This window comes from Rhodococcus sp. PvR099 (assembly GCF_017833315.1).
Classification (GTDB): domain Bacteria; phylum Actinomycetota; class Actinomycetes; order Mycobacteriales; family Mycobacteriaceae; genus Rhodococcus_G; species Rhodococcus_G oryzae.
Genome location: NZ_JAFIBV010000001.1, coordinates 3683624 through 3740287, shown reverse-complemented (window position 1 = coordinate 3740287; position 56664 = coordinate 3683624). Strand labels below are relative to the sequence as shown.

Genomic DNA, 56664 nt, shown 5'->3' with positions numbered 1-56664 from the left:
GGTACCTACAGGTTCTTCCTGGACTGCATCGGGCACCTCGAGGACACCGCGGTGGCCGAGGCGCTCAAGGCCCTGCATCGCAAGCACGACGTCCGCTTCCTCGGTTCGTGGCCCGCCGCCACCCCCGGTGGGGTGCGGCCGCCGTCGGACGAGGAGGCGACAGAGTGGTTGCGCCGGATACGGTCCGGCGAATCGGACGGGAGGTGACGGCATGGGCAAGCTGATCCTGGTGCGCCACGGCCAGACCGAGGCGAATGTCGAACGGCGGCTGGACACCCGGCTGCCGGGGGCCCGGCTCACCGATTTCGGGGAGAGCCAGGCCCAGGCTTTCGGGCTCTCGGTGGCAGGCACGGCGCCGCGCGCCCTGGTGGCCTCGCTTGCATTGCGGGCGAGGCAGACCGCTCAGTTCGTCGAGCGGGAATCGGGCATCGCGACTCAGGTGCGCGAGGGCATCCACGAGGCGCAGGCGGGGGAGTTGGAGGACCGCTCGGACCGCGAGTCGCACGAGCTGTTCATGAAGGTCTATCACTCCTGGCACGCCGGCGACCTCGGCGTGCGGGTACCGGGCGGTGAGTCCGGGCACGACATCCTCGAGCGCTACGTGCCGGTGCTGCGTTCGTTGCGCGAGGAGTTCCTCGAGGAGCCGGCGGACGACGCCGAGCCGGGTTCCGGCGACGTGCTGGTTGTCAGTCACGGCGCCGCGATCCGGCTGGTCGCGGCGCATCTCGCGGGCATCAACGGCGCCTTCTCCGCGAACACGCACCTGGACAACACCCAGACCGTGGAGCTGGTGCCGACCGCGGACGGTGGCTGGCGATGCGTGCGGTGGGGGTTGCTGGTGCCGCCCTTCGAGCCCTTCGCCAGTGCCGGGCCCGACGACCCGATGGGCTGACGCGGTGCCCGAGTCCGATCGCGTGGACAAGCGCACCCTGCGGTACGCAGGCCGGCGGGACGAGCTGCTCGCGTCGGTGACCGAGTACGTGATCGCCAACGGGGTCGGGGAGTTGTCGATGCGCCCGCTGGCCAAGGCGGTCGGGGTGTCGCATGCGTCGCTGCTGCACCACTTCGGCAGCAAGGAGAACCTGCTCGCCGAGGTGATCGAGGGGATGCGGGGGGAGTCGATCCCCGCGGAGTTGCTGGCCGAGTCGGGTGCCGATCCGATTGCCTTGCTCACTGCCTGGTGGGAAGCGCGGACGGCGCCCGAGACGCTGCCGCGATTCCGGGTGATGCTAGAGATCTACGTGCAGGCCCTGCTCGACCCGGCTGGGCACGAGCGATTCCTCGAGCAACTCGTCGGCCAGTGGCTGGTCGCCCTCGAGCACGGCCTACGCGGGGCCGGCTGCCCGGACGAGCAGGTGTCGCAGGTGGCCACCCTGATCCTTGCCCAGATCAGGGGCCTGTCGATGGACCTGCTCGCCACCGGTGACCGTCCGCGGGTGGACCGGGCATTCGCGTTCCTCGTCGACGATCTCGCGGCGCGGGTCCGCGGCTGGAAGATTGCTTGACCGATCGGTAGGTCTAACTTTATGGTCTGTGTGCCCGGCGCTGAATGTGACCGGGCACACTGCCGTGAGGAGAGCGTGATGACCCACCGACTTCGTACCGCCCTGGTGGCCGCGGGCGTGACTCTTGTCGCCGCCACATGGGCCGTGGCGCCGGCCGTGGCCGCGCCTGTCGCCGGCGAAGGCGAGGCCCCGGGCTCCGTCGTGAGCAGCGAGGAGCTGCCGCACGATCGCTGGCTGCCGGGCACCGCGACTGCATCGCTGCTGACGTACTGGTCCCAGGGGCCGCAGGACAAGCCGATGCTCAGCACCGGCGCCGTCTACCTGCCCGAGGGGACGCCGCCCGAGGGCGGTTGGCCGGTGATCTCCTACGCGCACGGCACCACCGGGGTCGCGGACCAGTGCGCGCCCAGCGTCAATCCGCCGTCTGAGCGTGCGGTGACCCATCTCGGCCATTGGCTGGCGCAGGGCTACGCGGTGGTGGCGACCGATTATCTCGGGCTCGGCACCCCCGGCGTGCATCCCTACCTGGACGGGCGCTCGGCCGCGCACAGCGTGATCGACATGGTGCGCGCCGCCCGGGCGGTCACGCCCGAGTTGTCGAAGAAGTGGGTCGCCACGGGGCAGTCGCAGGGTGGTCACGCGACGCTGTTCACCGCGAACATCGCCACCCGCTACGCCCCGGAGCTGGACTACCGTGGCGCGGTGTCCACGAGCGCGCCCTCGAACATCGAGATGCTGCTGCCGCTGGGCGGCCCGGCGTTCCCGAAGCTGCCGCTCAAGGGCACCACCGTGTACATCGCCAACGTCCTCGACGGGCTGCGGGCCGCGCGGCCGGACGTCGACATCGACTCGTACCTCAGCCCCCTCGGTCGCAGCATTCTCGCCGATGTGGAGACCTCGATCTGCTACGGCGACGCGCGGACCAAGTACGCCGACGTCGGGATCGGGCAGCTGCTCTCACGGTCGGTGGACACGCCCGAGTTCATCGACGCGGTCCGCTCGATCCTCACAGTCCCCACCAGCGGCTATGACCGCCCGCTGCTCATCGCACAGGGTCAGCAGGATATGGACGTCCCGATCCCGCTGACGCTGAAGCTGGTCGCCGATCTGACCGCGAACGGGGTGGAGTTCGCGTTCCGCACCTACCCGACCGATCACGGCGGCACGGTGGCCGCCTCGGTGCCGGACAGCACACCGTTCATCGCGAAGCTGTTCGCCGGCGAGAAGCCGTGCATGGGGAGCTCCTGCTAGGCAATCGATCGCCGCAACACATTGCTCAGAACGTAACCGAGCGGGGCGCCACCGAATCACGGTGGCGCCCCGTGTCGTTGGGGTAGGACGCGGCGCCATGTCAACCCGTTTCTGGGTGGTGTCGGGCGGTGCCCTGCCGGTTTCGTCTTTTAGGCGGCGAAGGGGAGTTGGTTGCGCCGGTTGTGTGCCGGCATGGGTTGTCGCCTGGGGTCGATCCATCGTGGTGGGGTGAACCAAGGATGGCCGTCGGTTTTGCTGATGTGCACGGTCCAGTCGCCGCGGTGGATGGTGGTGTGGTGGAAGCGGCAGAGCAGTACCAGGTTTGACAGGTTGGTGGGTCCGCCGTTGGACCAGTGCTGAATGTGGTGGCCTTCGGTCCAGGCGGCGGGTCGTCCGCAGCCGGGGAAGGCGCAGCCGCAGTCCCGAGCATTGAGGGCGCGGCGGAGTTTGCGGGGGATGAGGCGGGTGGTGCGTCCGACGTCGATGGGGTTGCCGTCGGCGTTCATGGTGATGGGGGTGATGTCGGCGTCGCAGGAGATCTGGGCGGCGAGGTCGAGTGAGATGGGCCCCAACCAGGGCATCCAAGCCGGTCCACGTCTACGCCCCCGGTGGCCGCGTTCATGGTGATGGTGTTGGTCGGTGGTGGCGGCGAGGTCGTCGGCGTCGACGAAGACGTTGATGTGGGGTCGTTCGCCGCCTTCGCTGGGTGCCTGCCCGGAGTCCAGATAGCTGCGGACGATGTGGGTGAGGGCATCGGCGCGGCGTTGGGCGGGGGTGCGTTGGTCTTTGCTGGTTTGTCCGTCGCGGTTGTCGGCCCCGGGGCGGGGCTTGGACAGGGCGGAGAGTGCGGTGAGGAGGGCTTCGCCGGAGGCGGCGTCGAGGTGTCCTTTGAGGTGGACGCGGCCGCCGAGTCCGGGTGAGGCGTGGAATTCGTTGAGTTCGGCGTTCTCGGAGTCGGGGTTCTTCTTGTCGCCGTTGAGGATCTGATCGAGTGCCTTGGCTCGGCGGGCGAGGGTGGTGGAGTCTTCGGTGCGGGCTGCGTAGAGGAGGTAGCGGCCGCAGGCCTCGGGTCGGGTGGCGTCGGTTCCGACGATGTCGAACACATTCTCACCGTCATCGACACCGCCGCCGTCCGCATCGGTCTCGGTTGCGACGTTGTCGTCGCTGCGGGCTGGGGCGTCGGGGTCGGGGACCTTGTTCAGGAGTTCGATGATCACCCGGATCTGGTCGTAATCGGTTTCGCCGGCGTCGAACGCGGCGGCGACCTCCGGGTGCTTCGCCAGCTCGCGGCCGAGTTTGACGATCTTGTTCGCCTGGCCGGGGGTCATGGTGGCCGCGCCGGCGAGCCAGTTGCCGGGGGAGGAGGCCCCGACCTGTTCGGCCGCACACCGCTGATCGACCTGATGCATCAGGCGCACCCGCAGCGCCTCGAGCTGTCGCATCCGCAGCGAGAGCTCGGGGATCAGCCTCAGGAGTTCGGCGTCCGCGAGCTGCCACGCGGCCACATCCTGTGGCGCGGTGAGCATCTCGTCGAGATCCATGTTCGAAGCTTACTAGAACATATGTTCGACCACAAGAGTTCGTGTGGGTTCCTCATCAAGCTGCCGGCTGATGCTCCAGCAGTTATCAGAGAGGGATTGGCTCGAATGGTGGGGGTCAGCCCTGCGTTCGGCACGCGAGGCTCGGCCCTACGCCGAGGCGGCCTGACGCATGTGCCCCGCCGGATCGGCGGGGCACATGCGGGGTCCTGGGGCGTGTTGGCCGGTATTCGCCGGGCCTGTCAGCTGACGGCGCCGACCAGAACGTCGATGGCCTGACGGAAGCGCGCATCGCTGCCCGCGCTCAGGGTGGACCAGGCCACCCCGTCTGCCGAGACGCTCGAGGTGCCGACGATCCGTCCCCTGTCGGTGTCGAACACCGTCACGGGACCGCCGATCGGCTCGACCTTGCCGTCGCCGTGCCGGATCGCGACGATCTCGGCGCGCTCCCAGCAGCAGGCCAGCGCGGCGGAGACCGCCACGACATCCTGATCGGCGACCCTGAGCGCGGCGAGCCGTCGCGCGGTGGACCTGGCGTCGGCGCAGTCCGCCAATGCGGCGACCAGCTGCTCGGTCGGCGCGTTGACCACTCCGAGGTCGACCGGCGCCTGCCGTCCGATCGCGTCGAGCATCAGCTCCCCGGCGGGATGCTCCGCGCGCTGCAGTACGTACGAGTCGGGCCCGCGGAGGGCGAGCACCGATCCGGTCGGTCCGTGCGCGAGGCAGAGCCGGGAGATCTCCTCGGCAGGAGCGGAGCCTGCGGAGCGACCATCCGAAGGCAAATACCACCGCAGCGCCACCTCCCAGTACGGACGGGCCAGCACCTGCAGCCATTCGGCGACGTCCGGGTGCACCGCGCCCGCCTCGAGGAGCCCGCGCTCGGCGAGGGTCACCCGGGCGGTGTCGAACGCGGCGTCCCTCGCGGCCACCGAGTCGAACCGCGCTGTCGCGTTCAACACCACCGGCAGCTCGTCGATGCCGAGGACGTTCACCAGCAGGTCCAGTTCGTCGAGGCCGAGCGTGACCGACTCCAACCGGGACGGCGCGGACAGGGTGCCCGAGTCGATCACCGCTCGTACTCCTGGGGATCCGCGCCGAGCACCGCGGGGATGACGACGCGGCCGTCGCTGAAGTGCTCGAAGTTCTTCAGGTAGGCGGGGGTGTGGTGTTCCTCGTCGTCCTGGCCACCGCCTGCCGCGCCGCCCATCATCGGGGCGCCGAGCTGGCCCCCGCGCGGACCGGCGGCCATGGCCGCCTCCGCACGTGCGGTTCCGGAGGCGACTCCCTCCGAGCCGCCCGGTACACCCGTGACCCCGGCGCCGAGTCCGCCACCGGCGCCGCGGCCCCAACCCTCGGGCAGCGTGGCGCGCCCGGCGCCACCGCCGCCGAAGCCGCCCGCGCCGCCGCGGCCAATGCCACCGGCCGAGGCCATGGTCCGGGTGGCGCCCGAACCCGAGCCCGAACGGCCGCCCGCACCGGCACCCGCCGTCGGGCTCGCGGCGAAGCCGCCGAACGACTGGCCGGAGCCACCGCCGGTGATCGCGGACACCGCGGCGGGAGCGAGCGAGGTCGCGGTCGAGGTGACGGTGCTGAATCCGGCGCCTGCGATCGAGCCGGCCTGCGAGGCGGCGCTGACCACGGCCGGGTTCTGCGCCTGCGCCATCACCGCGGCCATCGCTGCGCCCGCGGGGTTGGTCCGCCAGTCGACGTCATCCTTGTTCGTGGGCACCGCCTCCTGCGTGCCCGCGCCCGTGGCCTGCGCCCCGGTCGCCAGCGGGGGAGGCGGGGTGAAGCTCTGCGGCACCGAGACCGCGGTCGACGCGGCCTCGTAGCTCTCCATGACCAGCGCCGCACGCAGGTCCATCGCCCGGTCGGCGGCCTCAGCGGCGGCGCCTGCGCCGGCCAGCGAGCCCCCGACGGTGTGCGCCACCACCTTCGCGGTCTTGACGGCCGCGATCTCGGGCAGGCTCGGCATGGTGATCCGGGCCACCGAGTGGGTGCTGGCCGCGGCGCCGGCCTTGGCCGCCGTCGTCGTCGCCATCGCCGTGGACTCCTCGGTCCAGGCGGTGAACGGGATGAGCTTGGCGAGGGCGGCATCGGAGGCGAGGCCCTCCCAGCCCACCCGCAGCTCTTCCATCACCTTGGTCATGGTCGCGGACGCGTCCATCAGACCGGCCGCGATGTTCGTCCAGGCGACGCCCGCCGCGGACAGCTGCACCGGCCCGACTCCCGCGTTGAGGGCGGTCGAGTTCCAGGTGGCCCCACGAGGCATCCAGACGACGCCGGTGAATCCCATGGTCATATCGGTGTCTCCTCAGATCCGGTGTCGGGCGCTCACATGCCCGCGGCGAGCGAGGCGCCGAGGGAATGGTCCTGGTTCTCGTACTCGGCGGCGTGCTTGCGGAGGGTTTCGGCGGCGACCCGCAGTTCGGCGACGCCGGTGGTGGCGGACGGCAGGAAGCTGTCGGCGACCGAGTTGAACGAGTTGGCGACCATGACCGAGACCTCTTCGGTGCCGGCGGGCGCCAGGTGCAGCGCAGGCGCGTTGACCCGGACCGTGGCCTCCAGGCGCGCCGCGAGGGCATCGAGCTGCGTCGCGGCGGAGATCAGGGCTTCGGGAGCGACATACACATGGCCTGACATGGTCGCGGCCTCCTTGAGGGCTCGGCGGAGCGGGGCCTGCGGGGCGATCCGCAGACACCGAGATTGGCTGTCAAGAGGTTGGACGCGGCGCGCGCCCGACCGGTTCCCACCAATTTCGCCGACCGCGCCCGCTACCCCCAGCCGAGCTGGTGCAGGCGCTCTTCCTCGATGCCGAAATAGTGTGCGACCTCGTGGATCACCGTGATCGCGACCTCCTCGATCACCTGTTCCTCGGAATCGCAGACGTCGAGGAGGGCCTCGCGGTAGATGGTGATGGTGTCCGGCAGCGAACCGCCGTAGTGGCTGTCGCGTTCGGTCAGCGCGATGCCGTGATAGAGCCCGAGCAGTCCGGGCTCCTCCGGATCGCGGTCCTCCACCAGCACCACGACGTTGTCGATCGCGCGGGCGAGTTCGGCCGGGATGAGGTCCAGCGCCTCGGAGACCAGCTCCTCGAAGCGGGCCTCGGTCATCTGTACGGTCACGTCAATTGCCCGCGCCCGGCAGCGGAACGGGCAGCGAACGACCCTCGGGAACCGGCGGCGGCGGAATCGGCGGGGCACCGTTGATCAGGATGTCGCCCTTGGTCGAGTTGACGATCGAGGCGAACCCACCGGTGTCGAGCTCCTTGCCGACCGAGCAGGTGACCTTACGGCTGCCCGCCAGCCAGCTGGTCAGGTCGATGTTGTCCCAGAACAGGGTGAGGGTCTTGTTCCGCAGCGCGTCCGGCGAGCCGAGGAACTCGTTCGACGCCTGCGTGCACGTCTCCTCCAGGTACTTGTCCTGGTCCGGGATGTCCGGGAAGCCGCCGGTGAACTTGGCGCCGAGGTCGACCAGCGAGATCACCTCGAAGGCGTGCGGGTCCGTGCAGGGGACCGGGTCCGTGGGGACGTTCTGGTTGATGCCGATGCAGGTGCCCGCGTCCCAGGTCTTCGACTGGTCCTGCCCGGCCACCGTCCCGTAGATCGGTTGCGGGTTGCCCGTCGTGCCCGAGTACTGCAGACCGCAGCGCAGCGTGCGTTCCCCGGCCGCCCAGCCGGCGACCCCCGGGTTGATCAGGCCGACGCTGAACTTGCCGTTCGGATCGAACTTGGCGCCGAGGTACTCGTTCACGGCGGGGGCGCAGTGCTCGTCGCGGAGCTGGGAGAACCGGAGCACACCCGGGAACTTCGAGCCGGGGCCGAACTCGGTACCTGGGAAGTTGCTCAGGTCCACCTCGGAAGCGACCTCGAACAGGTGCTCCGACGAGCAGTCCACCTTCTCCAGGTCGCTGGCGTCGTCTTCGGTCCAGGTCAGGCAGTCGCCCGCGTGGGCGGTGCCGAACGCGCTGCCCGACACCGCGCCGGTCGACATCGGGCCGCCGGTGTTGGCGTGCGTGCTGAGGTCGTTCTCGCTCTTGAAGCCACCGGAGAAGACCGCGGTCGCGATGGCGGCGATGACCGCGCCGAGCGCGATCGCGACGAGGGCCCGCCGGGTCATGGTCGCGGACAGATGGTGTCCGGGCTTGTCGGCCGACGGGGTGCCCGGGTCGCGCGTCGCCTCGGCGTCGAGGCGCGCGTCGTCGCCCCGCCCGGAGGCGTCGCGTTCGTTGGCGTGTTCGTCCGACATCTCGTCCATCATGCCCGTTGGTCCCGTCGATGCCGAACCTTCCCCTGCACGCGTTGAGGGCCGTGCCCACGTACCAAGTAAGGTTTGTGGTCGTGATTGACCTCAAGTTCCTGCGCGAGAATCCCGACGTCGTCCGCGAGTCACAGCGCACAAGGGGCGAGGACCCGGCCCTGGTCGACGCGCTGCTGGCGGCCGACGAGGCCCGCCGCGCCGCGGTGCTGGCCGGCGACAACCTCCGGGCGGAGCAGAAGGCGCTCGGCAAGAAGGTCGGCCAGGCCTCCGCGGAGGAGCGGCCCGCGCTGCTCGCCGGGTCGAAGGAACTGGCTCAGAAGGTCAAGGACGCCGAGGCCGCGCAGCACGAGGCGGACGCCGCGCTCGATGCCGCGGCCCGTGCCATCTCGAACATCGTGCAGGAGGGTGCACCGGCGGGCGGCGAGGACGACTTCATCACCCTCGACACCGTCGGCGAGATCCCGTCCTTCGACTTCGAGCCGAAGGATCACCTCGAGCTCAGTGAGTCGCTCGGCCTGATCGACATGGAGCGCGGCGCCAAGGTGTCCGGTGCGCGCTTTTACTTCATGACCGGCTACGGCGCGATGCTGCAGCTCGGTCTGCTCCAGCTGGCAGCGCAGAAGGCGACCGCGAACGGCTTCACCCTGATGATCCCGCCGGTGCTGGTGCGGCCGGAGATCATGCAGGGCACCGGGTTCCTCGGCCAGCACTCCGAGGAGGTGTACCACCTGGAGCAGGACGACCTGTACCTCGTCGGAACCTCCGAGGTCCCGCTCGCCGGGTACCACTCCAGCGAGATCATCGACCTGAGCGAGGGGCCGAAGCGGTACGCGGGCTGGTCGTCCTGCTTCCGTCGTGAGGCGGGCAGCCACGGCAAGGACACCCGCGGCATCATCCGCGTGCACCAGTTCGACAAGGTGGAGATGTTCACCTACTGCAAGCCGGAGGATGCCGACGCCGAGCATCAGCGGCTGCTCGGCTGGGAGCGCGAGATGCTCGCTGCCATCGAGGTGCCGTACCGGGTGATCGACGTCGCGGGTGGCGACCTCGGTTCGTCCGCGGCGCGCAAGTTCGACTGCGAGGCATGGGTTCCGACCCAGAAGGCCTACCGCGAGCTGTCGTCGACCTCGAACTGCACGACCTTCCAGGCCCGCAGGCTCGGCACCCGCTACCGGGACGAGAACGGCAAGCCGCAGACCGCGGCGACCCTCAACGGCACGCTCGCGACCACCCGCTGGATCGTGGCGATCCTGGAGAACCACCAGCAGGCCGACGGCAGTGTCACCGTGCCCGTCGCGCTGCAGCCTTTCGTGGGCACGGACGTCCTGCGTCCCTGACCCCACCAGGTCGCAACGACATCGGCGGGCCGACACCTCACAGAGGTACCGGCCCGCCGATGTCGTTGTGCAGGTGACTAGTCGATCCGGAAGATCGTCCGGTGCCAATCCTTCCGCGGTTCGCGGGAGAGGTCGAACATGACGTGCTTGATCGAGGTGTACTCCTCGAACGAGTAGGAGGACATGTCCTTCCCGAATCCGGACTGCTTGACCCCGCCGTGCGGCATCTCGCTGATGATGGGGATGTGGTCGTTGACCCAGACACAGCCGGCCACGATCTCCCGGGTGGCACGGAGGCCGCGGTGCAGGTCGTTGGTCCAGGCCGACGCGGCCAGCCCGTAGGGGGTGTCGTTGGCCAGCGCGATGGCTTCGTCGTCATCGCGGAACGGTGTCACCGTCAGCACGGGGCCGAACACCTCGTCGCGATAGATCTCGCTGTCGGTGCCCGCGCCGACGACGAGCGTCGGGTGGTAGTAGGCGCCCGCAGCCAAACTCCCCTCGCCTGCGCGGCCACCGGTGACGATCGTCGCGTAGCCGCGCGCACGCTCGACCATCGCGGCGACCTTGTCGCGATGTGCGAACGAGCTCAGCGGCCCCATGTCCGTCGCCTCATCCGAGGTCGGTCCGAGGGTCACCGACTCGTACAACTCGGCGACACCCGCGACGAATCGGTCGATGATCGACTCGTGCACGATCGCTCGGGTCGCCGCCGTGCAGTCCTGTCCACCGTTGATCAGGCTGCCCGCCACCGCGCCGTGGACGGCAGCCTCGAGATCGGCGTCGTCGAAGACCACGAAGGGAGCCTTGCCGCCCAGTTCGAGATGGACACGCTTGGCGTTCGAGGTGGCGGCCTCCATGACTGACCGACCCACCGCCGTCGAGCCGGTGAACGAGATCATGTCGACATCGGTGTGCCGTGCCAGCGCCGCGCCCGCCTCCCGACCATCGCCGACGACGATATTGACCACGCCGTCGGGAACGCCAGCAGTGGTGAGGGCCTCGGCGAGGACCAGCGCGGTCAGGGGCGTGATCTCGGCAGGCTTGAGGACAACGGTATTGCCCGCGGCGATCGCCGGGAAGATCTTCCAGACCGCCATCTGCAGCGGGTAGTTCCACGGCGCGATCGATCCGACGACACCGAGCGGCTCGCGTCGGATGCTCGAGGTGTGGGTGGGGGAGTACTCGCCGGTGGCCTTCCCCTCGAGTATGCGTGCCGCCCCGGCGAAGAACTCGACGTTGTCGATCGATCCGGGGACGTCGAACTCACGGGCGAGACGAATCGGTTTGCCGCACTGCCGGCTCTCCAGTTCTGCGAGTTCGTCCTGCCGCTCGCGAAGGACCTCGGCCGTCCGGAGCAGGAGAGCGGACCGTTCCGCGGGCGTCGTGCGGGACCATGCCCCGAACGCGCGACGTGCCGCTGCGACGGCCAGGTCGACGTCCTCTGCACTGGCGAGCATGACAGTGGCGATCTCCTCGCCGGTCGAGGGGTCGATCACGCGCTGGGTGCGACCGGAGGTGCCGTCGCGGCGAGTGCCGTCGATGTACTGATGCATCCTGATCAACTTTCGTCGTGGTGGGTCCTGGCGGACGGTGACCTCGATCCTCGGAATCTGCGGCGTCACATCGAGGTTCAGGTGATATAGACCTTGCGGAGGGTGTCGCGGACGGTCCACACGGTGCGTTGTCCGGCCAGCAGCCGGACCAGCGCCCCGGGGTAGAGATCGATCGAGGGAGAGCCGTCGTCGAAGGTGACGGTGGCATCACCGGCGAGAACGACGAAGACCTCGTCGGCCTCCACGTCGCGTGAGGTCCCCGGGGTGTGCTCCCACACCCCGATCGTGAGGTCCGAGAGGGTGGTCAGCTTCCGGTGCGCGGTGGTCGGCGTCCCGTCGATGACGAGTTCACTCGCCAGCGCCGTGTGATCGAGTGTCAGCGAACCGGGGTTGAAGCTCTGCTCCAGCGCCCAGGCGCCGAGATCTGTGGGTGTCATGGTGGGCCCCTTGTGGGTCGAGCGTGGGATGGGCGAGTTGCTTCAGGAGTCGAATCCCAGCCCGATCGTGTCGAGGAGTCGCAGCCACAGATTGCGTTTGCCGCACTCGTCCTCGCGGGCCATGGACCATCGTGTCGCCTGCACGCCGAGGTAGCGCACCGGTTCCGGGGGGAAGGGGATCGCCTGTCGCCGAGTCATCGCCAGTTCGGTTCGCGGTGTCTTCTCGCCGGACAGTCGGTCGAGCATGACCTGGGCGCCGAATCGGGTGGCGGTGACGCCGAGGCCGGTGTACCCGATCGCGTAGGCGACGCGCCCGCCGTAGGCGCTCCCTGAGGTGAGGCAGAAGCGCGTCGACGAGTCGATGACCCCGCCCCAGGCATGGCTGAACCGGACATGCGACAGCTGGGGGTAGGTGGCGCTGAAGTTCTCGGCGAGCCGTGCGTAGGTCTGCGGCCGATCGAGCAGCTCCGCGTCCCGGCGCGATCCGTAGTGGTAGATCGCGTCGTAGCCACCCCACAGGATGCGGTTGTCCGCGGTCTTACGGTAGTAGTGGAATTGGTTGCTGGCGTCGGTGAGCCCGACATCCTGCGTCCAGCCGATCGCCTCGAAGTCGTTGTCCGACAACGGCTCGGTGACGAGGGCGTAGTCGTAGACCGGGATCGCGGTGGTGGACAGGCGTCGCAGCAATGGCTTGAACGCGTTGGTTCCCAATGCGACCTTTGCCGCGTCGATCCGACCCATGGGGGTGGTGGCCGCGACGCCACCGCTGGATCCACGGCCGAGCGAGGAGACCGGCGTGTTCTCGTAGATCTCCACGCCGAGCTCGAGGCACGCTCGGCGCAGGCCGAGTACCAGCTTGTAGGGGTCGACGAGGGAGTAGTCGGGCAGGTAGAGGCCGCCGAGATAGGCGGGCGAGGTCGTCCACTCGCCGACCTCCGACGTCGGGATGAACCGCGACTGTTCGCCGTACTTCCCGCTCATCTCGGAGTACTTGCGGAGACCTTCGAGTTCCCACGGGGTGCGGGCGAAGCTGACCTTGCCGGGGCGGCTGTAGTCCGCGTCGATCCCGTACCGCTCGAGGGTGTCCTCGATCCCGGCCAGGTTCTCCAGGCCCATCTGGTGCAGGGTCGCCGCCTCGGAAGGCCAGCGCTGCACGCCGTTTCCGAGCCCATGGGTGATGCTCGGAGAGCAGAACCCACCGTTCCGCCCGCTGGCTGCGTGGCCGACCGTGCTGCTCTCGACCAGCACCACACGCTGATCGGGGTTTGCCTCCTTGGCCAGGACTGCTGTCCACAGGCCGGTGTATCCGCCGCCCACCACCAGCAGATCGGTCGAGATGGTTGCATCGAGCGCCGGGAGGGGTGCCGGAGCGGACGTCACGTCGAACCAGTACGGCGACTGGCTCACCCCACTCAACGTCGACGGGCTGGTGGTGGGCATGCGGAGGCCTTTCTTCTTACGTGTGTGTTCCGTGTTGTGGGTCAGCGGCCCAGGTGGATGACGCCGGTGCGGAGGTCGGACATGTCGAGGAGGGTGTGTTTGCCGCCGATGCGGCCCCAGCCGGTGCCTTTGCCGCCGGCTCCGCCGAAGGGCATGTTGATGTCCCAGAATCCGGTGCTGTCGTTGACGATGACTTGGCCGGCTTCGATTTCTTCGATGAATCGGTAGGCCTTGGTGAGGTTTTCGGTGAAGACGGCGGCTTGGAGGCCGAGTGCGTCGGCGTTGGCGAGGCGGAGGAGTTCGTCGTCGTCGTTGGCGGTGATGACGGGGACGACGGGGCCGAAGGATTCTTCGGTGCTCAGGAGGCTGTCGGGGGTGACGCCGTCGACGATGGTGAAGTTGTAGTAGAGGTCGGTGGGGTGGCCGGTGTGGCGGGTGCCGCCGTGGAGGATGTCGAAGCCGCGGGTGCGGGCGTCGGCCATGTGGCGGTCCATTTTGGCGGCGACGCCTTCGTTGTTGACCGGTCCGAGGTTGACGGTGGGGTCGAAGGGGTTGCCGAGGTTGATGGTGTCGGCGTAGGCGACGAGGGCGGCGACGAATTGGTCGTGGACGTCGGCGTGGACGAGGGCGCGTTCGGTGGCGCAGCAGACCTGGCCTGCGCAGTAGTAGGCGGCGTCGGCGGCGGCTTTGGCGGCGGCTTCGATGTTGGCGTCGGCGAGGACGATGAGCGGTCCGTTGCCGGAGCATTCCATGATCGAGCGCTTGAGGCCTGCGGTGGCCTGGATTTTGGCGCCGGTTTGGGAGGAGCCGATGAAGCCGATGGCGTCGATGCCGGGGTGGGCGACGAGGTCGGAGCCGGTGGTGCCTTCGCCGGGCAGGATGTTGATCAGGCCGGTGGGTAGGCCTGCTGCTTCGAAGGCTTCCATGGCGGCGAGCACGGTCAGTGAGGTGTGGGTGGGGGGCTTGACGACGTGGGCGTTGCCGGTGGCCAGGCCGGGTGCGACGAATTCGGTGAGCATGAGCAGGGGGAAGTTCCAGGGCGTGATGATGGCCCAGACGCCGACGGGGCGGTAGAAGGTGAACATCCGCTTGGCCTGGTCGTTGGACGGCAGGGTTTCGCCGTGGAGGCGGACGGCGTCTTCGGCGTGCAGGTGGAACAGTTGGGCGGCTTCGGTGACGTCGGCGATCGATTCGGCGAGCGGCTTGCCCTGTTCGAGGGTTTGCAGGCGGGCGAGGGTGTCGATGCGCTTTTCGAGCTCGTCGCCGATGCGGTGGCAGATTTCGGCGCGCTGCCAGACGCCGACCTTGGCCCATTCGCGCTGGGCGCGGTGTGCGGCGTCGATGGCCTTGTCGATGTCGGCGGTCGAGGGGGTGGGCAGGGTCGCGATGTGCTGGCCGGTGACGGGGCTGATCACGTCGACGGCCGTCCCTGAGCTGCCGTCGGTGAACTGACCGTCGATGTAGAGCTGCTGCCGTGGGGCGGTCGGGATCGATGTGGTCATGGGTACAACCTTTTGATGTGAGCGGGACTGCCGCGGCCCGCGGTGTGTTGGGGGGTCACTCGTTCCGTGCGAGTTCAGTCACCATAGCCACAGAAGTGGTCGCTGTCACCCCTCATGAACAGAAATGACCCACAACACTTGTTGATCTAGCAGTTCTAGGTCGATCAATTTGATGAAAGATCAGTATCGATCTGGCTGCCCTGTCGGGGCGGGGTGTGCGTCAGGGGGTGTCGTGACCCGGTGCGCCTGCGCGACTGTCGAGAATGAGGACGGCGGTGTGCAGCGAGGTGCGGGACTCGGCGTCGTCGAGATCGACGCCGAGGAGGCGCTCGATGGTGGCCAGCTTGGAGTACAGCGTCGGCCGTGACAGGTGCAGTCGCTTGGCCAGCTCGGTCTTGTTGCCGCCGAGTGCCAGGAAGCTGCGGAGCACGTGGAAGGAGTCGTCGTCGTGCCGCGCCGCGTGTTCGAGGAGGCCCCGGAGCTCGGTTTCGGCAAAGGCCTGCACGCGCGGGTCGGTGCGCAGGAGCGCTACCAGTCCGCGCAGCCGGATGTCCGAGGAGCGGTGAAACAGCTTGTCGTCCAAGGGCAATGACTGGGCAACGTCCGCGATGTGCGCGGATTCCGTGAGCCCGACCGCGGCGTCCAGCAGGCGGGTGGATTCCGGCCCCGCGCCGATGGTGCACCGGCTGACGCCCTCGATCCTGCCCAGCGCGGAGCGGATCTCCGCGCAGACTGCCTGCAGGACGTCGGAAGTGGAACTGCCGGGCGGGCGCGAGAGCAGCAGGTCGATCCTTCCGTCCTGTGGATTCGAGGCGAGGGCGGTGTTGCGTGAGGCGCGGATCGCGTGGCGGATGGCGTCGAGCATGCGTACCCGTCGCCGCTGTGCGAAAACCTGGTCGACACTGGATATTTCGCCGACTCGCACCGTCATGGGGAGATAGGTCAGGCCCGGCCGCATGCCGAGCGCGTGAGCGCGTGCGGTCGCCTCTGCCTCGTCCTCGATGCGACCTCGGCGGAGCTCGTAGACGAGGCCGCTCTGGGCCTGCTGCTCGAGTGCGGTTCCCTCCTGCTCGACCATCCGGTGCAGTGCGAGTGCCTGGGCGGCACGTTCGAGGGTCATTCGCGTCCGCGCCTCGGCCGCGGTCGGGAACGGCGCGACGAGTCGGCCCCATTCCTGGCGGTGCGCGCCCACCGGGGTCGTGGTCCACGCCTCCGGTCCGCCGATCGCGGTCTGGTGCGAGATCGGAGTGAGCCGCGACCGGCGTTCCCAGTCCGAGAGCAACTCGGCCGCCGGGGCGCCGTGCGACGCGAACGCGAGCACCTGCCGGGTGAGGTCCTCGAGAACGATCGGGGTGTCGAGCATGCTCGCCGCGGCGTCGACTATCTCGCTCAGGGGAGCCCGTTTCATGCTCAGGTCGGTGAAGATCTCGTGCGCTTGCCGCGCGAAGGCGACCTCGGCGTACTGCTCCGCGACGATCGAGCGATGCACCTCCTCGGTGATCTCGACGAATCGGACCTGTCGGTGCAGGGCGATCACGGGCAGCCCGAGCCGGTCGGCCGCCTCGGGCACCTCCGCCGGCACCGCCTGGACATGGACGCCGAGTTCGATCACCAGCCCGGTCGCGCCCGCCGCCGCCAGGCCTTCGAGGTAGCTCACCGGGTCGTGGGTGAGCGGGAGCCCGGTCGTGAGGACGAGTTCGCCGCCCTGGAGCAGGTTCGACAGGTCGGGCAGGTCGCTGACGTGTACCCATCGGACGGGCCGGTCGAGTGCACCGCCGCCGACCACTTCCGGCTCACCGGCCTGGATGACGGGGAGCGCGAGGATGTCGACAACGGTCGGCAGCATTGACGCAGTGTAAATCAGGGGGTGGATTCTCTTACATTGTGTAGGGCCGGGTGGGCTGCTGCGGGACCGAGAGTGGAGATCTCACCCGCGACGGACGGTCGCGCATCGGCTCACTCGACAAGGACGTTCTCTTCATGACTCTCAGCGATGGTGTTCGGACGATCTCGCACTGGTCCGACGGTAAGGGCTTTGCCGGCACGAGCGGCAACACCGCTCCGGTGACCAACCCGGCGACGGGCGCCGTCACCGGTGCGGTCGCGCTGGCGAGTGTCGAGGACGCGCGGACCGTGATCGCCGCCGCCACCGCGGCATTCCCGGCCTGGCGGGACATGTCCCTCGCGAAGCGCACAACGATCATCTTCAAGTTCCGCGAATTGCTCAACGAGCGCAAGGAGGAACTCGCCGCGATCATCACCGCTGAGCACGGCAAGGTGCTCTCGGACGCCCTCGGTGAAGTCTCCCGGGGCCAGGAGGTGGTCGAGTTCGCCTGCGGGATCGCGCACCTGCTCAAGGGTGGGATGACCGAGAACGCCTCCACCGCAGTCGATGTCGCCTCCATTCGTCAGCCGGTCGGCCCGGTCGGGATCATCTCTCCGTTCAACTTCCCCGCGATGGTCCCGATGTGGTTCTTCCCGGTCGCCATCGCTGCAGGCAACACCGTCATCCTCAAGCCGTCCGAGAAGGATCCGAGCGCGGCGATCTGGATGGCCGAGCTGTGGGCCGAGGCCGGCCTGCCCGCAGGCGTGTTCAACGTGCTCCAGGGCGACAAGACCGCCGTCGACGAGCTGCTGACGAACCCGGCGATCAAGGCGATCTCCTTCGTCGGGTCCACCCCGATCGCTCAGTACGTGTACGCCACCGGCACCGCCCACGGCAAGCGCGTGCAGGCGCTGGGTGGGGCGAAGAACCATGCAATCGTGCTGCCGGATGCAGACCTGGACCTGGCCGCGGACGCCATGGTCAACGCCGGTTTCGGGTCCGCGGGCGAACGCTGCATGGCCATCAGTGCGCTCGTCGCGGTGGGGGTCATCGCCGACGAGTTGGTCGAGAAGATCGCCGAGCGCACCCGGGGCCTCAAGACCGGTGACGGCACCAAGGACTCCGACATGGGCCCGCTGGTGACGAAGGCGCACCGCGACAAGGTTTCGTCCTACGTCGACGCCGGCGAGGCGGCGGGCGCCACGATCGTCGTCGACGGACGCGACGTCAAGGCAGACGGTGGTGCCGACGGGTTCTGGCTCGGTCCCACCCTCATCGACAACGTCACCACCGACATGTCCGTCTACACGGACGAGATCTTCGGGCCGGTCCTGTCCGTCGTGCGCGTCGATTCGTACGAGGAGGCGCTGGACCTCATCAACTCCGGCCCGTTCGGGAATGGCACCGCGATCTTCACCAACGACGGAGGCGCCGCTCGCCGCTTCCAGAACGAGGTGGAGGTCGGGATGGTCGGGATCAATGTCCCGATCCCCGTCCCCACGGCGTACTACAGCTTCGGCGGATGGAAGAACTCGCTGTTCGGCGACACCCACGCGCACGGTGCAGAGGGCGTGCACTTCTTCACCAGGGGCAAGGTCGTCACCACTCGGTGGCTCGACCCCAGCCACGGCGGCATCAACCTCGGCTTCCCCCAGAACAACTGAGCGGAGAGGACTTTCACGCCATGACGACAACAACGCACCAGGACCTCCTGCCCACCGGCCAGTCCATCGACGAGGCCCGCGCCGAGGGTGAGCGGGCATTCGCGCTCGACCGCGCGCACGTCTTCCATTCGTGGTCGGCGCAGGAGCAGATCACCCCGATGACGATCCTCGCAGCCGAGGGGTCGTACGTGTGGGACGGCAACGGAAACCGACTGCTGGACTTCTCTTCTCAGCTGGTCAACACCAACATCGGTCATCAGCACCCGACCGTCGTCGCGGCCGTGCAGGCGCAGGCGGCAAAGCTGTGCACGATCGCGCCGCAGTACGTCAACGACGCCCGCTCCGAGGCGGCCCGCCTGATCGCCGAGCGGACCCCTGGCGATCTGAACAAGGTGTTCTTCACCAACGGCGGCGCGGACGCCGTCGAGCACGCGGTGCGGATGGCCCGACTGCACACCGGCCGCTACAAGGTGCTCTCGCGGTACCGGTCGTACCACGGCGGCACCGACACCGCGATCAACCTGACCGGTGACCCGCGTCGCTGGCCCAACGATCGCGGCAACAGCGGCATCGTGCATTTCAACGGTCCCTTCCTCTACCGCTCGCAGTTCCACGCGGCCGATGAGGCTCAGGAGACCGAGCGAGCGCTCGCACACCTCGACCAGTTGGTCGCGATGGAGGGACCGAGCACGATCGCTGCCATCATCCTCGAATCGGTACCGGGCACCGCGGGCATCATGGTTCCCCCACCCGGCTATATGGCCGGGGTCAGGGAGATCTGCGACCGCCACGGCATCGTGTTCATCGCAGATGAGGTGATGGCCGGCTTCGGGCGGACCGGAAAGTGGTTTGCGATAGATCATTTCGATGTGGTCCCAGACCTGATCACCTTCGCCAAGGGTGTGAACTCCGGCTACGTCCCGCTGGGCGGCGTCGCGATCAACGCCGAGATCGCGGCGACATTCGCCAACCGGGCGTACCCCGGTGGGCTGACGTACTCGGGCCATCCACTGGCCACCGCCGCCGCTGTCGCCACCATCAACGCGATGGAGGAGGAGAAGATCGTCGAGAACGCTGCCCGGATCGGCAACGAGATCCTCGGTCCCGGACTGCGCGAACTCGCCCAGCGGCACCCGTCGGTCGGTGACGTCCGCGGTGTCGGCGTGTTCTGGGCGATCGAACTCGTCACCGACCGTGGGACGAAGGAACCGCTCGCCCCGTACGGCGCCTCCAGCCCGGCGATGAACGAGGTCATCACGGCGTGCAAGTCCGCCGGACTGCTGCCGTTCGCGAACTTCAACCGGATCCACGCGGTGCCGCCGTGCACCGCCACCGACGCCGAGGTTCGGGAGGGGCTTGCGATCCTCGACACCGCGCTCTCGGTCGCGGACGCGCACACCGCGCGCTGAGTACCCGATCCGCCCCATGGTCAACGGCGCCCATGGGGCGGATCGCCGTTTCGGCCCCCGGCCCGCCCACCATCACCTCGTACCCAGAGGTGAAATCTCCCAGAGGAATACAGAATGCTCGACACTGAATCGTCCACCGGCACGGCCCGCGTCAAGCGCGGCATGGCCGAGATGCTCAAGGGCGGGGTCATCATGGACGTCGTCAACGCAGAGCAGGCGAAGATCGCCGAGGACGCGGGTGCGGTGGCGGTCATGGCCCTCGAGCGTGTGCCCGCGGACATCCGCGCGCAGGGCGGCGTGTCCCGGATGAGCGACCCGGACATGATCGACGGCATCATCTCTGCCGTGTCCATCCCGGTGATGGCCAAGGCTCGGATCGGCCACTTCGTGGAGGCTCAGATCCTGCAGTCCCTCGGCGTCGACTACATCGACGAGTCCGAGGTGTTGACCCCGGCGGACTACGCCAACCACATCGACAAGTGGAAGTTCACCGTGCCGTTCGTGTGCGGTGCCACCAACCTGGGTGAGGCGCTGCGTCGAATCACCGAGGGCGCGGCCATGATCCGTTCGAAGGGCGAGGCAGGCACCGGCGATGTCTCCAACGCCACCACGCACATGCGCACCATCCTCGGTGAGATCCGTCGTCTCGGTTCGCTGAGCGAGGACGAGCTGTACGTGGCGGCCAAGGAGCTGCAGGCGCCGTACGACCTGGTGGTCGAGGTGGCCAAGGAGGGCAAGCTGCCTGTCACGATGTTCACCGCGGGTGGCATCGCCACCCCGGCCGACGCGGCGATGATGATGCAGCTGGGCGCGGAGGGTGTGTTCGTCGGTTCGGGCATCTTCAAGTCCGGCAACCCGGCCGAGCGTGCGGCCGCGATCGTCAAGGCCACCACCTTCTTCGACGACCCGGATGTGCTGGCGAAGGTCTCCCGCGGCCTGGGTGAGGCGATGGTCGGCATCAACGTCGACGATCTGCCGGTGGCGCACCGCCTCGCCGAGCGCGGCTGGTAGCCCGACTTCCTCTGCGCGCCCGCCATGTTTGCGTGCCAATGACGAAACCGCCGGCAATCGGTATCGATTGCCGGCGGTTTCGTGTTCGTCAGGCGGTGAAGCCGATGTACTTCGTGTCGAGGTACTCCTCGATGCCCTCGGTGCCGCCCTCGCTGCCCAGCCCGGACTGCTTGACGCCGCCGAACGGAGCGGCCACGTCGGAGACGACGCCGCGATTGACCCCCACCATCCCGGATTCGAGCGACTCGGCCACCCGCAGCGCCCGGTCGAGATTCTGGGTGAAAATGTATGCGGCGAGCCCGTACTCGGTGTCGTTGGCCGCGGCGATCGCCTCCTGCTCGGTGTCGAAGCCGGTGATCGCCGCCACCGGGCCGAAAATCTCGTCGCGGATGATGCGCGCGGTCGCGGGAACCTGGTCGAGAACCGTCGGCTGGTAGAAGAAGCCGGGGCCGTCGATGGCCCGACCGCCGGTGCGCACCCGTGCACCCGCCGCGACCGCCTCGTCGACCAGGGTGGCGACGCTCGCGCGCTGCTTGGCGCTGACGAGCGGGCCGACCTCGACACCGGGCTCGTGCCCTGGCCCTACCTTCAGCGCGGCGATCCGCTCGGTCAGCTTGGCGGTGAACTCCTCCCGTACCGAGTTGGCCACGATCAGCCGGTTCGCCGCGGTGCAGGCCTCGCCGCCGTTGCGCATCTTCGCGGCCATCGCGCCATCAACGGCTGCGTCGATGTCGGCATCGTCGAACACGACGAACGGCGCGTTGCCGCCTAGTTCCATCGAGGTCCGCAGCACGTTCTTGGCGGACTGCTCGATGAGCACGCGGCCGATCGGTGTGGAGCCGGTGAAGGTGACCTTGCGCAGCCGCGGGTCCGCGAGCAGCGGCGCCGATACGGAGGCGGCATCCGAGGTCGGAAGCACCGAGACGACACCGGGCGGCAGGCCGGCATCGGAGAGGATCTGCGCGAACGCGAGCATCGTCAGGGGCGTCTCCGCGGCGGGCTTGACGATCATCGTGCAGCCCGCGGCGAGCGCGGGTCCGATCTTGCGGGTGCCCATCGCCAAGGGGAAGTTCCACGGCGTGATCGCGAGGCACGGGCCAACCGGCACCTTGGTCACCATGATCCGGCCCGCGCCGCCAGGCGACCGGGTGAACCGGCCCTGGATGCGCACCGCCTCCTCACTGAACCAGCGGAGGAACTCGGCGCCGTACGCCACCTCGGATCGGCTCTCCGGCAGCGCCTTGCCCATCTCGGCGGTCATCAGCAGCGCCAGTTCCTCGGCTCGCTCGGTGACCAGTTCCCATGCCGTGCGCAGGATGATCGAGCGCTGGCGAGGCGCCGTGGCGGCCCATTCGGCCTGCACCCGGCACGCGGAATCGAGTGCGCGCATGGCGTCCTGGCCGTCGGCCGCGGCCACCGTGGCGAGCCTCTCGCCGGTGGCCGGATCGAAGACCGGGAACGTCGCGCCGTCGATCGGGGCGGTGGATTCGCCATCGATCCACAGGCCGGTCGGCACGCCGGAGATGAGGGTGGAGATATCTGTCATGGGTGGTTCCTCGCAGTGTCGGCCGCTGGCGCGGCAGGGGCGTCGGTCGGGCGTGGTGCGGCGGGTCAGGCGGATGCCCGCACCGCCTCCTCGAGCACGCTGAGTGCCTCGTCGAGCAGGTCGTCCCCGATGACCAGTGGCGGCAGCAGCCGCACCACATTGCCGTAGGTGCCGCAGGTGAGCAGGATGACGCCCTGTTCCATGGCCCGCGCGGCGACAGCCTTGGTGAGCTCCTGGTCCGGCTCGTCGGTCCCTGGCTTGACGAACTCCATTGCGATCATCGCGCCACGGCCGCGGACGTCGCCGATTGCAGGGACCTCCTCGGCCAGCCGCCGGAGTCGGGGAAGCACCAGGTCGCCGATCTGCCGAGCCCTGGCAGGCAGGTCGAGCTCACGGATGGTGTCGATCGCGGCGAGCGCGGCAGCACAGGCGATGGGATTGCCGCCGTACGTGCCGCCGAGGCCGCCGGCATGCACCTTGTCGAGCAGCTCGGCGCGACCGGTGATGGCCGACAGCGGAAGTCCGCCCGCGATGCCCTTGGCCATGGTGATGATGTCCGGCACGATCTGCTCGTCCTCGCACGCGAACCACGCGCCGGTGCGGGCGAACCCGGTCTGCACCTCGTCGGCGATGAAGACGACGCCGTTCTCTCGCGCCCAGGCCGCCAGGGTGGGCAGGAAACCCGGTGCGGGAACGATGAACCCGCCCTCACCCTGGATCGGTTCGATGATGATCGCGGCCAGCGAGTCCGCGCCGATCTGCTTCTCGATCTGCCCGATCGCCCGGCGGGCGGCCTGCTCGCCGGTGACCTCGGCGTCCCGGTATGGGTACGACATCGGCATCCGGTACACCTCGGGGGCGAACGGTCCGAAGTTCGACTTGTAGGGCATCGACTTCGCGGTCAGCGCCATCGTCAGGTTGGTGCGGCCGTGGTACGCGTGGTCGAACGCGACCACCGCCATCCGGCCGGTGGCCAGGCGCGCGACCTTGATCGCGTTCTCGACGGCCTCGGCGCCGGAATTGAAGAGCACGGTGCGCTTGTCGTGGTCGCCCGGCGTGAGCGCGGCCAACTCCTCGGCCACCCGGACGTAGCCCTCGTAGGGGGTGATCATGAAGCAGGTGTGCGTGAAATGCCCCGCCTGCTCGCGTACCGCCTCGACCACGGCGGGGTCCGAGGCGCCCACATTGGTGACCGCGATGCCGGATCCCAGGTCGATGAGAGAGTTCCCGTCGACGTCCACGATCACGCCGCCGTCGGCATCCGCGGTGTAGACGGGCACGCTGGACCCGACGCCTGCGGCGACGCTCGCCCGGCGGCGTTCCGCGAGGGCGCGGGACTTCGGGCCGGGCAGCTCGGTCAGCAGCGCGCGCTTCTGCGGGAGTCGGTAGTTGATGGCGCTCATGTCGTGGACGTCCCCTGTCGTGATGGTCGGATCGACTCTCAGTGTGGGGTGCCGGACCGGTGAGCGGCACCTGCCAGAATGGAGCACGGGTGCGGGCCGAATTCACCGATTCGGCCCGGAAGTCGGGGTCACGTCAGGAGTCGAGATGAGCATTACCGTGCGGTGGGTGCTGGCACAGCCGGAGCTGTCGCTGCGGCTGCGTGGCGGCGCGGACGGGCTGGACCGCGAGATCGAGTTCGCGATCACAACCGAACTGCCGGAACCGTTTCCGTGGCTCTCCGGAGGAGAGTTGCTGCTGACGACCGGGCTGCGGCTCCCGCAGGATCCGGAGGAATGCACCGAGTACCTCCGCGGGCTGCTCGACTGCGGTGTCGCCGCGGTCGGCTTCGGGATCGGACTGAGCCATGCCGAGATCCCCGAGGGCCTAGTGGCGGCCTCGGACGAGCTCGGGCTGCCGCTGCTCGAGGTGCCGCTGCCTACCCCCTTCGCCGCCGTGACCAAGCGGGTGATGAGTCGGTTGGCCGAGCAGCAGTACGAGGCGTCGTTGCGTGCCTCGCAGGCTCAGCCCCGGATGACGCGTGCGGTGATCCAGGGCGGGGCCAGGGCCACCGTGCGCGAGCTGGCCACCGCAACGAACTCGGTCGCCCTGCTCCTGGACCGGCGGGGCCAGCTCCTAGAGTGCCACCCCGGCTCCGTGCCGGACAGTGTGACCGCGGAGGTGCTGACGCTGCTGGCGTCGGCATCGGAGGCGGTCTCCAGTGGGGTGGCGCAGGCCCGATCCGGCGAGTCGATGACCGTGCAGCGAATCGGGGTGGGCAAGAACCTGCACGGCTACCTCGCCGTGGTCAGTCCGAAGCCTCTCGGGCCGGTGGACCAGATCCTGCTGGGGCACGCGAACTCCCTGCTGGCGCTCGACTTCGAGAAACCGGTGCGACTGCGGGCAGCGCAGAACCAGCTCAACAGCCAGGCCCTCGGACTCCTGCTGTCCGAGGACATCGACCTGAAGCCGGTACGGGCGCAGCTAGCGCCTGCCGCCGACGGGCGCGGAGCGATTCGTGCGCTGGTCGCGGTGTGCGGCTCGCCTGCCGACGCCGAGGCGGTGGCCGGCGCGGTCGAGGCGGCCATGAACGAGGCCGGCAGACCCCTGTTCCTGCAGCGGGTCGACACGCGCGTCACCGTGCTGCTGCGCGGAACCGACGACGTCGAGTTCGCGCACGGACTCGTGGACGACATCGGTGATCGCGCGCGTCGGTCTTCTCGTCTGGGTTTGAGCGGCGCTCAGCCGGTGGAACGGTTTGTCGAAGCTATCGACCAGGCGCAGCTGGCTGCGTCGGCGGCCGAGTCGGGCGCGACGCCGCTCGAGTTCTCCGCGTTGACCGGAAGTGCACTGCTGTCCTTCGATTCCACACGTGAGGTGCTGCGGGCGGTCGCCGACACGATGATCACGCCCCTCGCCGATCACGACCGCAGGCAGGGAACCGAGTTGGTCGAGTCGCTGCGGGCTTTCCTCGAGGCGAACGGCCACTGGGAGTCTGCGGCGAGTGTGCTCGGCGTGCACCGGCACACCCTCCGCAGCCGGGTCTCGAAGATCGAGGCCCTACTCGGCTGTCGACTGGACGTGGCACGGGTGCGGGCAGAGCTGCTGTTGGCGGTCATCGCACACGAATCACTCTGAATCCGTATCGGTTCCGGCGCACCGCAAGGGGCCCGCGGCCGGTGCGGTCGCGGGCCCCTCGGTCGGTCAGACCCGGTTTCGGGTCAGCGTGCCGGTACGCAGCGAGGTGCCGAGTATCCGACCGCGGCGACGGCTCGGGCGAGTTCGGCGTTGACCGTGCACGCGCGAGCGAGATCGACGCCGCCTTCCGCCTGAGCCTCGACGATGATGCGGTGCAGCCTGGAGATCGTGGAGCCGTGCTGCACGCGCCACTCCGACAGTCGCTCGGATGGTGTCTCCCCGGGACGGTCCCGGGACAGTGCGGCACCGACCAGGTCGTGCAGTCGCGCCGCCGCCTCGTCCCGAAGGGCCGCCGCGGCCATGGAATCCCAGTACGAGCCGAGGGCCAACCGCTCCAATCGCTCGATCACGCCGAACAATCCGAGCTCCCGGCCCAGCTCCTGGTATGTCTCGATCACCCGGGTGATCGGGATGTCCAGGGCGAGTGCGTTGTCCGCCAGCGCGAGCGCCTCCCCGAGCAGCGGGACCGGTACGGGGGAGAGGGTGTCGTCGGCGTCCTCCGGAGGCAACGCGTGGAGCAGGTGACCCACCGTCGTCCGGTACCGCTGGATCTCGGCCTCCGCGTGAAGTGGCAGCGGACGATTGCGCAGGAGCCACGAGCATGCGCGCTCGATCAGCGCCTGCACTGCGTGCAGCGGTCCCCACGAATTCCGGTCAGCCGGATCGACCACCGCGAGCGCGCCCGCCCAGAGGGCGCCGACGTCGAAGAGTTCGGCGACTACCCCGTAGGCCTGTGCGACCTGCGGGGTCGTCACACCCAGCCGCTCCTCGAGTCGGTAGATGAGGCCTGGCCCGACGTGATTGATCAGCTGGTCCGCGATCTGGGTGGCGATGATCTCGCGGTGCAACCGGTGCGCGCGGATGCGTTCCGGGTACCGGCTGCGAACGGCGGGTGGGAAGTACTCGGACAGCAATCGGGCGAAGACCGGCTCGTCGGGAACGGTGGAGGCCAGCAGGTCGCGGCGCACGACGTTCTTCGAATGCGCTAGCAGTGTCGCGATCTCCGGACGGGTCAGGCCGAGCCCGGCCTCGGTGCGCGAGACCAGCTCCCGCTTGCTCGGTAGCACGGCCTGGGCTCGGTTCAGCCCGCCGACCGCCTCGAGATTGACGATCAACCGCTCGTGTCGACCGAGGAGCGAGACGGCCTGGGATTCGGCGAGGCTGATCGCCAGGGTCTGGCTCGCGCAGTCGCCGAGGACGGCATCGGCGACGTGATCGGTGCAGTCCGCGAGCAGTGTGTTGCGTTCGGCCTCGGTGATCTCGCCCGCCGCGACCGCACCGTCCAGCGCGATCTTCAGGTTCACCTCCTGGTCGGACGTCGCAACACCGGCCGCGTTGTCGATGAAGTCGGCATTGATGCGGCCCCCGCCGAGCGCGAACTCGATCCGGGCTCGCTGGGTGAAACCGAGGTTGCCACCCTCGCCGACAATCCGGCACCGCATGGTCGCCGCTTCGACACGGACCGCGTCGTTGGCGGGATCGGCTGCATCCGCGTGTGTTTCGGCGGATGAGTTGACGTAGGTGCCCACTCCTCCGTTCCACAACAGGTCTACCGGAGCGCGGAGAATCGCGCGGATCAGTTCGGCCGGGGACAGAATATCGGCGTCGATGCCGAGCCTTTCGCGCACGGACGGTGACAGCGGGATCTGCTTGGCCGAGCGCGGCCAGACCCCGCCGCCTTCCGAGATCGCCTCTCGCGGATAGTCGTCCCAGCTCGATCCGCTGGTTTCGAAGAGCACACGTCGCTGTTCGAACGAGGCCTCGGGGTCGGGATCGGGGTCAAGAAAGATGTGCCGATGATCGAACGCCGCGACCAACCGAATCGTGCGCGATTGCAGCATCCCGTTGCCGAACACATCACCGGACATGTCGCCGATGCCGACGACCGTGATCGGGTCGCTCTGGGCGTCGACACCGAGTTCCGCGAAGTGTCTGCGCGCGGACAGCCAGGCACCGCGAGCGGTGATGCCCATCGCCTTGTGGTCATAGCCTCGGGAGCCGCCCGATGCGAAAGCGTCGCCCAGCCAGAAGTCATATTCGGCAGCAACCGAATTCGCGAGATCAGAGAAACGTGCCGTGCCTTTGTCGGCCGCCACCACCAGGTACGGGTCGGGGTCGTCGTAGCTGACCGAGTCGGCCGGGCCCACGGGTAAGCCGTCGACGAGATTGTCGGTGACGTCCAACAGGCCGCGGATGAACGTGGCGTAGCCGTCGGCAGGCGCGATGCCGTCGCGGAGCACGAACGCGCCCTTTGCTCCGGTCGGGACGATCGGCGAGTTCTTCACGGTCTGGGTGGTCATCAGGCCGAGCACCTCGGTGCGGTAGCTCTCGGGTCGGTCGGACCAGCGCAGTCCGCCACGCGCAACGGTGCCGGCCCGTACGTGGACGCCCTCGACCCCGTCTCCCCGGACGAAGATCTCGCGGTGCGGAACGGTGCGGCCGGGATGTGCCAGGCGGGACGGGTCGAGCTTGAACGACGCGTAGCGCTTGCGGCTGCCGTCCGGGGTGCGCTGGTACCAATTGGTGCGCAGCACCGCGCCCACGAAGCCGGTCAACGCGCGCAGGATGCGATCCTCGTCGAGCGTGGCCGCGTCTTCGAGTAGCGCGGCCGACCGGGCTTCGAGCTCGGCGATCCGCTGGTCGCGGGCCTCGGCGTCGGGGTCGAACCTGGTGTGGAAGAGCTCGACGACCGAGGCCGTGAATGCACTGTGCCGCAACAGGGTATCCACGATGTAGGCGTCGGAGAAGCCGAGGCCCACCTGCTGCAGGTAGCGGCTGATCGTGCGAACCAGCGTGACGTCCCGCCAGGCGAGTCCGGCCACCGGCGTCAGCATGCAGTACCGGTCGATCTCGAGTCCGGAGGCGGCGGCGGTCTCGAAGGCATCGATGACCAGATCGTGCGCCTCGGGTACCCATGACTGGGCGGGGCGGCTGAAGCGGAATCGATCCACGCTGGCCTCAGGTCCGGCCGACTCGGGAGCCGGCAGCGGTGTGTGCGCCTCGATACGGAGGCCGAAGCACTCGAAGTCGCGAGCGACGTCTGCCAGCGCGGGCCGAGACCCGGGCCACAGCACGACCAGATCGACGACTTCGCCTACATCCCTGTCTGATTCGCCGGTGGACACGAACTCGAGACGGGGATGGTTCCCGGGGCTGGCCGTGATCGAGGGGAGCGTCATTGATCCCTTCATTGCGGTCATCACACACCTATTCGGTTGGTGGAAAGGAATTGTCGGGTTCTACCCTCCTGAGTGTGCCGTGGCCACCAGGATTTCGGGGTGGACACTTTGGCGCATCTGCCAGGTGGGGGAGTGCCGAAATGAACAGGACCGCGTCTGTCGATAGCGTGATCGCGCCTGACGGAAGAGGCTGTATCACAGCATGATCGGGGCGAGAGTCACCGAAATGAGAACGCTCGGGACACCGCATGCCGACATGGCTGTGCGGTGCCCCGAGCGGGAGCGAATTTGCTGGTGGGCTATTCGTTGATCTCGATGTCGTTGGCGAGCACGTCGCTCAACGTCGGGGGGTTGCCCACGCCCCAGCCGTAGGCGAGCTTGCCGACCTCGAGGACGAAGAATGATTCGGTGGAGAGGACGCCGTCGATATGGTGGAGCCGGTCGTTGATGAGGTCGGTGTAGTCGTCGGTGTTCTTGCAAATGACCTCGGCCATGACGTCGTACTGGCCGGATGTCACGATGACGTAGCTGGTTTCGGGTAGCGCGGCGAGAGCCTGGCAGACGGACCGGGCGGTGCCGGGGCGGGTGCGGATCCCGACTATCGCCATGCGATCGAAGCCGATGCGCATGGGATTGGCGATGCCGACGATCTGGAGGATCCCGGATTCCTCGAGCCGCTGCACGCGGTAGCGGGCGGAGGAGGCCGGGATGTCCAGCTCTTCCGCGATCTGTCGGTAGGGGAGGCGTCCGTCTTTCTGTAGGAGCTCGATGATTCGTGCGTCGATGGGATCGATGCTCGGTGTGTTCATCGTTGGCCTCCGTGCCGGGTGGGTCGCCTGGTCGTCAAGGTAGCGCACGTGTTCTGTGTTGTGGGTCAGCGGCCCAGGTGGATGACGCCGGTGCGGAGGTCGGACATGTCGAGGAGGGTGTGTTTGCCGCCGATGCGGCCCCAGCCGGTGCCTTTGCCGCCGGCTCCGCCGAAGGGCATGTTGATGTCCCAGAATCCGGTGCTGTCGTTGACGATGACTTGGCCGGCTTCGATTTCTTCGATGAATCGGTAGGCCTTGGTGAGGTTTTCGGTGAAGACGGCGGCTTGGAGGCCGAGTGCGTCGGCGTTGGCGAGGCGGAGGAGTTCGTCGTCGTCGTTGGCGGTGATGACGGGGACGACGGGGCCGAAGGATTCTTCGGTGCTCAGGAGGCTGTCGGGGGTGACGCCGTCGACGATGGTGAAGTTGTAGTAGAGGTCGGTGGGGTGGCCGGTGTGGCGGGTGCCGCCGTGGAGGATGTCGAAGCCGCGGGTGCGGGCGTCGGCCATGTGGCGGTCCATTTTGGCGGCGACGCCTTCGTTGTTGACCGGTCCGAGGTTGACGGTGGGGTCGAAGGGGTTGCCGAGGTTGATGGTGTCGGCGTAGGCGACGAGGGCGGCGACGAATTGGTCGTGGACGTCGGCGTGGACGAGGGCGCGTTCGGTGGCGCAGCAGACCTGGCCTGCGCAGTAGTAGGCGGCGTCGGCGGCGGCTTTGGCGGCGGCTTCGATGTTGGCGTCGGCGAGGACGATGAGCGGTCCGTTGCCGGAGCATTCCATGATCGAGCGCTTGAGGCCTGCGGTGGCCTGGATTTTGGCGCCGGTTTGGGAGGAGCCGATGAAGCCGATGGCGTCGATGCCGGGGTGGGCGACGAGGTCGGAGCCGGTGGTGCCTTCGCCGGGCAGGATGTTGATCAGGCCGGTGGGTAGGCCTGCTGCTTCGAAGGCTTCCATGGCGGCGAGCACGGTCAGTGAGGTGTGGGTGGGGGGCTTGACGACGTGGGCGTTGCCGGTGGCCAGGCCGGGTGCGACGAATTCGGTGAGCATGAGCAGGGGGAAGTTCCAGGGCGTGATGATGGCCCAGACGCCGACGGGGCGGTAGAAGGTGAACATCCGCTTGGCCTGGTCGTTGGACGGCAGGGTTTCGCCGTGGAGGCGGACGGCGTCTTCGGCGTGTAGGTGGAACAGTTGGGCGGCTTCGGTGACGTCGGCGATCGATTCGGCGAGCGGCTTGCCCTGTTCGAGGGTTTGCAGGCGGGCGAGGGTGTCGATGCGCTTTTCGAGCTCGTCGCCGATGCGGTGGCAGATTTCGGCGCGCTGCCAGACGCCGACCTTGGCCCATTCGCGCTGGGCGCGGTGTGCGGCGTCGATGGCCTTGTCGATGTCGGCGGTCGAGGGGGTGGGCAGGGTCGCGATGTGCTGGCCGGTGACGGGGCTGATCACGTCGACGGCCGTCCCTGAGCTGCCGTCGGTGAACTGACCGTCGATGTAGAGCTGCTGCCGTGGGGCGGTCGGGATCGATGTGGTCATGGGTACAACCTTTTGATGTGAGCGGGACTGCCGCGGCCCGCGGTGTGTTGGGGGGTCACTCGTTCCGTGCGAGTTCAGTCACCATAGATGCCCGGTGTGGCGCCTGTCACCCCCAAGGAACAAGATTCTTCTCGTCTGACTGTTATTCGGGCAACTGATCGGGGTCAGATCGGCTCAATTGTCTAAGTTTGCGGGCGAAATTCTGCTCAAGCCTTGTCTTCGCTCCTCCGATCTGGTCATACTGATCCGCACGTCGACCGCCGGGCACCGCGCGGCCGACCTGTTTCCGGGCCCTATGCCGCAGGGCTCCGCACCCGTTCGTTCCGTCCGAGTCACCGTCAATTCGCATGAGCCGCAGGCTCTTTCCGATCACGTGACTAGGAACCCCAATGAAAGAGACCGCTTCCACAGAACAACCCGCACCCACGCTGCACAAGACCATGCGGTGGTACGACGGCTTCGCGATGTCGCTGACCATGCCCGCCGCGTTGATCGCCTCGCTCGGTGCGTCGATCGTCGGCCTCGGCGGCTGGGGGGCCGTACTCCTGTGGACCATCTCGATGCTGCTGGCGACGGTGGCCAACTGGATCTACACCGAGCTCGCGGCGATGTTCCCGGACACGTCCGGTGGCATCGCGGCGTACGCGGCGGAGGCATGGAAGGAACGGGCACCGATCGTCGGTCCACTCGCCGCCGTCGGCTACTGGTTCCCCTGGACCACCGCGCTGTCGGTCTACGCCGGCATCATCGGTGCACTCGTGCAGTCCCAGTGGTTCCCTGACCAGGACTGGTCGATCAGTCTCGGGCCGATCGGGCTCGACTTCCCGATCATGGTCGGGCTGATGGTGATCGGAATCCTCTACGTGCTCAACATCGTCGGGGTCCGGATCACGATGACCTTCGTCTACATCACCGGCGGCATCCTGCTGATCCCGCTGGCGGTGTTCATCATCGGGCCGCTGATCACGGGCGGTTTCCACATCTCCGAGCTGACCTGGAATCTGCACGGCATCGAGGGTCTGCGCACCTCCTTGGTCTGGCTTTACGTCATGGCCTGGACCTCGTTCGGCGTCGAGGTCTGCGCGACGTTTGCCCCGGAGTACCGCAACACCGTCTCCGATACGGCGAAGGCGTTGAAGGCCGGCGTGCTCTTCTCGCTCGGCGTCTTCGTGTTGCTGCCCCTCATCCTCACCGGCTACGTCGGCGAGGCCGCGATCGCCGAGGCACCGACGACCTTCTATGTGTCGGCGTTCCAGGATCTCGTCGGTGGCGCCGCAGATGTCATGGTCCTGTTCCTGATCTGCTCGCTGCTGCTGATCATGGTGACCGGTCTCGCGGACGGATCCCGCGTGCTCTACAACATGGGCAAGGAGGGCACGAGTATCCGGCAGGTCGGCGTGCTGAACAGCCGGGGCATCCCCGTCCGGGCCCTGACGGTGGCCCTCGTGGTCAACGTGCTCGTCCTGACCGTGTTGAAGACGCCGCTGGCGATCATCGTCACCGGCAACCTCGGCTACATCCTCGCGCACATCTTCGCCCTGTCCGGCTTCTTCCTGCTCCGTAAGGACCGCCCGGATCTGGCGCGGCCGATCCGCCTGCCCGCGGTCTTCGTTCCGCTTTCCCTCGCGCTGGCCGCCGTCCTCGTGGTGATCCTGGTCGTGGGCGCCACCGGCTTCGAGGTGACCGGATACGGCGGCTTCAAGGAACTCGCTGTCGCGCTCGGTGTGTTGGCGCTGGGTGTCGTGCTCTGGCTGTACCGGCGCAAGGTCCAGGACCGCGGCGAGGTGACTGAGCAGGCGGTTTCGTGAACGCCTATGCCCTGCTGGCGGGGGCGATCGCGTGCGAGATCGTCGCCACCCTCTCGCTCAAGGCCGCCGACGGTTTCAGCCGTCCGCTGCCGTCGATCGTGGTCGTCATCGGGTACGCGGCCAGCTTCACGCTGCTCGGGTTCGCGCTGGCCCGCGGGCTCAACGTCGGGGTCGGGTACGCGATCTGGTCCGGCGTGGGAACGACGGTCGTCGCGATCCTCGGCGTGCTCATCTTTCGGGACACGCTCTCGGCCACCGCGATCGGAGGCATCGTCCTGATCGTCGCCGGGGTGGTGCTGCTCAATATCGGCCACGGCGGGAACCCCGAGGAGTCCGCAAGTCCCGGGGGTGCGTCGGTCGGCGCACCCGTCGGGGCGGCCCCGCACGGCGACGCCTGACGCCACGCCCACGACGCCGTCCCCGCTCGTGCCGGCGTTGCCATACCCCTTCACACAAAGGAACTCACATGTCGCCCATCACCCGTCGCTCGATGCTCGTCGGTTCACTCGGTGTCGCCGCCGCATTCGGTCTCAGTTCCTGCGCGACGTCCTCAGCTCAGTCGTCATCGTCCCCGGGCGCTCGGTACGACGTGATCGTCATCGGCGCCGGGGCGGCGGGGCTGGGGGCAGCCAAGCGGATCCATGAGGCGGGCAAGAAGGTCCTGGTGCTCGAGGCACGGGACCGGATCGGCGGTCGCGTCTGGACGGATCGAACGACCATGAGCATTCCGTTCGAGCGTGGAGCCGAGCTCCTGCACGGCGGTCCGGACATCTCCACGTGGGCCTACGTGACGGATATGGGCTTGGGCACGCACCGCCTCGACCCGAACTACTCCCGCTTCGACCCGCAGTCTCCCTGGGAGGTGCAGGGCTCCGCGCAGTTCTATCGATTCCCGAACGGGGTTCCTGCCGTCGGTCCAACGGCGCCGGCCCCGGCGGACGGCGAGACGGCGGAGGCCTACCTCGCCCGGTTGGGCATTCCGCGCTCGAACTACCCGCTCGCGCTGCTCATCATCGAGGTCGACGACGAGCAGTTCGATGTCTTGCCTGCGGAGAACGTCGTCGACACCCTGCAGGAGTGCCTCGATGTCGAGCGGACCGGCGAGGCACCGGTCGACGACTATGCGGGCGACTTCCGGGTGATCGGCGGCTACGACCAGATCATCCGCGCAATCGGTGAGCGGGTGGAGATCAAGACGAACACCGTCGTCGACACGATCACGCACAGCGCAGGCGGGGTCTCCGTTTCGGCGGGTGGCCGCGACTACGAGGCGGCACGGTGCGTCGTCGCGGTCCCCGCCGGAGTCCTCAAGGCGGGGAGGATCGAGTTCTCGCCCGCCCTCCCGGACACCAAACTCGATGCGATCGAACAGGTTCGGTACCTGTCCGTGTACAAGGCGATCCTCGAATTCTCGCGTCCGGTCATCTCCATGCCGTTCGGGCTGGCCGAAACGTACTCGCTCCGGCCGCCAGTGCTGTGGGACGCGTCCGCCGGTACCCCGGGATTCACGGGACAACTGCTCGTCGCCTGGGCAACCGGTGCTCAGGCCGACGAGTTGCTCGCGCTCCCGGAACACGAGCGTTTCGAGAGGTCGCTCGAGACGGTCCGCAGGCTGGGCGGCGACGCAAACGTCACCTATTCGAAGGCCTCGACCTACGACTGGTCCAAGGACGAGTTCGCGCTCGGCGCCTACCCGGAGAAGTCGGACAAGGTCATCTATGAGCCCGTCAACGGGGTGCTGCATTTCGCGGGGATGGTGACGAGCACCGTCCACAGGTCGCTCAACACGGGTACGGACGCCGCAGACTCCGTCCTTCGGTCGCTCTGATCTGTACCGAAACCTATTGACTCAGTTCACCAATCGAGAGGAATACATGTTTACCGAGTTCGTGAAATCCGGCCCCCGCTCGGGCGCCCGACGTGCCCGTCTGGTCAGCGTGAGCATCGGTGCTGCCGCGGCCGTGGCGATCGGCCTGATGTCGACCGGTGCGGCGCATGCCGACACGTTTGTGCCGCTGCCGGACGGGCAGAAGGCCGGGCCGGGTGCGGTGGTCTCCCGTACCGGTGAGAGTGTCCTGATCTCGCCGTCGCTGGCCGCCAATGGTGCCGGCCGCACCGCGTGGGTCTCGGGCACCGTCAGCGCCGATGTCACCGGTGTCTCCGGTGAGGGCGAGGCGGGTCCGTGGAACGGTGCGACCAACGACAAGGGCACCAACAACTCCTCGACGCACGGGGTCTCGCGGATCAGCACCGGCTACATCGTGGGCTGCCAGGTCGACATCACCGGTCTCGGTGGGTCGATCGGGATGGGCGTGAGCATGGACGGCCCGTCGATCTCCGGGTCGTTGACGGTCCCGGTCTCGGCCGGTCAGGTGAAGTTCGTGGGTGTCGCGGGTAAGGACATCAAGAAGAACGGCAAGTACGCCGTGCAGTACCAGGACACCCAGATCGAGATCCAGAACTGCGGCGGCTTCGCCCAGGCCCGCTCGTACACCGTGGTCGAGATCGTCGGAAACGACTACTCCAAAACCACCCTGTACGGCCAGCCCTTCAGCATCGGATAGCGCCTGCGGCGCGCACAGTCCACGCCTCAACTCGATACCTGAACCCTCAGAGGAAAATTCATGAACACCAGCAAGAATGGCCTGCGTCGCGGGCTGCGGATCTCCGCCGTCGGCGCGGCCACCGCGATTGCGGTCGGCTTCCTGTCGGCGGGTGCGGCGAACGCCGACACCTTCGTGCCGCTGCCCGGCGGCACCATCACCAAGACGCTCGCCGACGGCACCGTCGTCACCGTCACCATGACCGGCGAGTCCGCGAACATCTCCGGCTCCATGGGCGCGACCCCGCTGCACCGCAACGTGTGGGTCTCCGGCTCGGCGAAGGTCGAGATCTCCGGCGGCTCCGGCGCCGAGGGCGGTTACATCGAGCCCGGCTACGTCGTGGCCTGCCAGCTCACCCTCGGCGGCGAGGCCGGCGGCGAGTCCGGCATGGGTGCCGGCTGGGACGGCACCGCGGGCGAGCCCGAGGCCGCCACCGCGGGCAACGTCTCCATCGGACCCGGCGAGGCCGCGAGCTTCTCGGTCCTCGACCTCGAGTCCGCCGACGACTTCGGTGGCGAGTCGCACTCCGGCGAGCACTCCTTCGAGGGCGCCACCGGCAGCGTCACCTGGGCCGACTCCACCATGGGTGTCGAGGGCTGCGCCGGCTACGCGCAGGCCCGCTCCTACGTCAACGTCACCGTCGACACCGAGAACGTCAAGGGCACCGTCACCCTCTGGGGACAGCCCTTCAGCATCGGCTGACCGCCGCACGCAAGGACCCGGCCCGCGCACCCCAGGAACTGCGGGGGTGCGTGGACCGGGTCCTGGTTCGACGCGTGGTGCCGCTGCGGAAGTCCATGCACCGCGAGTAACTTCGGTCGACATGACGGACGATCCGATCGACCCCCGGCTCCAAGAGATCGCGGAGCGCGTCTTCGACGCGGCCAGGACGGGTGATTCCGCGACCATCGCCGCCTATCTCGATGCGGGTGTCCCGGTGAATCTCACCAACGGCGCCGGCGACACGTTGGTGATGCTCGCCGCGTACCACGGGCACGTCGAGGTGGTGCAGCTGCTGATCGACCGGGGCGCGGACGTCGACCGCCTCAACGGTCGCGGTCAGTCGCCGGTCGCGGGGGCCATCTTCAAGGGCGAGGAGGCAGTGGTGCGTGCGCTCGCCGCCGCCGGGGCCGATCCGAACGCCGGCCACCCGACCGCGGTCGACTCGGCGAAGATGTTCGGCAGGGAGGACTACCTACAGCTGTGGGGCTCGTAGTCGGTCAGCCGAGGTCGACGCCGAGCCGGTCGGCGAGCTCGCGCAGCTTCTGCATGTCGTCGATGCCGACCGCGACATAGGCGTGCAGGCCGTCCGGGTCCTCGCGGAGCAGGTACTCGTAGTCGCCGGTGGTCAGCGTCTCGCCTGCGGAGTCCAGAAAGCGCCATCGCACCCGGACCCGCACCAGCCGGTCGGTGAGCGCGACCGATTCGAGGAGCTCGTGCGCGACCCCTGCGACTCCTCCGAAGCGCCACTATCGACCACCTTGATCGCGCAGCCGCTAATTATCGAGGTAGTTGAGACCTGGGTCATGGGTATCGACCCGTTGTCCTCTGCATACGCCTTCTCGTGCTCTCAGCCCTGCTCGCCGCGCACCGACTGCCAGATCCGTTCGGGCAGTACCTTCGCCGCCTCGTCCAGGTCGATTCCCGGCGCAGCCGACAGCCAGCGCCTGCTGGTCTCCGCGACCGGTCCGATCACCAGCATCTCGATCAGCGCGGGGGACAGCGCGACCACCCGGCCCGCCTCGACGTGCGGGGTCATCCAGTCGGACATCGCCCGCATGCGGGGTTCCTTCTCGGCCGCGAGCTCCTCTGCGTGCGCGGGTAGAAAGCCCGAGTACGCCGAGGCGTGGATGAAGTGTGCCTGGGCGCGGTGTCGCCCCACCCAGCGCAGGTAGGCCGCGGCCATCGCCTTGACCCCCGTCCGCGCGGTGCGGCAGCGGACCAACTCGGCGATCAGCGAGTCCAGCAGATCGGACATGCACCGGCTGTACAGCGCCGCGGACAGGCCGTCGAAGCTGCCGAAGTGGTGGTAGAGGCTGCCGACGCTGACCCCGCTCTCCGTGGTCACCGCGGTCATGGTGAATCCGGAGGGCCCGGACCGTGCGAACACCGCCAACGCCCCGTCGAGGAGTCGCTGCCTGGTCTCGGTGCCCCGATGCTGCGTGCCGATGTCCACCTCCAGGGCCCACGGGCATGCCATTGACAGGCCGCCGCGCATTGACAATGCTTTCTAGAAAAGCTCTCTAATTTTAGCGGAGGGATCTGCGCATGCGCGAGTTCGAACTTCCAGCGACGTTCACCATCCCGGCGGATGTGTCGATGGCGGACACGGTATTCCGGTACGCGCAGGTCTCGCCGGATTTCGTCCCGTTCCAGCTGCCGTCCGGGTCCGGCTGGTCCGATGTCACCGCCGCCCGGTTCGCCGAGGGCGTCACCGCGGTGGCGAAGGGCCTGATCGCCTCCGGGGTCGCGCCGGGGGACCGCGTCGCGATCATGTCGGCGACCAGGTACGAGTGGGTGCTGCTCGACTACGCCATCTGGACCGCGGGCGCCTGCACGGTGGCGATCTACGAGACTTCGGCTGCGGCACAGGCGAAGTGGATCCTCGAGGACTCGGGGACCACGCTGCTGATCGTCGAGGCGCAGCGGCACGCCGACACGGTCCGAGAGGTGGCGGCCACCGCGCCCGCGCTGCGCGAGACGCTGCAGATCGACGAGGGTGCTGTCGACGAGCTGATTCGCCGCGGGGCGGGGGTGGACGACGCGGAGCTGCGCGCCAGGCGCACCGCGGTGGGGGCGAGCTCGCCGGCCACGCTCATCTACACCTCCGGCACCACCGGTCGCCCGAAGGGCGTGCAGCTGACCCACGCGAACCTGTTCGCGGAGTCGGTGGCCGTGCGCACCGCGCTGAGCGAGGCCCTCGTCGAGGGCAAGCGGACCCTGATGTTCCTGCCGCTGGCGCACGTGTTCGCCCGCGCCATCTCGGTGGGTGCATTCGACGCCAAGGTCACCGTCGCGCACACCTCGGACTGGACGACGCTGGTCGACCAGTTCGCAGCGTTCAAACCGAATTTCATCCTGTCCGTGCCGCGGGTGTTCGAGAAGGTCTACAACGCGTCCCGGCAGAAGGCCGTCGACGGCGGCAAGGCCAAGATCTTCGACAAGGCGGCGGCGACCGCGATCGAATGGAGTCGCGCCCGGGACGAGGGCGGCCCTGGCCTGGGGCTTCGGCTGCGGCACGCACTGTTCGACCGGCTGGTCTACGGGAAGCTGCGGGCGGCGCTCGGCGGCGAGTGCGACCTCGCCGTCTCCGGTGGTGGCCCGCTCGGCGCCCGGCTCGGGCACTTCTTCCGCGGCGTCGGCCTGCCGATCTACGAGGGGTACGGCCTCACCGAGACCACCGCCGCGGTCACCGTGAACACCTCGTCCCGCCAGCGGGTCGGCACCGTGGGCCGTCCGCTCGACGGACACGGGGCGCGGATCGCCGACGACGGCGAGCTACTGGTGCGCGGCCCGGTGGTGTTCGACGGGTACTGGCACAACGAGGAGGCCACCGCGGACGCCTTCGTCGACGGCTGGTTCCGCACCGGCGATCTCGGCACGATCGACGAGGCCGGGTTCGTCACCATCACCGGCCGCAAGAAGGAGATCATCGTGACCGCGGCGGGCAAGAACGTCTCCCCGTCGCAGCCCGAGGACGCGCTTCGGGCGCACCCGCTGATCGGTCAGTGCATGGTCGTCGGCGACGCGAAACCCTTTGTCGGGGCGCTGATCACGATCGACCCGGAGGCACTGCCCGGATGGCGGGAGCGCAACGGGGTGGCCGCCGACGTGCCGCTCGTGGAGCTGATCGGTCACCCGGCGCTCGTCGCGGAGATCGATGCCGCGGTCGCGGAGACCAATGCCCAGGTGTCCTCGGCCGAGCAGATCAAGAAGGTCCGGATCCTGGCCGTCGACTGGACGCAGGAGACCGGCGAGCTGACCCCGAAGATGTCGCTCAAGCGCAACGTGGTCCTCGAGCGCCACGCGATCGATGTCGAGGAGATCTACACCTGACGGTCAGCGGGCGCCGGTCACGAGGTCGCGCTCGGCGTCCGCGCGGAGGTCGTACTCGGCGCGGGCCTTGGCGACCTCGTCCTGATGCAGTTCGGTCCAGCTGACCAACGCCTGGATGGTCTCGTGCAGCGTCTCGCCGAGCGGGGTGAGCGCGTAGTCGACCCGTGGCGGCACCACGGGGTACACGGTGCGGCGGACCAGTCCGTCGCGTTCGAGTTGTCGCAGTGTGACGGTCAGCATCCGCTGGCTGATGCCGTCGATCTCCCGACGTAGTTCGGTGAAGCGCAGGGTTCGCCGGTCCAGCAGCGCGATCACCAACAGCGACCATTTGTCCGCGATCCGGTCCAGGATCTGCCGGACCTCGCAGTCCTCCCTGGTGTCCCACTGGTAAGGGTCCCGGTCGTCGCCGGTATCGGCGCAGTGAGTCGGTTCCTTCAAAGTGCCTTCTTCCATAGTTCTCAATGGTGCCGAAGGATTGGGCCAGTTACAAGAGGGAACCGACCCCACGGCACGGAACCGGGGTCGATCGGTTCCCGACGGCCGACCGAAGGAGCGTTCAGTGCTGGAATCACCGCAACCACCCCTGCTCGAGCGAGATCGCGACCGGTTCGCCGGTCGGGAGTGGGCCATGCTCCTCGTGCTGTGCGGCGCGATCTTCCTCGAGGGCGTCGACGTGTCGATGTTCGGTGTGGCGCTGCCCTCGATCCGGGCCGACCTGTCGATGTCCACCGCAGAGCTCCAGTGGGTGATCAGTGCTTACGTGCTCGGGTACGGCGGCTTCATGCTGCTCGGCGGCCGGGCGGCGGATTTGCTGGGACGGCGCCGGATGTTCCTGCTGTGGCTCGGGGTGTTCATCGCCTTCTCCGGACTCGGGGGACTCGCCTCGGAGGGCTGGGTCCTGATCGCCGCCCGCTTCGTGACGGGTGTGGCCGCCGGTTTCATGGCGCCGGCTGGGCTGTCGATCATCACCACGACGATCGCCGAGGGGCGCAAGCGCAACCAGGCGCTGCTGGTATACGCGGGGACGGGCGCGGCCGGGTTCTCGCTGGGCCTGGTCGTCGGCGGAGTGCTCGCCGAGTTCTCTTGGCGCTGGGTCTTTTTCGCCCCGGTGATCCTCGCGACGCTGATCCTGCTCGCAGGCGTCCGGCTGATCCCGGTGCAGGCACGTCCGGCCGTGCGGTCGATGCGGGACTTCGATCTGATCGGTGCGTTCAGCGTCACCGGTGCGATGCTGCTGCTGGTCTACGGCGTGGTCCGGGCGCCCGACGTCCCGCTCGGCGCGACGGTGGCAGCGCTCGCGGGCAGCGCCGCGTTGCTGACCCTGTTTGTCGCAGTCGAGCGCCGGGTGCCCGCGCCGCTGGTTCGCCTGGGCATCCTGCGCTCGGGGCCCCTGGTTCGGGCGAACCTGGGCGCGGTCCTGTTCGCGGGCTCGTTCGTCGGATTCCAGTTCATCCTGGTGCTCTACCTGCAGGAGATGCGCGGTTGGTCTGCGTTGGCGACCGGGTTGGCCATGCTCGCGGTGGCGGGTGACGCGGTGCTCGCGCCCACGCTGACGCCGCGTCTGGTGAACCGGTTCGGGAACGTCCGGGTGATCTTCGCCGGGCTGCTGGTGGCCGGGGTGGCGTACGCGTCCTTCCTGTGGATCGGTGCCGACACGGCCTATGCCGCGATGCTGCCCGCGCTGATCCTCATCGGTGTCGCCTTCGCCCTGGTGTACGGGCCGTTGACGATCGCGGGGACGGACGGGATCGCCGAGGACGAGCAGGGCCTGGCAGGCGCGCTGCTCTACACCTCCTGGCAGCTCGGATCCGCGCTCGGTCTGGCGGTGGTCACAGCGGTGCAGGTCACCACGCTCGCCGGCGACCCCTCGGAGGCCGGCCTGCTCGACAGTTACCGTGCCGCGCTGACGGTTCCGGTGCTCGCCATCGCCGCGGCGGCCGTCATCACCGCGTTCGGTCTGCGGGCGCGTGCGGAGATGCGTTCGTCGGAAAGCGTGCCGGTAGCGGCCTGACCTCGCGCGCCCTCCCGCCGTCCCGCGCGCTATCAGGTGCGCGGGACGCTTCCGCGCGCCAGGGGAGATGCGCTGCTCAGCGACTCACGCGGCGCTCTGGAAGATTCCGGGAGGCTCGCAGACGTCCGGCGGCAGCTGGTCCCTCCGGTCCTGGAGGTCCTGGTTGCGTTCCATCCGTTCTCGCTCCCGGTCGCGCCAGGTGTCGTCGTCCCGGTCCATATCCCCGTCATCGAAGGGCGAGCTCGCGTTGTCGGGCTGTACCTGACAGGGGACCGGGTCCGGCGCGGCCACGTTCGTTCCAGCCCGGTCGTCACCGTAGCCGCCGAATAGCACGGCGGCAGCGGCAAGGGATCCGAACATCCAGGTGATGGCGAGTTTCACTGCCTCGTCCTTCCTGTCGGGGAAGGAGGGTCGACGCGATGCGGGCACAGCCCTGCTCCGGCGACAATGTCGATCGTCGTCGTCGCCCAGCCTTCCGGCAGGCTTCCGTCATGCTCGCGACCTGGCAGTGCCATCGGTCTTCGCGATCGCCCGCTCGCCCACCAATGGTGGTGGCCGTGGACATGGCGCGCCTCGAATAACCGTGTTCAGGTGCAACCAGGTGGCGCCAGGAGATATTCCCGATGACGGTGCGTGGCTACAGCTTCGACGACCGCAGCTCGTGACCCTTCGAGGTCTTGCAGCGCCCGGTCTCGAGGTCCCACTGCCAGCCGTGCAGGTTGCAGGTGAGGTTGGTGCCCTCGACGACGCCGAACTTGGACAGGTCCGCCTTGAGGTGCGGGCAACGCCGCTGGATCTCGTAGCCGCCGACCTCGATCGACGCGGAGTCGTCGTGCGCCTCGGAGAACCAGCCGTCGGCGTACGCGATCCGCTCGTCGGTCAGGCACTTGAAGAAGGTGTAGAGGAACTCGTTGTAGCCACCGACCCGCCACGCCTGGAACCGGGTGGACAGGAAGATGGTGTTCACCCAGTCGGGCTCGTCGTCGCGCAGGACCGTGCGCACCAGCTCGGGGGCGATGCGGAAGCCGTACCGGTACTTGCCCTCGCCCTCGATCGGCTTGCGCACGGTGCGGTTCGGGAAGTCGAGGACAACCGTCTCAGGTTCATTGCCAGGGGTGCCCATCACCAGGCCGACCGGGTAGCCGATGCCGTCGCAGATCAGGTCGGACTGCGCCATGATCGGCTCGAACTTTGCCCGCAGCGGCCCGAGCAGCGGCTCGCCCTCGGCGGGCGCCCATGACGCCTTCTCCGCCGCGAGGACCGGCGCCATCCGCTGCGCCATGTCCTCGATGTAGGCGGCCTTGTCGCTGAAGATCTTGTCGACCTCGGCATCCGGGATCGGGTGCGTCAGGGTCAGTTCGGCGCCGTGGACGTCCACCGTCGAGCCGGGGATCATCAGCACGCCGCCGTCGTTGCCGTGGATGCGCATCTGCTCCAGGAAGACGATCTGATCCGGGAAGATGTTGCCCTCGTCGCCGCGATCGTCGTTGAGGTAACGCAGCTCCTCGTCCAGGAACACCGGGGGACCGGCCGATGGCACCACCCAGGTGGCCCCGACCTGCTCGATGTAGCTGCGGCAGCGGTCCATGCCGCGCTGGCGCTTCTGCTTGCCGAAGTTCGACTTGGTGCGAGAGGGGATGTCGTAGACCATCGGGTACCAGATCGCGCCCGAGTACTGCAGCAGGTGGATGTCGATCTTGCCGAACTGCTCGTGCAGCACGTCCATGTCGACCGGGCGGGCGTCGTTCATGTTGAAGCAGGTGGTCTCGCCGTCGGAGATGACAAGGCCGGAGTCGCCGATCGGGCCGTCCGCGGGGGCGCGCAGCGCGATGATCATCACATCGAGGTCGCCCACCCTGTGCTTGACCGAGTCCTCGGTCTCGAAGAACTTGGTGAAGCCCAACTTCTCCAGTTCACGCTTGAGGTCCGGCACCGGGTAGTCGGGCAGCAGCACCGTCGCGTCCTTGTTGACGTGCTTGGTGAGCGTCTCCGGGTCGAAGTGGTCCTTGTGCAGGTGCGAGACGTAGAGGTAGTCGCAGTTGCCGAGGGCATCCCAGTCCAGCGCGGTGTTGTCCGGGTACGGGAACCACGATGCGAAGTACGCGGGGTTCACCCAGGGGTCGCACAGGATCGATCCGGCCTTGGTCTGGATGTGGAATCCGGCGTGTCCGACGCTGGTGACCTGCACTGGTAGTCCTCCTGGGGGTTTACGACGCCTCCAGGGTAGGCGGCCGGGAGGTCGCCCGGCACCTCGCGTGGCGTCGGCCACTCCAAGAAGGGACCAAGGTCCTTGCTCCGGCGACCGCGTCCGGCCCGTCCGTACGGTGGATGCGGTGAATGCCCGGAACAGTCCTCGCCCCCCGGTCCGTCACCAGCACGCGGCGGAGCGACGATCGGGACGACACCGTTCACAACAGCGGCGGCGACGGGGTGGGCGGGTGCGGCTGCTGTCGGCCTCGTTGTCCGCGATGGTGCTCGGCGGCGTGGGCCTCGGCTGGGCGGCGCAGTCGCACCTGACCTCGGGGCTGCAGTTCTCGGACGCGCTCGACGCGCTCGCGGGGAGCGGCCCGAAATCCCGGCACGGCGACGCGAACATCCTGTTGATCGGGTTGGACAGCCGCAAGGCGATGGACGGCAGCGACCTGCCCGCACAGTTCGTCACCGACGAGCTGCACGCGGGGGACAGCGGCGTCGGCGGGTACAACACGAACACCCTGATCCTGCTGCACGTCCCGGGCGACGGCAGCCGGGCGACGGCGGCCGCGATCCCGCGCGACGACTACGTGAGCGTCCCCGGGTACGGGATGCGCAAGATCAAGGAGGCCTACGGTCTCGCCAAGGCCGACGAGGACAGCCGGTTGGCCGAGGCCGGTGTCGACGACGCCGAGGACCGGGAACGGCAGTCGCGCGATGCGGGTCGCCGCTCGACACTCGCGACGGTACAGAACCTGCTGCAGGTGCCCATCGACCACTTCGCCGAGGTGAACATGCTCGGCTTCTACCACCTGGCGCAGGCGGTCGGCCCCGTCAAGGTCTGCCTGAACAACGCCGTGCAGGACGACTTCTCCGGGGCCGACTTCCTGGCCGGTCCGCAGTCACTCGATCCGGCGCAGGCGCTGGCGTTCGTGCGCCAGCGGCACGGTCTCGACAACGGGGACCTGGACCGCACGCATCGCCAGCAGGCGTTCATCGCCGGGGTGATCGCCAACCTCAAGAACAGTGGCGTCATCGGCAACATCGGCAAGATGCAGTCGCTGGTCGACATCGTCAAGAAGGACGTCGTCATCGATTCGGGGATGGACCCGGTGTCCTTCGCCTCCCAGGCCGACAATCTGACCTCCGGCAACCTGGACTTCTTCACGCTGCCGATCGAGGAGTACGCCACGGTCGACGGGCAGTCCGTGAACCGGGTCGACCCGGACCGGCTGAGGGCGGAGATCGCGGCGCTGTTCGGAAGCGGTCGGTCCGCAGTCGTGCAGGGCGGCAGGCAGGCGCCGAGTCTCCCGGACCGTGACGAGCCCGCGCGGGGCGCGGCGCCGGACGAGGGCCTGCGCGCCTTTGCGGGCGACGTGCCCTCCTCGGGGCCGCAGGGCGGGGCCGTGCGGGCGGACGACGGCATCCCATGCGTCGACTGACCCGACCCGGGTGTGTCGACTGACCCGACCCGGGTGTGTCGACTGACCCGACCCGGGGTGAGTCCGTCCCGCTCTCGTCGTGGTGGGCCGGATCACGGCGGTCGGGCTACGCTGGCCGACGTGGAACCCGTCTACAGAACGATCATCGGTATCGCCCGCGTGGTGTTCGCCGCCGAGGGATTGAAGTTCACCGTCAAGGGTGACGAGCACATCCCGGCCACGGGTGGGGCGGTCATCGCCGTCAACCACACGGGGTACATGGACTTCACCTACGCCGGTTTACCGGTGCGCACCGTCAAGCGCTACATCCGGTTCATGGCGAAGAAGGAGGTCTTCGACAACAAGATCTCCGGTCCGATCATGCGCGCGCTCAAGCACATCCCGGTCGATCGCGCTGCGGGCGCCGAGTCCTACCGGGCGGCCGTCGGCGACCTGCGCGGCGGGGAACTGGTCGGCGTGTACCCGGAGGCGACGATCAGCCGCAGCTTCGAGCTCAAGGAGTTCAAGTCAGGCGCCGCGCGGATGGCCATCGAGGCCGGGGTGCCGATCATCCCGGTCGTGATCTGGGGCGCTCAGCGGGTCTGGACCAAGGGTCATCCGAAGCGGTTGGGGCGCACCAACACTCCGATCTCCATCGCGGTCGGCGAGCCGATCCAGCCGTTCGAACCGGCTGGCGAGCTCACCGCGAAACTGCACGCGACGATGGAGTCGATGCTGCACGGGCTGCAGCAGGACTACGAGCACCCGGCGGGCGCCTACTGGGTCCCCGCGCGCCTCGGTGGCGGAGCCCCCACCCTCGAGGAGGCCAACCGGATGGATGCCGAAGAGGCTGAGGCGAAGGCGGCACGTCGGGCACAGCAGTGAGGCGCCGGCTGCTGCGCATCGCGGGTGCGGTCGTCGTCGTCCCGGTCGTAGTGCTGCTGGGCTCGATGGCCTGGGTTGCCGCCGCATCGGCGGGCCACGTGTACGACCCGGAGGACGCTCCGGAGGCTCCGGTGGTGATCGTGCTCGGCGCCAAGGTCAAGGATGGAAAGCCGATGTCCTTCCTCGCCGGTCGCCTTGACGTCGGCGCGCAGATGGTGCGCGAGGGCAAGGCCCGCGCGGTGCTGGTCTCCGGCGACGCGAACGGCACATCCGGCAATGAGATCGCGGCGATGACCGACTACCTGGTGGCCAAGGGCATCGACCGGTCACTGATCGTCGGTGACGACTACGGCCTGGACACCTACGACACCTGTGCGCGCGCCGCGACGACCTTCGGGGTGCGCAAGGCGCTGATCGTCAGCCAGGGCAATCACGTCGCCCGGGCGGTGGCGCTCTGCCGCGACGCAGGCATCGATGCCGACGGCGTCAAGGGTGACTGCGACTGCCGCTTCATCACCGTGGCCAGGAACACCGTCCGGGAGTGGCTGGCCAGCCCGAAGGCCGTCGTGGACATGCTCAGCAGCAGGGACCCGAAGGTCGTCTCGGATCCCGACGACTCGGTCGAGCGGGCGCTGGCGGGCTGACGGCGCCCGGCACCAGACGACCCCGGCACCAGACGACAAGGGCCGGCTCCCCGATGGGGAGCCGGCCTCCGTTGTCAGGTCAGGATCCGGTCAGGGTCAGGAACCGAAGATGGACCCGACCGAGCCGAGGTCGACGGACCCGTTTCCGGTGCCCGGCTCCGGGTCGGGGCCCGGGTCGACCGGTCCGCCCGCGCCGACCTGGATGGTCGCGAGGGCCCGGCCGCCCGCGTTCACCGGCACGTCGTTGGCGGGCCGGGTGCCGTCCTTCGGGGTGCAGAAGGTCGGAGCGTTCTGGTTCGAGCCGAGCGCGAACGCCCGAGCCAGGAAGGTGTCGTAATTCTTCTCACTGTTGTAGTTGGCGGCCTCGCCCGCGACGCGCACCTTGGGGGTGACGACGCCCTCGGCGACGGCCTTGACCGTGACCTCGACGGCGGGCAGCTGGAACTTGGTGGAACCGTCGGCGGTGGGGTTGCCGTCCATGTCGGTCTTCGTCTTCTCCACCGCGATGCCGCCCGGGGTGTTCAGGCTGGACTTCGGGCCGTTGCCGACGGTCTCGTTGTCGCCGGACAGCCGCAGGATGGTGCCCGCCGCGTCGGGCTCGCCCGCGTCGTTGACGCGGATGACCGAGGGCGTGACGCCGGTCAGGCCCTTGCCGGTGCCCGCCACGACCGTGGCGCCGACGAACTCGGTGTTCTCCGGGAGCTCCCAGTCGATCTTGAGTCGCTGAATGTCGGTGGTGGTGGCGATGGACTCCTTGTCCGGCAGGGAGCTCACCGTCGGTTGCAGACGGTAGCTGAACTGTTCGCCGACCTTCACGGAGCCCGGGGCGTCGATCGTCATGCCCAGCGGCTGCGACATGTGCTGGGTGAGGATCGCCCTCGCCTGGCAGGCGCCCTGGAACTCGATCGAGGTGGGCGCGGCGGATGCGGGCGACGCCATCAGCAGGCTGCCCGCGGCCACCGCCGCGGCGGCGACCACGGGGACCGCACCCCGGCGAACGTGCGTGAAGGACATGCATTGCTCCTTACTGGCTTCGGAAACAGTTAGTTGTACAGAAGTAAAGAGATTCTGTGACCCGGACCATAGAGGAGAACTCGTTCGCATAGGCATCGAATCGTTGAAACTGCGATCAGCCCAGCGTGACAGGGGATTCCGCGTCCCGGTCCCGCCATGGATGGAACGCGTTGCACCGATTCGGCATCGTCCGTCACCGCGACAGCATCCGCTGACCCGCGCCGCGCCGTCACCCGCCGGAGGCGCCCGCCGTGATCACGTGCCAGGTCCCTTTGACTCCGTCGCCGCTGGTCTGGCCGGGCTCGGTGTCCTTCGCAAACCGGTACAGGGGCAGGCCGTCGTAGGTCGCCTGCGTGGCCCCGTCCGGTCGGGTGACGGTTCCCAGCGCACCCGCCAGCGGCACGACGGCCCGCGGTGCCCCGAGGGCGGGCGGCCAGATCTCGGCGCACTGACCGGCACACCGGCTGACGCCAGGCGAGTCCTCGTCGAACCGGTAGAGCATGAAGCCGTCGCCGTCGGTCAGCACGGTGCCGAGCGGAGTTTCCGCCGTGCTCAGCCCGGGGCCAGCCGCCGGCGCCGCGGTCGTGCTCGATGCGGCAGGCGCCGCGGCAGGCTCGTCGGTGCTGCCGCCGCAGCCCGAGAGTGATGCGATGGCCGCGCAGGCGCAGGCCGCCGAGATGATCGACTTCTTGGTAAGCACAGGATCTCCGTCCACTCGTCACTGGTCGTCGCCGCCCGCGGCGGGGCGACGCAGGGGAGTACGGACGGCCCAGCGGCGCCGTTCACCGGCGCCACGACCCGGCAGGTGAACCCGATGCCAGACTCGGAGTGAACGCAGCAGCCCTCGGCTCCGTACTCCCCGGTGGACGTCGAGCGAACCGACGACATTCCGGCGGTGTGGAGGTGAGGTCGTGCGGCTACGCAGGTTGCGTCAGCGAGCGGATCAGTCGGTCGGCAGCCTGGCCGACGACACGGTGTTGCGGGCCGCGTACGACGATCACGGGAGCGAACTCTTCGCGCTCGCCTACCGCTCGCTCGGGGACCGGGGGCGCGCGGAGGAGGCGGTCCAGGAGACGTTTCTGCGGGCCTGGCGGGGCGCGGATCGTTACGACCCGCAGCGCTCCGCCCTGCGGACCTGGCTGTACGCGATCTGCCGCAACGTGGTGATCGACGCGAGCCGCGCCCGCGCCGCCCGGCCCCGCCTGGCTGACGCCGAGCCGCCCGACCTCCCGGTGGTGGAACGCCCGCTCGAACAACTCCTCGTGGGCCTGCAGATGGAGGAGGCGTTGCGACGGCTGTCCGAACAGCATCGGCTCGTCCTCGTCGAGATCCATCTGCGCGACCGCCCGGCCGGCGAGGTCGCGGCCCAGCTCGGCCTCCCCGTGGGCACCGTCCGCAGTCGGGTGTACTACGGGCTGAAGGCGCTGAGACTCGTACTCGAGGAAATGGGGTGGCACGGTGACCAGTGATCACTGCCTGCAGATGCGTCCCCTGCTGGGGATGTACGTGCTGGGGCGTCTCGACGACCGCGAGTTCGTCGCGCTGCGTGCCCATCTGGACGGATGCCCGGACTGCCGCTCGGAATTGCGCGACCTGTCGCCTGTCGCGGCGGCCCTGTCGGAGGCCGATCCCGACCGGCTCACCGAGCCGCTGCCGTTGCCGCCTGCGGCCCTGCCCGACACGATCTTCGGGGCCCTCGACCGCGAGCGCGGACGGCAACGGTACCGCCGGATCGGGCTCGTCGCCGCGGCCGCGGCGGCCGCCATCGGCCTGGCTGCCGGTGGGTTCGTGCTCCGCGGCATCACCGTGAGCGGCCCACCCGGCCAGCCGGTGGCGTTCACCGCACTGTCGCCGGGGGTGGCGGCCTCCGCCCGGGTGGAGAACCGGGCCTGGGGAACCGGCATCAGCCTCGATGTCACCGGACTCCCACAGGGCGGGACCTACAACGTCTGGCTTCAACGCCCGGACGGAAGTCGCATGAACGCAGGAAGTTTCATCGGGGGCGGCGACCGGACGATGTCGATGCAACTGGCGGTGGGACTGCCGATGTCGGACGCGACGACGCTCGGGGTCAGCGCCCCCGGCGACGACCGCGCGCTCCTGCAGGCGCCGCTGCGCTCCTGACGCCTCGCGAGGGCTCAGCGAAACCGCGGGTGCCACACCGCGCGCACGCGGTCGTCCTCGACCACGGTGATGTCGGGCCAGCGGTCGAAGGCCGAACAGGGGTGCGAGATCCCGAGATCGACGATGTCGCCGACGTCGAGTCCCTCGGCGTCGGCGAGCACCAGGTGATGGTCGAAGATCTGGGCCGCCGTCGCCTTCGCCGCTGTGCGGGGCACGCCCCGGGAATCGGTGGCGGACAACAGGACCGGCAGGCCCGCGTCGTAGGGCAATTCGCGCTTTCCGGCGCCGACCACGATCCGCCCGGCTTCCGGCGCGGACAGAACGACGGCCCGGACCGTCAGGGCCGCACGCAGACCCGAGACCGGGGACACCTCCGCGTAGGTGCCGTGGTCGTGCGTGACGTAGCAGCCCGACCGCAATACCGGGACCACACGCCCGCCGTGGTCGGGAAGGTCCACCAGGGCGTCGACGACCCGGTCCGGGAACGCCGAGCCGCCCATGCTGAACACGGGTCGTTCGGCCCGGATCCATGGTGACGCGGCGCGGAACGCCGCCACCGCCTCTCGGCAATGCGCATCGACCAGGGCGATGGTGCCCGCGTCCCGTCGATTGGGGCGGACGCCCTCATAGCCCGCGACGCCCGCGAGGACGACGCCCGGCGTGCTCGCGCACTCCCGGGCGAGGTCGAGCGCCGCCGCTGCATCCCGGACACCACTTCGTCCGCCGGGGGTCCCGATGTCGATGAGGACATGCAGGGGATGGGCCGCGTCCCTCATGACAGAACCCGCCTGGCTCAGGCCCGCCCTCGAGTCCACCAGGAGATAGAGCTCGACCGTCTGGTCAGCATCCAGCCACGCACGCACCGCCTCGAGGTCCGGGCGATGGATCACCTCGTTGGCGATGAGGATGCGCCGCGGCCCCCATTCGAGGGCGATGGCGGCTTGCCGAACCGTGGCGACCGTGACCCCCCACGCGCCTGCGGCCAGCTGACGCTCGACGATCGGGCGCGTCATCGTGGTCTTGATGTGCGGGCACAGCTCGACGCCGCGGTCGCGGCACCACGCCGCCATGAGCCCCACGTTGTGCTGGACCGCGGGCAGGCTGAGCCGCAGCTCCGGCAACGACGACGGCCCACCGGGGCTAGCCACGGCGGCGAGACAGGGCCGTGCTGGCCACAGAGTTGTGCACGGTGAACGAGACTGTGCCCGGGAGGAAGCGGTCGTCGGACCACAGCAACGGGGTGCTGGCCGGGTCGGTGACGCGCCTGCGCTCGCGCAGCAGTGGCGAGCCCTCGACGCACCCCAGGTGACGGGCGTCGTCCACCTCCGCCTCGACGAGGTCGACGGTGTGATCGGCGTCGGCGAACACGACGCCCGCGTCCAGCAGCGGGGACGCGTGCGATGGGGCGTCCGGCGGCAGGTCGGCGACCAGTTTGCCGATCTGTTCGGGGTAGATGGCGCGCTCGAGCATGACTGGAACGCGCGAGAGGGTTCGCAGTCGCACCACCTGGTAGATCCGCGATCCCGATGCGAGCTGGAGCTGCTCGCACTCGAGCGGCAGGGCGAGGCGGTCCTCGACGGCGATCGTCCGGCCTCCGGGATCCTCGCCGATCGAGTGCGCCCAGCCGCTGAAGCTGAGCAGTTCGAAGAAGCTCTGCGTGCGCGCCGTGCCGAGAATGACGCGGCGGGTGCCACGTCGTGAGGTGACCAACCCGTTCGCGCGCAGGACGGCCAGCGCCTGACGGACCGTGCCACGGGAGACACCGTACTGCCCGGCGAGGCCCTCCTCGCTGGGCAGACGGTCCCCGGAACCGAATTCCCCTGAGGTGATCGCCTCCCGCAACTTGGTTGCCAACTTTTCGTACTCGGCCTGGGGGCGCTTGCCCCTCGACTCAGCCAATGCTCGTCTCCGTCCGGCTCGGTGATCTTTGCCTCAATCCTAGCTTCCACAAACTCTTCCCACAGGTCAAAGGCGCACCTCCGCTGGAAGCTGACGGTTCCTGGCCGGTGAATCTTCACGGCTCGATTACGGCTCGTTCATCCCGTGGCCACGTCGCTCTGGCGAAATGAGGTCACGTTGTATAGACAACATTGACCAGGGAGACACCATGCGACTGCACCACCTTCGCCAGGCGAGCCTTGCTTGCTCGCTGGCGATCGCCCTGTCAGCCCTCGCCGGCTGCGGCCTGACCACCAAGGCGGACGGCGACGCAGGCAAGGCCGCCACCGCCACGTCTGCCCAGGACTTCGGTGGCATGGACGGCCTCATTGCCGCCGCCAAGCAGGAGGGCAAGCTGAACGCCATTGCGCTGCCACGGGACTGGGCCAACTACGGGGAGATCATCGACACCTTCGAGGCGAAGTACGGGATCGACGTCGAGGTCGAGAACCCGGATGCATCCAGCCAGGACGAGATCAACGCCGCGACCTCACGCAAAGGGCAGGACCGATCGCCGGATGTCCTGGACGTGGGTCACACCTTCGGGATCAGTGCCTCCGAGCAGGGTGTGCTGGCGCCGTACCGCGTGCAGGCGTTCGGCGACATCCCCGAGGGGCAGAAGGATGCCGCTGCAGCCTGGTACAACGACATGGGCGGCTACGTCTCGATCGGCTGTGATGCCCGCGTTGTCAAGTGCCCGACGACCTTTGCCGAACTGCTCGACCCCCAGTACAAGGGCATGGTCGCGCTGACGGGCAACCCCACGCAGTCCGCCTCCGCGTTCTCCGCCGTCTACGCGGCGGCGCTCGCGAACGGCGGCTCCTTCGACAACATCGCGCCGGGTCTTGACTACTTCGCCAGGCTCAGCGAGGTCGGCAACTTCAACCCGGTCGAGTCCACGCCCGCGACCATTCAGAAGGGCGAGACGCCCATCAGCGTGAATTGGGACTACCTCAACGCCGGGTACCGGGACGCGCTCCGCGACAAGGGTGTTGATTGGCAGGTCTCCATCCCGGCCGACGGCTTGTTCGCCCAGTTCTACTCGCAGGGAATCGTGAAGTGGGCGCCTCACCCGGCCGCGGCGAGGCTGTGGCAGGAGTTCCTCTACAGCCCTGAGGGCCAGAACCTCTGGTTGAAGGGCTATGCCCGTCCGGTGCTCATGCCCGCGATGGAGAAGGCGGGAACTCTCGATGCCACGCTCGCGGCCCGCCTGCCGGAGGTCGATGCCGACGCTCCCGTCTTCCCGGCGGAGGAACAGTCGACCAAGGCCAAGGACGTCGTCAGCCGCGGCTGGGGCAGCGTCCTCTCGAAATGAGCATCCCACTGACCGTGGCCGGTAGCCGGGCCACGCTGCCCCGCCCCGCCCTTGACAGCGCTCTGGTCCCCCGGCGTCGCAGCCTTCGGGTGGCGGCGGGGGGCTGGCTCGGCGTCCTTCCGCTGTTCCTGTTCGTGGGGGTCGCGTTGGGCCTGCCCGTCGCCACGATGGTGATCGGTGCGTTCACCACACCCTCGACGAGTTCGGCCGAGGGCGGACTGACCACGGCCAACATGGCCGCGACGATGCAGGACCCCTACCTGTCGAGCCTGATCGGCAGCATCAAGCTCTCAGCGACGGCCGCGGCGATCGGGGCGGCCGTCGGCCTGCCGATCGCGCACGCAATCGTGACGTCGCGGTTCCGGGCCCTGCGCGAGGCGGTCCTGGCGGCGGCAGGCGTGCTGGCGAACTTCGGCGGGGTTCCCCTGGCCTTCGCGTTCGTGGCGACCCTCGGTAACGCGGGCGTCCTGACCAACGCCTTCCACCTCGGCGACCTCGGTTGGAGCCTCTACGACATGCGGGGACTGACCGTCGTGTACCTGTACTTCCTCATCCCGCTGATGGTCCTGACCCTCACCCCGGCACTCGAGGGTCTGCGGGTGCAGTGGCGTGAGGCGGCGGCCAACAACCGCGCGAACACGGTGCAGTACTGGAGGCACGTGGCGTTGCCGATCCTGCTGCCGTCGCTTCTCGGCGGATTCGTCCTGCTGTTCGGGACGGCATTCAGCACTTACGCGACGGCCGCGGCGATCGCAGGTAGCACGGTGCAGCTGGTCACGGTGCAGATCGCGGCAGGCCTGTCCGGCGACGTCTTGGTGGGGCAGGGCAACGTCGCCCTCGCCCTCGGCCTGGACATGGTGCTGATCGCGGCGATCGTCATGGCCATCTATCTGCCGCTGCAGCGAAGGAGTGCACGATGGCTGGCCTGACGATGTCCAGGCCGGGACTCGGCCGCGGGGTCGTGCTCCTGGTCGCCGGCCTCTACTTCGTGGTCCCGATCGTGTGCGCGTTCGCGTTCAGTGTGGGCATCGGGTCGCCGGGCCAGCAGGTCGGTCTCGACGCCTACACCGGGATCGGCGCCGCGGAGGGCCTGGCCGACAGCCTCGCGCTGACGCTGAAGGTGGCCGCGGCGACCGTCGCCCTTGTGCTCGGGGTGCTGGTACCGGCGCTGCTCGCGGTGCGGCTCGCCGCACCGCGTCTGCGCACGGCCGTGCAGGCCGTGTGCCTGCTACCGCTGGTCGTCCCGGCCGTCGCCCTTGGCGCGGGCATCACCACGCTGCTGCGGTGGGGTGCGGATCGCTATTACGGCACGCCGTTGTTCGAGGGCCTTGTCGCGCTGCAGGATCCAGATTTCCCCGTGATCCTCGTGCTCGCCTTTGCCGTGATGGCCCTGCCTCTGGCGTACAGCACGCTCGACGCCGGCCTGTCGGCGCTCGACCTGCGGGTCCTCGTCGAAGCCGCGCGGTCCTGCGGGTCCTCGTGGCCGCGCACTCTTGTCCACGTCGTGCTGCCGAATCTGCGTGGCGCGCTTCTCAATGCCGCATTCCTGACCCTCGCCCTCGTCCTCGGCGAGTACGCCGTTGCCGCGCTCCTCGGGTACCAGCCGTTCGCCGTGTGGACCGTCGTCATCAGCGGGTCCGAGGCGCAGATGTCGGTGGCCGTGTCCATCGTCGGCTTGCTCGGCACCTGGGCACTGCTCATGGTGATCGCCGCGGCCGGGCGCACCAAACGCCTCAAGGAGGCCTCATGACCGAGTTACTGACCGATCGGATGCCCACCCTCGCAACGGGGGCCGGTTCCACCGTGGAGTTCCGCGGATTGCGTCGCACATTCGGCGCCACCACGGCGTTGGACGGGCTGGACCTGGAGATCCGGCCTGGCGAGCTGCTGGCGCTGCTCGGCCCGTCCGGATGCGGCAAGACGACTGCCCTTCGCACCGTTGCCGGCTTCGAGCGGCCCGACGCGGGCACGGTGCTCATGGACGGCGAGGACGTCACGCGGATCCCCGCGCACCGCCGCGATGTGGGCATGGTGTTCCAGTCCTACAGTCTCTTCCCACATCTGAACGCCGTCGACAACATCGCGTTCGGTCTGCGGATGCAGGGGACGGGCAAGTCCGCCCGGCGTGCCCGCGCGATGGAGCTGCTGGAGCTGGTCGGGCTGCCGCAGCATGCCGAACGGTTCCCGAGCCAGCTCTCCGGCGGGCAGCAGCAGCGGATCGCGTTGGCCCGCGCCCTCGCGCTGCGCCCCAAGGTCCTGTTGCTGGACGAGCCGCTGTCGGCGCTCGATGCGCAGGTTCGACAGACCCTCCGGGAGGAGATCCGCAGGCTGCAACAGCAATTGGGCATCACGACGCTGTTCGTGACCCACGACCAGGAGGAAGCCCTCTCGATGGCGGACCGGGTCGCTGTCATGCGGTCCGGGCAGATGGAGCAGTGTGCCGCTCCGGCCGAGCTCTACCAGCGCCCCGCGACGGCCTTCGTCGCCGAGTTCGTCGGGGTCATGAGCCGGATACCGGGACGGCTTGCGTCGGACGGCCGGGCGGTGCACGTCCTCGGGTGCAGCCTGCCGGTCCACGGGGAGCTCCCGGGCTCAACGGACTTCGGAGGCGGCGCCCGCGACGTCGATGTGCTCGTGCGCCCGGAGACCCTTGGCGTGACGGCGGCAGACGACGGAACCTCCCGCATCACCGCCGCGACGTTCCGGGGCGCAGGCACCCGGTTGACGGTGCGATTGCCGGACGGGCGCGAGGCGGTTGCGGACGTGCCGACTGCCGCCGCCACCGCGCTCGGCGCGGGCACTGCCGTGACCCTCTCGTTGCCGGATTGTCCGGTGCTGGTGGACCGCCCGCGCGGAGCCGCGAGGCCGGCCGGCAGTGCAGTGCAGCAACCTGTTTCGACCACCCGCCGACCCTGGAGGCGCACCCGATGAGCCACGACGCCCGCCCCGGCGCCCCGGCAGCCGTCCTCTTCGACATGGACGGGACACTGGTCGACACCGAGCGGCTCTGGTGGGATGCGGTCGAGCAGGTCGCGGCATGGCACGGCCGTCCCCTGTCGCCTGCCGACGCGCCAGACGTCTTGGGGCGTCCCTCGTCTCACACCGCGGCCCACCTGTGCCGGGCGCTGGGACCGACTGCGCCCGACGCGGATGCGCTTGCCCGCGAGCTCGATTCGACGTTCACGACCCTGGTTGCCGACGAGGTCGTGCCGCGCCCCGGCGTGCTTTCGTTGCTCGACGAACTGGTCGCCGCACGGATCCCCACGGCGATCGTGACGGCGTCACCGCGAAGGGTCGTCGACCTGGTGCGCGATACGCTCGGCGCGGAGCGGTTCACCACGACGATCGCCGTCGAGGACACGGTCCACTCCAAGCCGGCGCCGGACCCCTACCTCGCGGCCGCGGCGGCCCTCGGTGTGGACCCGCGCGCGTGCGTCGCGGTCGAGGACACTCCCGTGGGTGTGGCGGCAGCCGAGGCCGCGGGATGCGCCGTGCTCGTCGTGCCCTCGGTTGCGATCCCGCCTGCGGCGGGCCGGACGATCCTGGACTCGCTCGAGGGGGCCGACGTCGCCTTCCTCGCCTCCCTGCTGCACCCGGCCGAAAGGTATTGAGCATGGACGACATCCGTCACGTGGTGATCCTGATGCAGGAGAACCGCAGCTTCGACCACTACTTCGGCACGCTCGGCGGAGTCCGCGGGTTCGAGGACCGGCAGGCCCTGA

53 protein-coding genes (2 of these 53 only partly in view) are annotated in these 56664 nt (G+C 68.7%); 28 read left to right on the top strand and 25 right to left on the bottom strand.

The window, feature by feature from the left end; genetic code table 11:
• From pheA to JOE46_RS17150, 4 genes are all read left to right on the top strand, one after another.
• A protein-coding gene (gene pheA, locus JOE46_RS17165; RefSeq protein ID WP_097214362.1) for a prephenate dehydratase crosses the window boundary here: on the top strand, positions 1-207 show its 3' portion. Its footprint begins 711 nt before the window's first position; the window shows 207 of its 918 coding nt (coding positions 712-918); the start codon falls outside the window, past its left edge; its stop codon occupies positions 205-207.
• A 4-nt stretch (positions 208-211) separates the two neighbouring features.
• Positions 212-892 carry a histidine phosphatase family protein gene (locus JOE46_RS17160; RefSeq protein ID WP_209927936.1) on the top strand — a complete coding sequence of 227 codons (681 nt, stop codon included), beginning with the start codon at positions 212-214 and terminating at the stop codon, positions 890-892.
• A 4-nt stretch (positions 893-896) separates the two neighbouring features.
• A complete protein-coding gene (locus tag JOE46_RS17155; protein WP_097214398.1) occupies positions 897-1505 on the top strand; it encodes a TetR/AcrR family transcriptional regulator in 609 nt (202 codons plus the stop codon).
• Between the two features lie 78 nt (positions 1506-1583).
• A complete protein-coding gene (locus tag JOE46_RS17150) occupies positions 1584-2756 on the top strand; it encodes a lipase family protein (RefSeq protein WP_209927935.1) in 1173 nt (390 codons plus the stop codon).
• A 149-nt stretch (positions 2757-2905) separates the two neighbouring features.
• Here JOE46_RS17150 and JOE46_RS17145 read toward each other — a convergent pair whose 3' ends face one another.
• The 6 genes from JOE46_RS17145 to JOE46_RS17120 form a co-directional block, all read right to left on the bottom strand.
• The gene (locus JOE46_RS17145; RefSeq protein WP_209927934.1) at positions 2906-4297 is read right to left on the bottom strand and encodes an HNH endonuclease signature motif containing protein; all 1392 of its coding nucleotides are present in this window, start codon (positions 4295-4297) and stop codon (positions 2906-2908) included.
• A 239-nt stretch (positions 4298-4536) separates the two neighbouring features.
• Entirely contained in the window at positions 4537-5364 is an 828-nt protein-coding gene (locus JOE46_RS17140; protein ID WP_209927932.1) for an ESX secretion-associated protein EspG, read from the bottom strand.
• Positions 5361-6596, bottom strand: a complete 1236-nt coding sequence (locus tag JOE46_RS17135; RefSeq protein ID WP_209927931.1) for a PPE domain-containing protein — start codon at positions 6594-6596, stop codon at positions 5361-5363. Before JOE46_RS17135 ends, JOE46_RS17140 begins: the two co-directional genes overlap by 4 nt.
• Positions 6597-6628: 32 nt before the next feature.
• Complete coding sequence (locus JOE46_RS17130) at positions 6629-6937, bottom strand: PE family protein (RefSeq protein WP_097214415.1); 309 nt, start codon at positions 6935-6937, stop codon at positions 6629-6631.
• A 131-nt stretch (positions 6938-7068) separates the two neighbouring features.
• Positions 7069-7419 (bottom strand): metallopeptidase family protein, encoded by a 351-nt coding sequence (locus JOE46_RS17125; RefSeq protein WP_077043246.1) that lies wholly within the window; start codon positions 7417-7419, stop codon positions 7069-7071.
• A 1-nt stretch (position 7420) separates the two neighbouring features.
• The gene (locus JOE46_RS17120) at positions 7421-8413 is read right to left on the bottom strand and encodes a septum formation family protein (protein WP_245221969.1); all 993 of its coding nucleotides are present in this window, start codon (positions 8411-8413) and stop codon (positions 7421-7423) included.
• Positions 8414-8634: 221 nt separating this feature from the next.
• Between JOE46_RS17120 and serS the strand changes: the two genes are divergently transcribed.
• Complete coding sequence (gene serS, locus JOE46_RS17115; RefSeq protein WP_097214419.1) at positions 8635-9891, top strand: serine--tRNA ligase; 1257 nt, start codon at positions 8635-8637, stop codon at positions 9889-9891.
• A gap of 77 nt (positions 9892-9968) precedes the next feature.
• On the opposite strand, the gene JOE46_RS17110 is transcribed toward serS, so the two are convergent.
• The 5 genes from JOE46_RS17110 to JOE46_RS17090 form a co-directional block, all read right to left on the bottom strand.
• Complete coding sequence (locus JOE46_RS17110) at positions 9969-11444, bottom strand: gamma-aminobutyraldehyde dehydrogenase (RefSeq protein WP_097214420.1); 1476 nt, start codon at positions 11442-11444, stop codon at positions 9969-9971.
• Positions 11445-11521: 77 nt separating this feature from the next.
• Positions 11522-11881 (bottom strand): cupin domain-containing protein, encoded by a 360-nt coding sequence (locus JOE46_RS17105; protein WP_097214416.1) that lies wholly within the window; start codon positions 11879-11881, stop codon positions 11522-11524.
• 42 nt (positions 11882-11923) lie between these two features.
• A complete protein-coding gene (locus tag JOE46_RS17100; RefSeq protein WP_097214417.1) occupies positions 11924-13321 on the bottom strand; it encodes an FAD-binding oxidoreductase in 1398 nt (465 codons plus the stop codon).
• 41 nt (positions 13322-13362) lie between these two features.
• Complete coding sequence (locus tag JOE46_RS17095) at positions 13363-14823, bottom strand: aldehyde dehydrogenase (RefSeq protein WP_245221082.1); 1461 nt, start codon at positions 14821-14823, stop codon at positions 13363-13365.
• A 220-nt stretch (positions 14824-15043) separates the two neighbouring features.
• Positions 15044-16669: a PucR family transcriptional regulator gene (locus JOE46_RS17090; protein WP_209927929.1), complete on the bottom strand. Its 1626-nt coding sequence runs from the start codon at positions 16667-16669 to the stop codon at positions 15044-15046.
• A gap of 134 nt (positions 16670-16803) precedes the next feature.
• Here JOE46_RS17090 and JOE46_RS17085 point away from each other — a divergent pair, with 134 nt between their 5' ends.
• The 3 genes from JOE46_RS17085 (at position 16804) to pdxS (ending at position 20732) form a co-directional block, all read left to right on the top strand.
• Positions 16804-18312 carry a CoA-acylating methylmalonate-semialdehyde dehydrogenase gene (locus JOE46_RS17085; protein ID WP_209927927.1) on the top strand — a complete coding sequence of 503 codons (1509 nt, stop codon included), beginning with the start codon at positions 16804-16806 and terminating at the stop codon, positions 18310-18312.
• A 20-nt stretch (positions 18313-18332) separates the two neighbouring features.
• Complete coding sequence (locus JOE46_RS17080; protein WP_097214442.1) at positions 18333-19721, top strand: aspartate aminotransferase family protein; 1389 nt, start codon at positions 18333-18335, stop codon at positions 19719-19721.
• A gap of 114 nt (positions 19722-19835) precedes the next feature.
• A complete protein-coding gene (gene pdxS, locus JOE46_RS17075) occupies positions 19836-20732 on the top strand; it encodes a pyridoxal 5'-phosphate synthase lyase subunit PdxS (RefSeq protein WP_209927926.1) in 897 nt (298 codons plus the stop codon).
• Between the two features lie 88 nt (positions 20733-20820).
• Here pdxS and JOE46_RS17070 read toward each other — a convergent pair whose 3' ends face one another.
• Both JOE46_RS17070 and gabT read right to left on the bottom strand, forming a co-directional pair.
• On the bottom strand, positions 20821-22278 hold the full coding sequence (locus JOE46_RS17070; protein WP_097214432.1) for an NAD-dependent succinate-semialdehyde dehydrogenase: 1458 nt from the start codon (positions 22276-22278) through the stop codon (positions 20821-20823).
• A 65-nt stretch (positions 22279-22343) separates the two neighbouring features.
• A complete protein-coding gene (gabT, locus tag JOE46_RS17065; protein WP_209927925.1) occupies positions 22344-23681 on the bottom strand; it encodes a 4-aminobutyrate--2-oxoglutarate transaminase in 1338 nt (445 codons plus the stop codon).
• A 145-nt stretch (positions 23682-23826) separates the two neighbouring features.
• On the opposite strand from gabT, the gene JOE46_RS17060 reads away from it, so the two are divergent.
• On the top strand, positions 23827-25356 hold the full coding sequence (locus tag JOE46_RS17060) for a PucR family transcriptional regulator (protein ID WP_097214430.1): 1530 nt from the start codon (positions 23827-23829) through the stop codon (positions 25354-25356).
• A gap of 83 nt (positions 25357-25439) precedes the next feature.
• Here the strand turns inward: JOE46_RS17060 and JOE46_RS17055 are convergent, their stop codons facing one another.
• The 3 genes from JOE46_RS17055 to JOE46_RS17045 form a co-directional block, all read right to left on the bottom strand.
• On the bottom strand, positions 25440-28616 hold the full coding sequence (locus JOE46_RS17055) for an NAD-glutamate dehydrogenase domain-containing protein (RefSeq protein WP_209927924.1): 3177 nt from the start codon (positions 28614-28616) through the stop codon (positions 25440-25442).
• A gap of 278 nt (positions 28617-28894) precedes the next feature.
• Complete coding sequence (locus tag JOE46_RS17050) at positions 28895-29404, bottom strand: Lrp/AsnC family transcriptional regulator (RefSeq protein ID WP_097214428.1); 510 nt, start codon at positions 29402-29404, stop codon at positions 28895-28897.
• A 65-nt stretch (positions 29405-29469) separates the two neighbouring features.
• Complete coding sequence (locus JOE46_RS17045; RefSeq protein WP_245221082.1) at positions 29470-30930, bottom strand: aldehyde dehydrogenase; 1461 nt, start codon at positions 30928-30930, stop codon at positions 29470-29472.
• Positions 30931-31319: 389 nt separating this feature from the next.
• Here JOE46_RS17045 and JOE46_RS17040 point away from each other — a divergent pair, with 389 nt between their 5' ends.
• From JOE46_RS17040 to JOE46_RS17015, 6 genes are all read left to right on the top strand, one after another.
• Positions 31320-32738 (top strand): APC family permease, encoded by a 1419-nt coding sequence (locus JOE46_RS17040; protein ID WP_209927921.1) that lies wholly within the window; start codon positions 31320-31322, stop codon positions 32736-32738.
• Entirely contained in the window at positions 32735-33136 is a 402-nt protein-coding gene (locus tag JOE46_RS17035) for a multidrug efflux SMR transporter (protein WP_246045258.1), read from the top strand. The genes JOE46_RS17040 and JOE46_RS17035 overlap by 4 nt, the downstream gene beginning before the upstream one ends.
• 68 nt (positions 33137-33204) lie before the next feature.
• Complete coding sequence (locus JOE46_RS17030; protein WP_097214444.1) at positions 33205-34566, top strand: NAD(P)/FAD-dependent oxidoreductase; 1362 nt, start codon at positions 33205-33207, stop codon at positions 34564-34566.
• A gap of 46 nt (positions 34567-34612) precedes the next feature.
• On the top strand, positions 34613-35302 hold the full coding sequence (locus JOE46_RS17025) for an MspA family porin (RefSeq protein WP_209927920.1): 690 nt from the start codon (positions 34613-34615) through the stop codon (positions 35300-35302).
• A gap of 60 nt (positions 35303-35362) precedes the next feature.
• The gene (locus JOE46_RS17020) at positions 35363-36043 is read left to right on the top strand and encodes an MspA family porin (protein ID WP_209927918.1); all 681 of its coding nucleotides are present in this window, start codon (positions 35363-35365) and stop codon (positions 36041-36043) included.
• A gap of 121 nt (positions 36044-36164) precedes the next feature.
• Positions 36165-36557: an ankyrin repeat domain-containing protein gene (locus JOE46_RS17015; RefSeq protein ID WP_097214164.1), complete on the top strand. Its 393-nt coding sequence runs from the start codon at positions 36165-36167 to the stop codon at positions 36555-36557.
• A 4-nt stretch (positions 36558-36561) separates the two neighbouring features.
• Here JOE46_RS17015 and JOE46_RS17010 read toward each other — a convergent pair whose 3' ends face one another.
• Both JOE46_RS17010 and JOE46_RS17005 read right to left on the bottom strand, forming a co-directional pair.
• Positions 36562-36729, bottom strand: coding sequence for a hypothetical protein (locus tag JOE46_RS17010; protein ID WP_179800711.1), 168 nt, complete (start codon positions 36727-36729; stop codon positions 36562-36564).
• 182 nt (positions 36730-36911) lie between these two features.
• Complete coding sequence (locus JOE46_RS17005) at positions 36912-37541, bottom strand: TetR/AcrR family transcriptional regulator (protein ID WP_097214162.1); 630 nt, start codon at positions 37539-37541, stop codon at positions 36912-36914.
• Between the two features lie 68 nt (positions 37542-37609).
• On the opposite strand from JOE46_RS17005, the gene JOE46_RS17000 reads away from it, so the two are divergent.
• Complete coding sequence (locus tag JOE46_RS17000; protein ID WP_097214161.1) at positions 37610-39397, top strand: long-chain fatty acid--CoA ligase; 1788 nt, start codon at positions 37610-37612, stop codon at positions 39395-39397.
• Positions 39398-39400: 3 nt separating this feature from the next.
• Here the strand turns inward: JOE46_RS17000 and JOE46_RS16995 are convergent, their stop codons facing one another.
• On the bottom strand, positions 39401-39850 hold the full coding sequence (locus JOE46_RS16995) for a helix-turn-helix domain-containing protein (protein WP_077043242.1): 450 nt from the start codon (positions 39848-39850) through the stop codon (positions 39401-39403).
• Positions 39851-39956: 106 nt separating this feature from the next.
• On the opposite strand from JOE46_RS16995, the gene JOE46_RS16990 reads away from it, so the two are divergent.
• Positions 39957-41408 carry an MFS transporter gene (locus tag JOE46_RS16990; protein ID WP_269590376.1) on the top strand — a complete coding sequence of 484 codons (1452 nt, stop codon included), beginning with the start codon at positions 39957-39959 and terminating at the stop codon, positions 41406-41408.
• Positions 41409-41492: 84 nt separating this feature from the next.
• On the opposite strand, the gene JOE46_RS16985 is transcribed toward JOE46_RS16990, so the two are convergent.
• Entirely contained in the window at positions 41493-41789 is a 297-nt protein-coding gene (locus JOE46_RS16985; protein WP_097214160.1) for a hypothetical protein, read from the bottom strand.
• A 256-nt stretch (positions 41790-42045) separates the two neighbouring features.
• The gene (locus tag JOE46_RS16980) at positions 42046-43596 is read right to left on the bottom strand and encodes an MBL fold metallo-hydrolase (RefSeq protein WP_209927917.1); all 1551 of its coding nucleotides are present in this window, start codon (positions 43594-43596) and stop codon (positions 42046-42048) included.
• A gap of 250 nt (positions 43597-43846) precedes the next feature.
• On the opposite strand from JOE46_RS16980, the gene JOE46_RS16975 reads away from it, so the two are divergent.
• The 3 genes from JOE46_RS16975 (at position 43847) to JOE46_RS16965 (ending at position 46551) form a co-directional block, all read left to right on the top strand.
• A complete protein-coding gene (locus JOE46_RS16975; RefSeq protein ID WP_257017828.1) occupies positions 43847-45043 on the top strand; it encodes an LCP family protein in 1197 nt (398 codons plus the stop codon).
• Positions 45044-45163: 120 nt separating this feature from the next.
• A complete protein-coding gene (locus tag JOE46_RS16970; RefSeq protein WP_097214158.1) occupies positions 45164-45907 on the top strand; it encodes a 1-acyl-sn-glycerol-3-phosphate acyltransferase in 744 nt (247 codons plus the stop codon).
• A 17-nt stretch (positions 45908-45924) separates the two neighbouring features.
• Positions 45925-46551 carry a vancomycin high temperature exclusion protein gene (locus tag JOE46_RS16965; RefSeq protein WP_374102923.1) on the top strand — a complete coding sequence of 209 codons (627 nt, stop codon included), beginning with the start codon at positions 45925-45927 and terminating at the stop codon, positions 46549-46551.
• A 96-nt stretch (positions 46552-46647) separates the two neighbouring features.
• Here the strand turns inward: JOE46_RS16965 and JOE46_RS16960 are convergent, their stop codons facing one another.
• Positions 46648-47565 carry an Ig-like domain repeat protein gene (locus JOE46_RS16960; RefSeq protein ID WP_209927916.1) on the bottom strand — a complete coding sequence of 306 codons (918 nt, stop codon included), beginning with the start codon at positions 47563-47565 and terminating at the stop codon, positions 46648-46650.
• Positions 47566-47794: 229 nt separating this feature from the next.
• On the bottom strand, positions 47795-48265 hold the full coding sequence (locus tag JOE46_RS26540; RefSeq protein ID WP_209927915.1) for a hypothetical protein: 471 nt from the start codon (positions 48263-48265) through the stop codon (positions 47795-47797).
• Positions 48266-48476: 211 nt separating this feature from the next.
• Between JOE46_RS26540 and JOE46_RS16950 the strand changes: the two genes are divergently transcribed.
• The gene (locus JOE46_RS16950) at positions 48477-49034 is read left to right on the top strand and encodes a sigma-70 family RNA polymerase sigma factor (RefSeq protein WP_209927914.1); all 558 of its coding nucleotides are present in this window, start codon (positions 48477-48479) and stop codon (positions 49032-49034) included.
• Between the two features lie 13 nt (positions 49035-49047).
• Complete coding sequence (locus JOE46_RS16945; RefSeq protein ID WP_097214177.1) at positions 49048-49689, top strand: anti-sigma factor; 642 nt, start codon at positions 49048-49050, stop codon at positions 49687-49689.
• 14 nt (positions 49690-49703) lie between these two features.
• Here the strand turns inward: JOE46_RS16945 and JOE46_RS16940 are convergent, their stop codons facing one another.
• Positions 49704-50837 (bottom strand): alanine racemase, encoded by a 1134-nt coding sequence (locus tag JOE46_RS16940; RefSeq protein ID WP_209927913.1) that lies wholly within the window; start codon positions 50835-50837, stop codon positions 49704-49706.
• Positions 50830-51588: a GntR family transcriptional regulator gene (locus JOE46_RS16935; protein ID WP_209927912.1), complete on the bottom strand. Its 759-nt coding sequence runs from the start codon at positions 51586-51588 to the stop codon at positions 50830-50832. Before JOE46_RS16935 ends, JOE46_RS16940 begins: the two co-directional genes overlap by 8 nt.
• A gap of 208 nt (positions 51589-51796) precedes the next feature.
• On the opposite strand from JOE46_RS16935, the gene JOE46_RS16930 reads away from it, so the two are divergent.
• The 6 genes in view from JOE46_RS16930 to JOE46_RS16905 are tightly spaced (at most 2 nt apart) and all read left to right on the top strand, a layout consistent with a single transcriptional unit that may run on beyond the window.
• Entirely contained in the window at positions 51797-52942 is a 1146-nt protein-coding gene (locus tag JOE46_RS16930) for an ABC transporter substrate-binding protein (RefSeq protein WP_209927910.1), read from the top strand.
• Positions 52939-53871, top strand: a complete 933-nt coding sequence (locus tag JOE46_RS16925) for an ABC transporter permease subunit (protein WP_097214151.1) — start codon at positions 52939-52941, stop codon at positions 53869-53871. The genes JOE46_RS16930 and JOE46_RS16925 overlap by 4 nt, the downstream gene beginning before the upstream one ends.
• On the top strand, positions 53859-54692 hold the full coding sequence (locus JOE46_RS16920; RefSeq protein ID WP_209927909.1) for an ABC transporter permease: 834 nt from the start codon (positions 53859-53861) through the stop codon (positions 54690-54692). Before JOE46_RS16925 ends, JOE46_RS16920 begins: the two co-directional genes overlap by 13 nt.
• Positions 54689-55873 (top strand): ABC transporter ATP-binding protein, encoded by a 1185-nt coding sequence (locus tag JOE46_RS16915; RefSeq protein ID WP_245221081.1) that lies wholly within the window; start codon positions 54689-54691, stop codon positions 55871-55873. The genes JOE46_RS16920 and JOE46_RS16915 overlap by 4 nt, the downstream gene beginning before the upstream one ends.
• Positions 55870-56553 carry an HAD family phosphatase gene (locus JOE46_RS16910; protein ID WP_097214148.1) on the top strand — a complete coding sequence of 228 codons (684 nt, stop codon included), beginning with the start codon at positions 55870-55872 and terminating at the stop codon, positions 56551-56553. Before JOE46_RS16915 ends, JOE46_RS16910 begins: the two co-directional genes overlap by 4 nt.
• Before the next feature lie 2 nt (positions 56554-56555).
• Positions 56556-56664: the 5' portion of a phosphocholine-specific phospholipase C gene (locus JOE46_RS16905; RefSeq protein WP_179800708.1), read on the top strand. Its footprint extends 1760 nt past the window's final position; the window shows 109 of its 1869 coding nt (coding positions 1-109); its start codon is at positions 56556-56558; the stop codon falls past the right edge of the window.

Excerpts from the sequence above, each read along its gene's own strand:
- JOE46_RS17160 (WP_209927936.1), top strand. The coding sequence starts at position 212 with ATGGGCAAGCTGATCCTGGTGCGCCACGGCCAGACCGAGGCGAATGTC.
- JOE46_RS17150 (WP_209927935.1), top strand. The coding sequence starts at position 1,584 with ATGACCCACCGACTTCGTACCGCCCTGGTGGCCGCGGGCGTGACTCTT.
- JOE46_RS17145 (WP_209927934.1), bottom strand. The coding sequence starts at position 4,297 with ATGGATCTCGACGAGATGCTCACCGCGCCACAGGATGTGGCCGCGTGG.
- JOE46_RS17135 (WP_209927931.1), bottom strand. The coding sequence starts at position 6,596 with ATGACCATGGGATTCACCGGCGTCGTCTGGATGCCTCGTGGGGCCACC.
- JOE46_RS17130 (WP_097214415.1), bottom strand. The coding sequence starts at position 6,937 with ATGTCAGGCCATGTGTATGTCGCTCCCGAAGCCCTGATCTCCGCCGCG.
- JOE46_RS17120 (WP_245221969.1), bottom strand. The coding sequence starts at position 8,413 with ATGACCCGGCGGGCCCTCGTCGCGATCGCGCTCGGCGCGGTCATCGCC.
- JOE46_RS17110 (WP_097214420.1), bottom strand. The coding sequence starts at position 11,444 with ATGCATCAGTACATCGACGGCACTCGCCGCGACGGCACCTCCGGTCGC.
- JOE46_RS17105 (WP_097214416.1), bottom strand. The coding sequence starts at position 11,881 with ATGACACCCACAGATCTCGGCGCCTGGGCGCTGGAGCAGAGCTTCAAC.
- JOE46_RS17100 (WP_097214417.1), bottom strand. The coding sequence starts at position 13,321 with ATGCCCACCACCAGCCCGTCGACGTTGAGTGGGGTGAGCCAGTCGCCG.
- JOE46_RS17095 (WP_245221082.1), bottom strand. The coding sequence starts at position 14,823 with ATGACCACATCGATCCCGACCGCCCCACGGCAGCAGCTCTACATCGAC.
- JOE46_RS17090 (WP_209927929.1), bottom strand. The coding sequence starts at position 16,669 with ATGCTGCCGACCGTTGTCGACATCCTCGCGCTCCCCGTCATCCAGGCC.
- JOE46_RS17085 (WP_209927927.1), top strand. The coding sequence starts at position 16,804 with ATGACTCTCAGCGATGGTGTTCGGACGATCTCGCACTGGTCCGACGGT.
- JOE46_RS17080 (WP_097214442.1), top strand. The coding sequence starts at position 18,333 with ATGACGACAACAACGCACCAGGACCTCCTGCCCACCGGCCAGTCCATC.
- pdxS (WP_209927926.1), top strand. The coding sequence starts at position 19,836 with ATGCTCGACACTGAATCGTCCACCGGCACGGCCCGCGTCAAGCGCGGC.
- JOE46_RS17070 (WP_097214432.1), bottom strand. The coding sequence starts at position 22,278 with ATGACAGATATCTCCACCCTCATCTCCGGCGTGCCGACCGGCCTGTGG.
- gabT (WP_209927925.1), bottom strand. The coding sequence starts at position 23,681 with ATGAGCGCCATCAACTACCGACTCCCGCAGAAGCGCGCGCTGCTGACC.
- JOE46_RS17060 (WP_097214430.1), top strand. The coding sequence starts at position 23,827 with ATGAGCATTACCGTGCGGTGGGTGCTGGCACAGCCGGAGCTGTCGCTG.
- JOE46_RS17055 (WP_209927924.1), bottom strand. The coding sequence starts at position 28,616 with ATGACCGCAATGAAGGGATCAATGACGCTCCCCTCGATCACGGCCAGC.
- JOE46_RS17050 (WP_097214428.1), bottom strand. The coding sequence starts at position 29,404 with ATGAACACACCGAGCATCGATCCCATCGACGCACGAATCATCGAGCTC.
- JOE46_RS17045 (WP_245221082.1), bottom strand. The coding sequence starts at position 30,930 with ATGACCACATCGATCCCGACCGCCCCACGGCAGCAGCTCTACATCGAC.
- JOE46_RS17040 (WP_209927921.1), top strand. The coding sequence starts at position 31,320 with ATGAAAGAGACCGCTTCCACAGAACAACCCGCACCCACGCTGCACAAG.
- JOE46_RS17030 (WP_097214444.1), top strand. The coding sequence starts at position 33,205 with ATGTCGCCCATCACCCGTCGCTCGATGCTCGTCGGTTCACTCGGTGTC.
- JOE46_RS17025 (WP_209927920.1), top strand. The coding sequence starts at position 34,613 with ATGTTTACCGAGTTCGTGAAATCCGGCCCCCGCTCGGGCGCCCGACGT.
- JOE46_RS17020 (WP_209927918.1), top strand. The coding sequence starts at position 35,363 with ATGAACACCAGCAAGAATGGCCTGCGTCGCGGGCTGCGGATCTCCGCC.
- JOE46_RS17015 (WP_097214164.1), top strand. The coding sequence starts at position 36,165 with ATGACGGACGATCCGATCGACCCCCGGCTCCAAGAGATCGCGGAGCGC.
- JOE46_RS17005 (WP_097214162.1), bottom strand. The coding sequence starts at position 37,541 with ATGGCATGCCCGTGGGCCCTGGAGGTGGACATCGGCACGCAGCATCGG.
- JOE46_RS17000 (WP_097214161.1), top strand. The coding sequence starts at position 37,610 with ATGCGCGAGTTCGAACTTCCAGCGACGTTCACCATCCCGGCGGATGTG.
- JOE46_RS16995 (WP_077043242.1), bottom strand. The coding sequence starts at position 39,850 with ATGGAAGAAGGCACTTTGAAGGAACCGACTCACTGCGCCGATACCGGC.
- JOE46_RS16960 (WP_209927916.1), bottom strand. The coding sequence starts at position 47,565 with ATGTCCTTCACGCACGTTCGCCGGGGTGCGGTCCCCGTGGTCGCCGCC.
- JOE46_RS16945 (WP_097214177.1), top strand. The coding sequence starts at position 49,048 with ATGCGTCCCCTGCTGGGGATGTACGTGCTGGGGCGTCTCGACGACCGC.
- JOE46_RS16930 (WP_209927910.1), top strand. The coding sequence starts at position 51,797 with ATGCGACTGCACCACCTTCGCCAGGCGAGCCTTGCTTGCTCGCTGGCG.
- JOE46_RS16925 (WP_097214151.1), top strand. The coding sequence starts at position 52,939 with ATGAGCATCCCACTGACCGTGGCCGGTAGCCGGGCCACGCTGCCCCGC.
- JOE46_RS16920 (WP_209927909.1), top strand. The coding sequence starts at position 53,859 with ATGGCTGGCCTGACGATGTCCAGGCCGGGACTCGGCCGCGGGGTCGTG.
- JOE46_RS16915 (WP_245221081.1), top strand. The coding sequence starts at position 54,689 with ATGACCGAGTTACTGACCGATCGGATGCCCACCCTCGCAACGGGGGCC.
- JOE46_RS16910 (WP_097214148.1), top strand. The coding sequence starts at position 55,870 with ATGAGCCACGACGCCCGCCCCGGCGCCCCGGCAGCCGTCCTCTTCGAC.